At 58.8% G+C, this 57,671-nt stretch carries 34 protein-coding genes (1 of these 34 running past the window's edge); 8 read left to right on the top strand and 26 right to left on the bottom strand.

Annotated elements, in window-relative coordinates; all coding sequences use genetic code 11:
• A protein-coding gene (gene pcrA, locus EXY20_RS26480) for a DNA helicase PcrA (RefSeq protein WP_135555148.1) crosses the window boundary here: on the bottom strand, positions 1-1,402 show its 5' portion. The gene continues 992 nt to the left of window position 1, outside the view; the window shows 1,402 of its 2,394 coding nt (coding positions 1-1,402); its start codon is at positions 1,400-1,402; its stop codon lies beyond the left edge, outside the window.
• A gap of 188 nt (positions 1,403-1,590) precedes the next feature.
• On the opposite strand from pcrA, the gene EXY20_RS26475 reads away from it, so the two are divergent.
• The 3 genes from EXY20_RS26475 to EXY20_RS26465 all read left to right on the top strand — a co-directional run bounded on the left by EXY20_RS26475 (position 1,591) and on the right by EXY20_RS26465 (position 4,620).
• The gene (locus EXY20_RS26475) at positions 1,591-2,157 is read left to right on the top strand and encodes a YfiT family bacillithiol transferase (RefSeq protein WP_135555147.1); all 567 of its coding nucleotides are present in this window, start codon (positions 1,591-1,593) and stop codon (positions 2,155-2,157) included.
• Positions 2,154-2,822 (top strand): HD domain-containing protein, encoded by a 669-nt coding sequence (locus EXY20_RS26470; protein ID WP_135555146.1) that lies wholly within the window; start codon positions 2,154-2,156, stop codon positions 2,820-2,822. The genes EXY20_RS26475 and EXY20_RS26470 overlap by 4 nt, the downstream gene beginning before the upstream one ends.
• Before the next feature lie 427 nt (positions 2,823-3,249).
• Positions 3,250-4,620, top strand: coding sequence for a sulfatase family protein (locus EXY20_RS26465; RefSeq protein WP_135555145.1), 1,371 nt, complete (start codon positions 3,250-3,252; stop codon positions 4,618-4,620).
• A 32-nt stretch (positions 4,621-4,652) separates the two neighbouring features.
• Here the strand turns inward: EXY20_RS26465 and pcrB are convergent, their stop codons facing one another.
• From pcrB to EXY20_RS26440, 5 genes are all read right to left on the bottom strand, one after another.
• Complete coding sequence (gene pcrB, locus EXY20_RS26460; RefSeq protein ID WP_135555144.1) at positions 4,653-5,342, bottom strand: heptaprenylglyceryl phosphate synthase; 690 nt, start codon at positions 5,340-5,342, stop codon at positions 4,653-4,655.
• 121 nt (positions 5,343-5,463) lie between these two features.
• A complete protein-coding gene (locus tag EXY20_RS26455; RefSeq protein ID WP_135555143.1) occupies positions 5,464-6,396 on the bottom strand; it encodes a metallophosphoesterase family protein in 933 nt (310 codons plus the stop codon).
• Positions 6,397-6,506: 110 nt separating this feature from the next.
• On the bottom strand, positions 6,507-7,043 hold the full coding sequence (locus tag EXY20_RS26450; protein WP_135555142.1) for a DUF5946 family protein: 537 nt from the start codon (positions 7,041-7,043) through the stop codon (positions 6,507-6,509).
• A 6-nt stretch (positions 7,044-7,049) separates the two neighbouring features.
• Entirely contained in the window at positions 7,050-8,114 is a 1,065-nt protein-coding gene (locus EXY20_RS26445; protein WP_135555141.1) for a DUF2268 domain-containing putative Zn-dependent protease, read from the bottom strand.
• A 21-nt stretch (positions 8,115-8,135) separates the two neighbouring features.
• The gene (locus EXY20_RS26440) at positions 8,136-8,510 is read right to left on the bottom strand and encodes a MerR family transcriptional regulator (RefSeq protein ID WP_235886207.1); all 375 of its coding nucleotides are present in this window, start codon (positions 8,508-8,510) and stop codon (positions 8,136-8,138) included.
• 216 nt (positions 8,511-8,726) lie between these two features.
• On the opposite strand from EXY20_RS26440, the gene EXY20_RS26435 reads away from it, so the two are divergent.
• Positions 8,727-10,982, top strand: a complete 2,256-nt coding sequence (locus EXY20_RS26435; protein ID WP_135555140.1) for a helix-turn-helix transcriptional regulator — start codon at positions 8,727-8,729, stop codon at positions 10,980-10,982.
• A 92-nt stretch (positions 10,983-11,074) separates the two neighbouring features.
• Here the strand turns inward: EXY20_RS26435 and EXY20_RS26430 are convergent, their stop codons facing one another.
• Positions 11,075-18,967, bottom strand: coding sequence for a hemoblobin-interacting domain-containing protein (locus tag EXY20_RS26430; protein WP_135555139.1), 7,893 nt, complete (start codon positions 18,965-18,967; stop codon positions 11,075-11,077).
• A gap of 317 nt (positions 18,968-19,284) precedes the next feature.
• Entirely contained in the window at positions 19,285-20,319 is a 1,035-nt protein-coding gene (locus EXY20_RS26425; RefSeq protein ID WP_135555138.1) for a zinc-dependent alcohol dehydrogenase, read from the bottom strand.
• Positions 20,320-20,433: 114 nt separating this feature from the next.
• On the opposite strand from EXY20_RS26425, the gene EXY20_RS26420 reads away from it, so the two are divergent.
• Both EXY20_RS26420 and EXY20_RS26415 read left to right on the top strand, forming a co-directional pair.
• On the top strand, positions 20,434-21,348 hold the full coding sequence (locus tag EXY20_RS26420) for an AraC family transcriptional regulator (RefSeq protein ID WP_135555137.1): 915 nt from the start codon (positions 20,434-20,436) through the stop codon (positions 21,346-21,348).
• Between the two features lie 129 nt (positions 21,349-21,477).
• A complete protein-coding gene (locus tag EXY20_RS26415) occupies positions 21,478-23,667 on the top strand; it encodes a DUF4838 domain-containing protein (RefSeq protein ID WP_135555136.1) in 2,190 nt (729 codons plus the stop codon).
• A gap of 80 nt (positions 23,668-23,747) precedes the next feature.
• Here the strand turns inward: EXY20_RS26415 and EXY20_RS26410 are convergent, their stop codons facing one another.
• From EXY20_RS26410 to EXY20_RS26355, 12 genes are all read right to left on the bottom strand, one after another.
• Positions 23,748-24,974, bottom strand: coding sequence for a GNAT family N-acetyltransferase (locus EXY20_RS26410; RefSeq protein ID WP_167859543.1), 1,227 nt, complete (start codon positions 24,972-24,974; stop codon positions 23,748-23,750).
• 22 nt (positions 24,975-24,996) lie between these two features.
• Positions 24,997-27,015 carry an alginate lyase family protein gene (locus EXY20_RS26405; RefSeq protein ID WP_167859542.1) on the bottom strand — a complete coding sequence of 673 codons (2,019 nt, stop codon included), beginning with the start codon at positions 27,013-27,015 and terminating at the stop codon, positions 24,997-24,999.
• Between the two features lie 82 nt (positions 27,016-27,097).
• Complete coding sequence (locus EXY20_RS26400; protein WP_135555133.1) at positions 27,098-28,669, bottom strand: type 2 periplasmic-binding domain-containing protein; 1,572 nt, start codon at positions 28,667-28,669, stop codon at positions 27,098-27,100.
• Positions 28,670-28,739: 70 nt separating this feature from the next.
• Positions 28,740-29,423 carry a carbohydrate ABC transporter permease gene (locus tag EXY20_RS26395; RefSeq protein ID WP_328592597.1) on the bottom strand — a complete coding sequence of 228 codons (684 nt, stop codon included), beginning with the start codon at positions 29,421-29,423 and terminating at the stop codon, positions 28,740-28,742.
• Between the two features lie 196 nt (positions 29,424-29,619).
• On the bottom strand, positions 29,620-30,477 hold the full coding sequence (locus tag EXY20_RS26390; protein ID WP_235886211.1) for an ABC transporter permease: 858 nt from the start codon (positions 30,475-30,477) through the stop codon (positions 29,620-29,622).
• Positions 30,478-31,051: 574 nt separating this feature from the next.
• Positions 31,052-34,852 carry a polysaccharide lyase family 8 super-sandwich domain-containing protein gene (locus EXY20_RS26385; RefSeq protein WP_167859541.1) on the bottom strand — a complete coding sequence of 1,267 codons (3,801 nt, stop codon included), beginning with the start codon at positions 34,850-34,852 and terminating at the stop codon, positions 31,052-31,054.
• A gap of 302 nt (positions 34,853-35,154) precedes the next feature.
• On the bottom strand, positions 35,155-36,165 hold the full coding sequence (locus EXY20_RS26380) for a DUF4340 domain-containing protein (protein ID WP_135555130.1): 1,011 nt from the start codon (positions 36,163-36,165) through the stop codon (positions 35,155-35,157).
• A complete protein-coding gene (locus EXY20_RS26375; RefSeq protein ID WP_135555129.1) occupies positions 36,162-37,565 on the bottom strand; it encodes a GldG family protein in 1,404 nt (467 codons plus the stop codon). The genes EXY20_RS26380 and EXY20_RS26375 overlap by 4 nt, the downstream gene beginning before the upstream one ends.
• A 12-nt stretch (positions 37,566-37,577) precedes the next feature.
• Entirely contained in the window at positions 37,578-38,285 is a 708-nt protein-coding gene (locus EXY20_RS26370; protein ID WP_167859540.1) for an ABC transporter permease, read from the bottom strand.
• Entirely contained in the window at positions 38,278-39,357 is a 1,080-nt protein-coding gene (locus EXY20_RS26365; RefSeq protein ID WP_135555128.1) for an ABC transporter ATP-binding protein, read from the bottom strand. The genes EXY20_RS26370 and EXY20_RS26365 overlap by 8 nt, the downstream gene beginning before the upstream one ends.
• A gap of 248 nt (positions 39,358-39,605) precedes the next feature.
• Positions 39,606-40,730 carry a Gfo/Idh/MocA family protein gene (locus tag EXY20_RS26360; protein WP_167859539.1) on the bottom strand — a complete coding sequence of 375 codons (1,125 nt, stop codon included), beginning with the start codon at positions 40,728-40,730 and terminating at the stop codon, positions 39,606-39,608.
• Positions 40,731-40,806: 76 nt separating this feature from the next.
• Positions 40,807-41,523 carry a MerR family transcriptional regulator gene (locus EXY20_RS26355; protein ID WP_135555126.1) on the bottom strand — a complete coding sequence of 239 codons (717 nt, stop codon included), beginning with the start codon at positions 41,521-41,523 and terminating at the stop codon, positions 40,807-40,809.
• Positions 41,524-41,682: 159 nt separating this feature from the next.
• Here EXY20_RS26355 and EXY20_RS26350 point away from each other — a divergent pair, with 159 nt between their 5' ends.
• A complete protein-coding gene (locus tag EXY20_RS26350; protein WP_135555125.1) occupies positions 41,683-42,564 on the top strand; it encodes an alpha/beta fold hydrolase in 882 nt (293 codons plus the stop codon).
• A 16-nt stretch (positions 42,565-42,580) separates the two neighbouring features.
• On the opposite strand, the gene EXY20_RS26345 is transcribed toward EXY20_RS26350, so the two are convergent.
• A complete protein-coding gene (locus tag EXY20_RS26345; RefSeq protein ID WP_135555124.1) occupies positions 42,581-43,072 on the bottom strand; it encodes a hypothetical protein in 492 nt (163 codons plus the stop codon).
• Between the two features lie 330 nt (positions 43,073-43,402).
• Entirely contained in the window at positions 43,403-45,508 is a 2,106-nt protein-coding gene (locus tag EXY20_RS26340; protein ID WP_135555123.1) for a DUF4838 domain-containing protein, read from the bottom strand.
• Positions 45,509-45,864: 356 nt separating this feature from the next.
• On the opposite strand from EXY20_RS26340, the gene EXY20_RS26335 reads away from it, so the two are divergent.
• Positions 45,865-46,782, top strand: a complete 918-nt coding sequence (locus tag EXY20_RS26335; protein WP_135555122.1) for an AraC family transcriptional regulator — start codon at positions 45,865-45,867, stop codon at positions 46,780-46,782.
• A gap of 18 nt (positions 46,783-46,800) precedes the next feature.
• Here the strand turns inward: EXY20_RS26335 and EXY20_RS26330 are convergent, their stop codons facing one another.
• The 4 genes from EXY20_RS26330 to EXY20_RS26315 form a co-directional block, all read right to left on the bottom strand.
• Positions 46,801-50,610, bottom strand: a complete 3,810-nt coding sequence (locus EXY20_RS26330; protein WP_167859538.1) for a PfkB family carbohydrate kinase — start codon at positions 50,608-50,610, stop codon at positions 46,801-46,803.
• 4 nt (positions 50,611-50,614) lie between these two features.
• Entirely contained in the window at positions 50,615-51,673 is a 1,059-nt protein-coding gene (locus tag EXY20_RS26325; RefSeq protein WP_135555120.1) for an SIS domain-containing protein, read from the bottom strand.
• Positions 51,657-53,051, bottom strand: coding sequence for a family 4 glycosyl hydrolase (locus EXY20_RS26320; protein ID WP_135555119.1), 1,395 nt, complete (start codon positions 53,049-53,051; stop codon positions 51,657-51,659). The genes EXY20_RS26325 and EXY20_RS26320 overlap by 17 nt, the downstream gene beginning before the upstream one ends.
• A 1,428-nt stretch (positions 53,052-54,479) precedes the next feature.
• Complete coding sequence (locus EXY20_RS26315) at positions 54,480-57,359, bottom strand: heparinase II/III domain-containing protein (protein WP_135555118.1); 2,880 nt, start codon at positions 57,357-57,359, stop codon at positions 54,480-54,482.
• Positions 57,360-57,671: the final 312 nt, after the last annotated feature.

Genomic DNA, 57,671 nt, shown 5'->3' with positions numbered 1-57,671 from the left:
TGCGGAACTCGGCCAGCGCCGCCTTCGTCCGGCCGGTGATGTCGAGCTCGTCGAGATGGGACAGCGCCGCAAAAGCGGAAATGTTGCGCCGCGCCGCCAGTTCGGCGATCTTGTCCACGGACGTATCGCCGACGCCGCGCTTCGGCACGTTGATAATGCGCGACAGGCTGATGTCGTCGTCGGGATTGGAGATGAGCCGCAGATAGGCGAGAATGTCCTTGATTTCCTTGCGGTCGTAAAACTTGATGCCGCCCACGATTTGGTACGGAATGTCGGACTTGATGAGAATTTCCTCGATGACCCGCGATTGCGCGTTCGTCCGGTACAGAATCGCGTGATCGTCGTACCGCGAGCTGCCGCCTCGTACGTTTTTGCCGATTTCGCCGGCGATGAAATATCCTTCCTCGTGCTCGGAATCGCCTTGGAACAGCTTGATTTTGTCGCCGCTGCCGCGGTCGGTCCAGAGGTTCTTCGGCTTGCGCCCGGTATTGTTGGCGATCACTTTGTTGGCGGCATCCAGTATGTTGGCCGTGGAGCGATAGTTCTGCTCGAGCAGGATGGTCGTCGCTTCGGGGTAATCCTTCTCGAAGCCGAGGATGTTCGAAATGTCCGCCCCGCGCCAGCGGTAAATCGACTGGTCGCTGTCGCCGACGACGCAGATGTTGTGGTGCTTGTCCGCCAGCATGCGGCACAGCATGTATTGCGCGCGGTTCGTGTCCTGGTACTCGTCAACGTGGATGTATTGGAACTTGTCCTGGTAGCGCTCCAGCACTTCCGGCTCCGTCTTGAACAGCTCGATCGTCTTCATGATCAGGTCGTCGAAATCGAGCGAGTTGTTGTTTTTCAACTTGCGTTGGTACAAGGTGTACACCTGGGCGACGATTTTTTGGAAATAATCGCCGGTCTGCTGCTCGTAGCGCTCGGGCGATACCAGCTCGTTCTTGGCGGTGCCCATCGCGGCCTGGATGTTCTTCGGTTCGAACTTCTTCGTGTCGATGTTCAGCTCTTTCATGCAGGTGCGGATGACGGAAAGCTGGTCGGTGCTGTCGAGTATCGAAAAGTTGGAGGAAAATCCGATTCGTTCGACGTCCCGCCGCAAAATGCGCACGCACATCGAGTGGAACGTCGACACCCAGATGTCGCGAGCCGGGCCGCCGACGAGCTTCTCCACGCGGTCCTGCATTTCGCGGGCCGCCTTGTTCGTAAACGTAATCGCCAGAATGTTCCATGGCGCCGTCGTGCGGGTGGCGATCAGGTAGGCGATGCGGTGCGTCAGCACGCGCGTCTTGCCGCTGCCGGCGCCGGCCATGATCAGCAGCGGGCCTTTCACTGTCTCGACCGCCTGGCGCTGCGGCGGGTTCAACTTGGCGATGGATTGGAAAATATCGTTGAGTTCGTTCATATTGTCATACCTTTCGTTGCTTCTATAATGGCCAATTATCGGCGAAAAGGGCGTACGTATGTTTCCAGTCTAAGTCAGGCCGGGGAGCGTGTCAAATGTCGATTCCGGCAGGCCGGATATGGTAAAATAACGGGGAAATGCCGCAGGCAGGATGAAGCTGCGGCCGGCTTCGTTGAGGAGGCGCATCCATGGAAGAACAAGAAGAAACGCTGCGCTACCCGATCGGCCGCTTCGTTCCGGAAGCGGTGCCGCTTACGCCGGAACAGCGCTCCTATTGGATCGGCGAAGCGGCCGGCGTTGCCGAGCGGCTGCAAGCGACCGTCGCCGGCCTGACGCCCGCGCAGCTGCGCACGCCGTACCGCTCCGGCGGCTGGACCGTGCTGCAGGTGGTGCACCATATGGCCGACAACGACGTTAACGCCTACTTGCGCTTCAAACGCGCGCTGACCGAGGAGCGGCTCGCCGCCCCTTCCTACTTGCAGGAGGTGTGGGCGGAACGCCCCGATTACGGCGAGCCGCCGGACGATTCGCTGCTGCTGCTGCGCGGGCTGCACGGCCGTTTCGTCCGGCTGCTTCGTTCGATGCGACCGGACGAGTTCGCGCGCGCCTTTACGACCGAAGCGCTTGGCGCGATCACGCTCGATACCGCGCTGCAGCGATTCGTTTGGCACAACCGGCACCATACCGCCCAGATCGTTGCGCTGCGGGAACGGAACGGCTGGACGCTGACGGAAGAAGGGCGGGCGCCGCAATGAACCGATCGGCGATCGTGGAGGAAGCCCGCCGCTATGTGCGTCGCGAGCTCGAGTCCGACCGCACCGGCCACGACTGGCCGCATATCGCCCGCGTTGCCGCGCTGGCTCGCCAGCTGGCGCAGGCGGAAGGCGCCGACGTTTTCGTCTGCGAGTTGGCGGCGCTGCTTCACGACCTGGCGGACGACAAAATCGCCGCCTCGGAGGAAGCCGGCCAACGCCAGATTCGTGGCTGGCTGGAGGAGCACGGCGCGCCGAAGGAAACGACGGCGGCGGTGCTGGCCATCATCGCGACGATGTCGTTCAAGGGCGGCGGCGGCGCGCCGATGGCGACGCTCGAGGGCATGGTCGTGCAGGATGCCGACCGGCTCGACGCGCTAGGCGCGATCGGCGTCGCCCGCACGTTCGTGTACGCGGGGGCCCGCGGGCACAAGCTGCACGACCCGGCGGTCGCTCCGCGCGGCGCGATGACGCCGGCCGAATATCGCAGCGGGGACGGCACGGCGATCAATCATTTTCACGAGAAGCTGCTGAAGCTGAAAGACCGCATGAATACGAAAGCCGCCCAAGCTTTGGCGGCCGAGCGTCATGCGTTTCTGCTGCGCTATCTGGAGCAATTCGCTGCGGAATGGGCGGTCGGCGAAGCTTACGACGCTCCTCCCCGCTAACGCGGCGCAGCAGGCGAAATAGGCCATCATTTATGGACTATTTCACCAAAAATAGGCCGACGCCGGGAAATAGCCAGTGATTTCACTGGCTATTCGTGCCCATCTTGCCCGGATTGGGGCTGTTCAGCCCAAATAACCAGTGTTTTCACTGGCTATTTTTGATGATGCCTGCGAAATGGAGCCCTTAAACCATGTTTTATGGCCTATTTCGTCCGCCACCACTGCGCGTCGCGAGCACGAGGGCGCAGCAGGCCAATGGCAAGTAACGATTCGCCATCACGAAGCGGAAGCCGATCGGAGGACGATCGGCTTCCCGTTTATCCGCCCAAATCGTATGCCTGGTAGCCACCGAGATTTACGAGGTGTATAATAGGAAGGTCGGGCGACAGACGATGTCGCCATTTACGGAGCAAGGAGGCTGCGGACGATGAGCGCAACGAAACCGAACGTGCTGCTGATCAATTGCGACGATTTGGGTTATGGCGATTTGGGATGTTACGGCTCCAGGCTGCATCATACGCCGGTGTTGGACACCATGGCCGAGGAAGGCAAACGGTGGACGAATTTCTACATGGCGTCGCCCGTATGCTCTCCTTCTCGGGGAGCGATGATGACGGGCTGCTATCCGAAGCGGATCGGCTTCGGCAGCTTCGACGGCAAGTGGGTGCTGTTTCCGGGGCAGGGCATCGGGCTTCACCCGGACGAAATCACGCTCGGGAAAGCGCTGCAGCAAGCCGATTACGCCACCATGCTGATCGGCAAATGGCATTGCGGCGACCAGCCTGCTTTCCTTCCTACGGAGCACGGCTTCGATCATTATTACGGCCTGCCGTACAGCAATGACATGGGCCGGCAGGTTCGCCGGGGGGATTACCCGCCGCTGCCGCTGATGTTGGATGACGCTGTGCTGCAGGAGCAGCCGGACCAGACGTCGCTGACGGAACGATACATCGAGCAGGCGGTGCGGTTCATGCGCAGCAGCGCGGAAGCGGACAAACCGTTTTTCCTGTACCTGGCGCACATGTACGTTCACCTTCCGCTGTACGTCCCGCAGCGGTTTCTGCAGCAGTCGCGCAACGGTTCTTACGGCGCAGCGGTCGAATGCGTCGATTGGGCGACGGGAGTGCTGCTTGACGAACTGAAGCGGCTGGGCCTGGATGACAATACGCTGGTCATCTTCACTTCCGACAACGGCTCCCGCAGCGATCACGAAGGCAGCAACGGGCCGCTGCGCGGCAAGAAAGGAACGACCTGGGAGGGCGGCATGCGCGTGCCCTGCATCATGCGCTGGCCGGGCCGCATTCCCGCGGGCGAGGTGTGCGAGTCGCTTACCGCCTCGCTGGACCTGTACCCGACGCTGATCCGGTTGGCCGGCGGCGATGTGCCGCAAGACCGGATCGTCGACGGCGTCGATATTCGCGAGCTGATGTTCGCCGAGCGGGAGACGGTCGCTCCGCGCCAGACGTTATTTTATTATTTGCGGAACAATCTGGAAGCGGTGCGCGACGGAAACTGGAAATTGCACGTGTGGAGAAATGGACAAGAGGTGCGCGAATTGTACGACTTGGCCGCCGACGTCGGAGAGACGAACAATGTGGCGGAAGCGCAACCTGAAGTGGTGGCCCGGCTCGAGCAGCTGCTGCACGAATGCCGGCTGGATCTGGGGGATGACGCGACCGGGACGCCGGGCGGCAACTGCCGGGAGCCGGGACGCGTCGAACAACCGGACACGCTGACGCATTACCGTGCGGACCACCCTTACATCATAGCCATGTACGATATCGAAGACAAGGGGTAATTCGCGAGGACGGATGTGCCTGGCGACGGCGGCTATCCTTTCACTGCAGCCACCGTCGCCAGCGCCCCCGCCAAATCGTCGTATACGGCGTTGCCGACGACGATCGTATGCGCGGCGTCCGCCGCGAGGCGCGCCCGCTCCGGACCGTCGATGCCGCCGCCGTAAAACAGCCGCGCCTGCTGCAGCGACGCTGCCGCCCGTTTCACCAGCGCCATGTCGCCGAAGCTGCCGCTGTACTCGATATACAAGACCGGCAGGCGCAGCAGCTTGTCCGCCAGCCTGGCGTAGGCGGCGACATCCTTGTCGCCCAGCTCTGTGTCCGCCTCCGTCAGCTGCGCGACGGTCGAGCTTGCGTTCAGCACGACGTACCCTTCCGGCACGACCAGGCTCCAGTCGAGCATCGCGCCGTAATCGCGGATCGCCCGCTGGTGGCGGCCGGTCACCCATTCCGCCCGCGCCGCGTTCAGCACGACAGGGATCATGTACAAGTCGAAGCCGGGCACGATCGCTTCCTCGTCCGACACCTCGAGCACGCAAGCCACCTCGTAGCGGCGCACCCGGGCAAGCAATTCCACCGTATTGTCGAACGTGACGCCGGTGGAGCCGCCGACCATGATCGCGTCGGTGCCGGACAGGCAGACGCGGTCCAGCGCCTCGTCGCCGATCTCCCGGTCGGGATCGAGCTTAAATACATGCCGCCACCGGCTGATATCGAGATTCAAGTCGCTTTCCCTCCGCATTGTTCCCGTTCCCAATTCGCCCGGCGTCTTGCCGGGGCTTCTCCCCTCAGTCTATGACAGGCGCTGTAGCGTGTCAAATGCGAAAGCCCGATTATTGAAACCATTATTGAAAATGCTTCTTGCCGTCGTCAAGCCGCAGCCACGTCTCGAACTGGCGCTCCCCTTCGGTCAGGCGGATGAGACGGGCGCCGCGTCTTTTGCCGCTTTGCGGGTAGGTGCCGTATCCGGTGATGCGGCCGTAGGTAAGCCGGATGCCGTGCCAGTCGCCCCAATAATCGTTGAGATGATCGTGGCCGACGAACGTTCCCATGACCCCGCCCTGCTCCAGCAGCGAGGCGAATAGCCCCGAGTTGACGGGCCCGCAGTTCACTTCCTCCTGCTTCTTGCCGCGGCAGTCGCCATGCTTCCACACCGCTTCGTATTCCTGCAGCGGAATGTGGAAGAAGGCGAGCGATGGCAGCGTGGCGCCATGGGCGGCGTGCAGCGCGGCGGAGCGCTCTTCGTACCAGCGGATCTGGCCGGGTTTGATCCAGTCGTAGCCGGTTGCCGGCGCGGGCGCATAAGCGAGCGAATCGAGCAAATAGAGCGCCGCCGCCGGACGCTCGTTGTCTCTGCCGGCAATCGTCAGGACGTAGTTGCCGAGGCCGGGCAAGTGCGCGGGACCGCGTTCGGTCAAACAGAGCGGACTGCGCTCCTGCACCTGCATGAGCTGCTCCTTGCTCACATCGAATTCGGCATCGTGATTGCCGAAAACGGCCGCCCACGGAACGTGCCGCTTCTCGAGCACGTCCACTACTTCCGCAAGAGCGTCCATGCCGCCCCTGCCCGCCTCCGCCTCCGGGTCGTCGCTGCAGCAATGTTTGCTGTCGATGACGTCGCCGGTCAGCACGACCAAATCCGGCTCTTCCTTGCGCAGCACCATGTTCATGAGGTGCTTCGTTTTGTCGTTGGCGGGGTGGTTCCGTTTCCAATGCAGATCGGTGAACTGCACGATCGTAAACGTGCGGTCGCCGCGGAATTGCAGCTTCGGCTTCATGCTTTCGCTCCTTTGGCATCGCTACATGGCACGCCTTATTCTGGCATGAATTATAGCGCCTCCGGGCACAGCGTACAATCGTTTATTTGTTGCTATGGGATCGTTTGCCGTCAGTGCGAGCGGAATATTTTTTGCGCCCACTCGCGGATGGCCGGGTGATGCGCATGCCATGAATTCCAGATCGAATACGCCCACTCGTTGGACAACCGGCTCAGTGCGGCCATGTCGGTTAACGGAAGCAAGTCCGCCACTGTAATCGTACCGTTCCGCTGCGGAGGCTCCAGCCAAGCAAACTGGTCGGAATACCGGGTCACAGCCTGAATCATGCCTCGTCTCCATTCCGGATCGTTTACCTTGTGTTCGAACAGGAGGCATAAGTTCACCAGATGTCCCGTTACCGATTGGATCGCCTGAGGGGATGGCGTTCCCGGGTGCTGAACCGCGTAAGCATCGACACATATGCGGTAGGCATCGCCGGCCGTACTGTCCCCGTAGAAACGCTGCAATATTTCGCCGTATGCCGCCCAGCATCCCGGCGATGACGTCATATATCGATGGACCGGCCCGTCCGTGCGGGGAAAGCGGACGCCGCAGCCGACGCAGATTTCGCCGTCAGGGTAATTTTCTGTCGTTTTGTATGTTGCCATTTCCGTTCACAACCATTCCGTCATTGCGATATCCCGCCAATCGGCAGACAAGGCAATCCCGACCGGAATGCCCGATAAGGCAAGGTATTGCTTGACCACACCGTATCCCACTTCAAATCCGGCCAGGTGAGGAATTCCGTATGAAGGGTGGCCTTGCGCGGCAACCAGCGGGTCCCCGTACAGATAGGCGGCAACTACGTTCGCTTCCGTGCGGTTCGCTTGTGCCGTGATAATGGCATGGGCATATTCGAGCTCCTCTTCCGTCAACGGAACCGCTTCCGGCGCCCGCATGCTGCCGGCATGGATTCGTGTACCGTAAATGTTGACGAGCACGTCGTCGTAACTAGCCTTTCCGTAATATCCCGCAATGGCCGCAAGCGCTTCATTCCAGTCCGTTGGCGGCTGGAAGCCGGCTAACGCCGGATGGCTCGCATCGGGGAACATGCCTTCGATAAACGTTGCCGCCAAGCCTTCCATGACATAGGCTTCGCCAAGCGAAACAGCGGCAACGGAATGCTGCGCTTGTCGCCGAATGCCGTGGATGAAGCTTCTGGCGAGCGCATACGCAAGACGATTCAGATTGCCGGGCGTCGGCCATACCCGCAAGAACAAATAACCCGGCGTACGTCCGTAGCAGCTCACCCCCGCACCGTTCAGCATCAGCGTTCCATTGGCGCAATCGGCCGGCAGGATGACAACCACCAGTTTTTCCGGCAGAAGCGAGGAAGGGATGACTTCCGCAATCAGCCCCAACGTTCGGGCCACCCTGCTTTCAAGCTGAAGCCGTTCCGATTCGTTGAAGCTCCAGATCGTCGCTTCCACGTTTCGGGTCGGGTTAAACAACCCGTATTGCTGCTGCGCTTCGATGAGATCCAGCCCGTCGCTTCTTACGGCGGAAAGGATGGACAAGTCCTGAAACCCGTGTTTGCCTTTCAGCTCCTTCACTATGGAGAAAAGTCCCGCCTCGCTTTCCGCCCATTCCAGGTACCGGGACAACAGTTCGCCGGACCTGCTTTTCGCTGCAAAATATCCGGACAAGACAGGCAACAAGTTGCGAATGACCATTTGCATGCTGCTTTTTCTTCCCTTCCGTTACGACATGAACGTTTTCATATAATGATTGGCTTCGCGCAACAAGCGGAAGCAATCGCCGAAGCCCGGTCGCTCTCCGCATCGCTCCATGCCGCTCGACAAGTGGAAGACTTGCTCGTTCATCGTTTCCATCTGCCTGATGATGGCAGCGAAAGGTTTATGCTCCAAGTCCGCTCTCCGAATGTCCTTCAATTTTGTATGCGTAATTTTCATCAGGAAGATTTTCACGAGAAGCCGCAAATCTTCGTCGGTCACGATCATTTTGCCGTGCATTTTCTCAAGGGACAGAAGACCCAGGCTGTTATAATACGCAATCGTCCTTTCGGTAATACCGGTTTCCCGCTCCAATTGGCCTGTCGTATAAATCGGGTACACCCCCTCCAGCATGAATATAAAGGTTGACGCAACGTAAGTGTCAACGGCCGGATCGCCCTCGAGCGGCTGTCGTCCGCAAAATCTTAGTAATGGAGGATAACCGTAAAAATGGATTATTGTTTGGCGGCAAAAAGGAATTGGAGTCGTCTGACGGCAAGTATATAATAATTGTAAAAACGCTTCGGTCCGCGAGGCCGGGGCGAAAGGGGGGTCGCGATGCTGAAACTTCTCGACATTAAACGACGTTCCAGTTCCTTATTTGCCAATTTGCTCGCGAGCTTCATTGTCATGATCGCTTTATTCCTCGCCTTTTATTTTGTCTCTTATACATTTCTGCGGAACAGCCTGTACGAAGAGGTCCTCCGCTACAATATTGCCAATCTTGAACATTCGGCCGACAACTACGATTCCTACTTCCGCCTGATTCATAACACCATGCTGAATGAAATGATCAGCACGGATATCCTCATCATGCAGAACAGCGAGGCTTCCAACAATTACGGCACGATGGCCCGGATTCACGAGAAGCTCCAGATGATTCTTATGAACGATTCTTTGTTTCTCAAAAACATCATCCTTCGTTTCCAGCGGGCCGGTATCGCCATTGAGCAGAACGGCTCCCACACCGAGGAGGAAACGTTCGCCAAGTATATCAACTCTCCCCTATATCCGCTAGCGTTCTGGCAGGCCGAGACGCCCAGGGCGCCGAGCCTGAGTCTGTATCCGGCGGCCCGGTTTGAGGAAAAGATCGCGGGTCCGACTTCGGGCAAGCAGTGGATGCTGCCCATTCTGATCAAGCAATCCGGCAACTCCGACGTCTCGATGATCGTCCTTCTCGATCCGACGAGGATGCTGAAAAAATTTCACCAGTCCATCAACGACAACTTCCTAATTCTGGATCGCGGCAAGGTGATCTTCCGTTCGGGCAACGCCGCATGGGCAGACAATTTGTCGGATTTGCTCACCCCCTCCCGCTTCGCCGCCAAGTCGGAAGGGCAATACTATTTTTACAAAACATCGGCCGAATCGGGCCTGACGTACGTCAACGTCATCCCGGTGCGCGACGTCTACAGCCGAATTTCCAATTACAACGTATTGGTCGTTTCATTGCTGATTGCCGTTATCCTAGTCAGTATTGCGACCTCTATCCTGTTCAGCATTCGATTCAACAACCCGCTCAAGCGAATCATCCAATCGGTTACGGAGCTGAATGCCCCCAAGCCCCCGATCACCCCGTTTCGGGAATTCAACATGATCGGAGAACGGCTGGCCCAACTGATCCAATCCGACCGGGTCGCCAGGGAAAGCCTTCACATGCAGGACTCGCACTTGCAACACTACGGGTTAATGAACCGGATGAAGAACATCTACATGCACCAGGGGAAAACGGAATTGCCGGGAGGAATTGACAAGCCTTTTTACATGGTAGCCTTTCAAGTAACGTATACCGCCTCGTTCGGCGAAAGCATCCCCTTCGGCCGGGAGAAGGCGTCATACTTTATCAAAGAGCTGATCCACACGACGATGGCTCATCACAACCCGGATTCGCTTACGTTTCAGATGGAGCAGGATCTGATCGTCACGCTCGTCTTCACCGGCATGGACAAGGAGGCTCTCCGGCATACGCTGCTTCAGTTGAAGCATATGCTCGATATGGACAGCCGGTACTTGTTTTTGACCGTGGCCGTCAGCGATTTTCATTCAAGCTCCGCCAATTTCACCTTCGCTTACGAACAAGTGCTGAGACGGCTGAAAACAAGAAAACTGAACGAAGAGACGCAGCTGATTCTCGAAACGCTGCCTCCGGAGCCCGCTTGGCCCCTGGGCTTCACTCATGCGGACGAACAGGAATTTGCCGCCCATCTTCAAGCCGGCAATGAAGCGCAGACACTCTCGCCTGTGATCCGTACGCTGGAGCGGATGCAGAAGGACGAAGCCGCCGCGCAAGCCGTTCTTGCCTTTGCCCTGGAGGTGGCGGCAAGGGCGCAAAAGGCGCTCGCCTCGCTTCAACTGGAACCGGACGAAGCTTTCTCCCTGCCAAACGAGCGGTTGCGCGATTGCCACACCTACGAACAGGTAACGGCGTATTTAACCGCCTGTTTGTCCGCATTCACCGCGCAGGTGCGCAAGAAGAAGGAAACCAACGATTCCATTACTACGTTCATGATCGATTTTATGGAGACGCATTTGGGAGAGGACTTGTCGCTGGACCTGCTCGCCGATAAACTGAAAATATCCGCTCCTTATCTGTCCACTTACTTCAAGGAAAAAACAGGCACCAATTTCATCGATTACTTGAACAGCCTGCGAATCCGCAAAGCGAAGCAGCTGCTGCTTCATTCCGATCTGAAAATCCACGAGATATCGTCGCGTCTCGGCTACCAAAGCGTCAATTCCTTCATCCGCATGTTCAAACGGCTGACCGGGCTGTCTCCAGGCGAATATCGCAAATCCGCTTTGACCGCCCCTTAGCGGCTTATGCCGTCCCGGTGCAAGAAATCCCGTCCCCCCATCGGGCGGTACGGGATTTTGCTTGTCCGGTCGGCTGCGATGCCGCCGCCTCGTTACGGTCTAAAGATTACGATAGCGCTCACGCCGATGTCCTGCGCCTTCTGGAGATGGTGGCTTGCGATGTCCAGCCCGAACGTAATTTTGCCGGGAAGCAGCTCCTTGCTCACCTCGCCGCTTGCGCCGATCTTTCCGATCGTACGCCAGTTCAAAGCGTAATAGGTAGCGGTTCCTCCTCTCATCGGATCATTATTGTCGTCGATCGTCCGCACCATCACATTCACTGTGCGGAACGGCACGCTCGCGCTCGTCGAGGTGTTGATCGTCATTTGACTGGCAGTCCCCTCGTACTGCATGCCGAACGTGTACGTGCCGGGCAACAGTTCCTTGACGATCTTCCCGTTCGCGCCGGTCGTTCCCAGACCGCGCCAGCTGCCGGCGTAATATTGGGCCGTTCCCCCGCTCAGCGGTGCCAATTGGCTGCTGGTCAGCGTCACTTCCACCTTTACGGTAGCAAATACGACATCCGGGACCGTGGCGGTGTTCTGAGCCTTCTGCATATAAGTCCCCTCGTACGTCATGCCGTACGTGTAGTTGCCGGGCAGCAGTTCCCTGCTTGCCGTTCCATCCAGTCCGATGGTTCCGAATGATCGCCAGCTGCCGGCGTAATAAGTCGCTGCTCCTCCGCTCAGCGGATTCCCCCCGCTGTCGACCAACCTGACGGTTACATTCGTCGTTTGAAAATCGATTCGATTGGAGGCGGCAGTATGCTGTGTTTGTTGCGCATACGTCCCTTCGTACGAAATGCCGAAGGTGTAATTCCGGTCCGGCAAGAAGCGGTGCGCGACACCGTCGGCATCGGTAATGCCGAAGCTGCGCCAGCTGCCGTCATAATACGTCACCGTTGCGCCGCTGAGCGGTTGCCCGGTGCTGTCCCTGAGCCGAATGGCGACCTCCGACCCCACCAGAACGAAATTTGACGAATGCGAAGACTCTACATTGCCGGCCATGTCCACCGAACGGTAAAGGACCGCGTAGGTTCCTTGCCGTTCGAACACAACGGGACCGCTGTACGGCTTCCACGTCGCGCCCTGGTCCAGACTGTATTCCGTAAGGAGCACCCCCGAATCCGCGTCGGCGGCTTGCAGCGTGAGCGTCACCGGGCTCGCGTAGCCACCGTTGGGGCTGTCAGGTTGACTCGGCGAGAGGCTGGCCGTCGTAACCGGCGGCGTGAGATCGGGAGCCCCGTATACCGTTTGCGTTACCGAACCGACGGCATACCCTGCCGCGTCGATCTCGATTTGGTACGCCCTTGCTTCCGGGAAACGCGTACCCGGGAATTGCAGCTTGCCCGGCATCGTATATACGTCGCCGGTCACCGTAAGACCGTCCAGGCGTATGCTCGTGATGGCAGCTCGCCAATCGGCATTGTCGGTAAATGTAATCTCCATCGGCTGCCCGATCGTATTGTCCGCAGCATCCGCGGCAAGTGCGGGAGCCGCCGGAATCCACACGTTCACTTCGTCAACGCTGACTGTAGCGCTCGCTGACGATCCGGTCGTAATGAAGATGGAATCGATATAAGCCACATTATAATTGGTCATGGGAATTTGCGATGCGATCAGGATATCGTTAAAATAGACATCCTGTTTCTGCGTAACCGTATTGACGGCCACCTTCAGCTTGTTCCATACATTTGGCGTGTATTTGGGCGCAATCGTCGTAAGTACGCTGCCGTCATAGCTCATGATCGCATTATTGCGGAAATACAACCTTGTTCCGTACTGCGTACCTCCTTGCAGGTGCATCTCCAACACGATGCTGTTGCTGCCAGGCGCATACACCGACGCTTCGGCCACGACATACGTCGCGCGCGGAACCGATTTGCGCACGGATACCGATTGCGTGCCGGACAGATCCGAGAGCTTCAAACTATGCGCACCGCTCGATGCCACCGTATCCGATACACGAGCCGTTGAACCCGATCCGTCTGTCGGGGTGGTGACAAGATAGCCCCCGGGCGCGGCATTTGCCGCATCTCCTTCGAAATCGTCATGGATGACCGAGGCAACCGGGATGTCGTCCAGATGAAGGACGGCCGTCGCAGCCCCGATTGCAGCGGCTTGGCCTCTGGAGAGCTCCGCCAACGACACCGGCGTCACTTCGAACTGCAGATATTGGCCGCCCAGCGAGGCCGGGATGGCGAACGCTTGCGACACGGCGCCGGGAATCGCATGAAACGGACCCAAAGGGGACTCCCCTGCGAGCCAACGAAATTCGGTTGCGCCTTCCGAATCTCCGTTGATATCCTTGTACGTATACGTGCCAGTCACCGTCTGCCCCGTCCGGAGGAAACCGGCGATGCGCAGGTTGGCGGCTTCCGGCGCAGCAGGAGCCGCTATGATCAATTGAGAGATCGTGCTATCCACATACCCTGCAGATTTGATCGCGATCTGATAGACCCCGGTCGTTGCAAATGAATGACCGGCAATCGTCAGCATGCCGCTCGCAATCGTATAATCGCCGGTCAGAACCGGCTGCCCGTTCATGGTCACCGCATAGATCGCCTCTTGCCAGGCCGGATTGGACTGAAACGTAAGCTGAATCGGTTCTCCGGGATAGTTCTCGCTGCTGTCGCTTGTCAGTAAAGGGGTCGTGAAGGATGCCCTTATCATCTGTCTGACTTGCGTGCCTTGATACCCGTAAGCCGAAACGACGATCGAATACGTCTTTACTTCCGGGAACAGCGTATAGGAAAGCGTTATTTTGCCGGTTGTCACCGAGTACTTGGCGCCATCTACCGTCCGTCCGTCCACTTCGATGCTCGTGATGCGGCTTCTCCAGACGGGTTCGTCGGAGAAAGTCAGCTCGATCGGCTGTCCGTATACCGGGGACGATGAATCGGCTGTCAGTTCAGGCGCAGGACCGATACCCAGCATCGGCTGTTGTGCAGAAACGTCGGCGTATCCCGAAGCGAAGATCAGGATTTCATACGTCTTCACGTCCGGGAAAACAGTGGCCTCAAGGTGCAAATGGTCCGTCGCAACCTCGTATTCATCCGCGTGTAGCTTGCGGCCGTCCACCAGTACGTCTGTAATGGCGGCATTCCAGGCCGGATCGTTGACGAAGGCGATATCAACGGGTTCTCCGACAACATTGTCCGTTATATCCGCGGCGAGATCCGGAGCCGGTAATGGGACAAGTTCGATCTTGTGGCGGCCGGTGCCCGGAATCGTGAAGTCGATGCTTCCGGACACCGCCGTCGAGTCGACCGCTGCCCCGTCCACTTTCGCTTGGAACGAAGCGTTGATCGTCGGGTGATAGATCGTCAGGTGCGTACCCGCCTCATAGGTCAACACGGAGCCTTCAAGCTTGTGAAGTACCAGGTCGACATTGCGATTGGAGTGAAACCCGACCGTATCGTTCAGGGTCATGAGCTGCTTGCCGTTCTTGGCGAAATAGGAGTCGATTCGATCGCCTTCGTTTCTTACAAACACCAACCTTGCGTCCGACGTAACGCCATAGACGGTTCGGGTAGCGGAAGCGCCTTGCGAGAACACAATATCGCTGTTGTTAACGACGACCGCTCCGTTCGCCGCGTCGTCCGTAAAGGACGGAGCTCCCTGCGAGGCTTTCCATGGATAAAGCACGGTCAAGAAGCGGTTGCTGCCCGTCGTGAGCGGGGTCGCCCGCAGATACCGCGCTTCCCGGTTATCCGGCGTCCCCTGGGAAAATTCTTCGAACGGGTTGCCGCTCGCGTCCCTGGCCTCCTCCGCGCTGAGCAGAACCGACGGCGCGGCAATGTGGGCCTGAAGCTGAACCGGCTCTCCATCGATCCAACTCGCGGTCTTCCATCTGGCATCCTGTCCTGACAGGGTCAGATCCCGGGAAAAGCCGTGGAGATACCAATCGATCGGATAACTGCTCGACGCTGCGGTTACATCGTCCGACAGGATGGCATAACCGGGATGGTGAGCGTCCGGCTTAATGAACAACAGCGTCCGATGCAAGGCGCCGTAAGGCGCGAAAGGCGCGACGACGCTCGCTTCCGCATAGTCCAGCCCCGGATCGGTCAAATAAGCGGCAATTCCTTCGGCAGGCGTATTGACATTTTGGGTAACTCCGTTAATTTTCACCCCATTAAAAGCCTTGCCGTCCCGCGAATACGAGTGGTACGGATCGACACCCGACCCGGCATAACCGGGGCTGTGGATCACATAGGAACCGTAAGCCCACATGTCAATGGAGCCCTGGTCCGGCCGATCGTGGGAGCTTCCCCCGATGTAAGGCCTCGAGTTAAGGCTGATGTACAGATCCTCGTCTTCTACGCCGCTGCGGAAGTAGGCGAGTCCTCCTCCCTCGTCGACGGCGCTGGAACGGTCCGGAGCGAGCGCCGGAATTTCGGCGTAATACCGGAAGTAAGGCGCCCAGAGCTGCGTGCTCGGAGGACGGGAGCTCATTCTCAAATCATCGAAATAAATGCCTTCCGTCGTTCCCGCCACGCTCGTCTCCAGCGCCAATTCGTTTATCCACGGCTGCGGTCCCGAGATCAGCGGCACCTGATCGGCGACTTTTTGCCCGTTCAAATAGACATCGATCTTGCCCGCTGGGGCATCCACATCAAACCTCAGCTGGTTCCAGCTGCCCGGATTAAAGGCGGCCAGGCTGCTACCCCCTCCAATGTCCATATGCAACTGGCCGTCCTCCCGCAGATAGACGGCAGACGCTACCGTATTCCCGTTCAGCAGCGACAGGGAAAGCGCATTGTTGATCGGCACGAATACGCGGATGTCGATACGGTCCTCCTGGACCGAGGAGAACGACTTGACTACCCGGACGTTTCCTTCCGTATCCTGATCCAGAATGCGGACGCTATTGTCCGGGCTGGCGGAGCGAATGCCGGACACATCGACCGCATATATAGAAGCGGTCGCGGTCACCTGATATCCTGGCGGCAAAGAACCGGTCGACAAACTGTCGTAACTGTCGTTTATCTCGTAGTTCGCATCCTGCGAATGCTCCATCAGTTTGCCGTAAATCCACATCAATTGCTGCTGGACGACAGGATCGTCATGTTCGATGACGTTGGCCGCCAGCCAGTATGCGCCGTCCTGGTAGGCCCCCGTCCGGAAGCGGGCATCCCCGAACAGAGGGAACAACCCGATCGGCGTCGTTTTCTCCGCCCAGTATCCAAGCGCTTTCTGATAGTTCGCATGATGAAATAAATCGGCGTATCCCACATTGCGCAAGGCGGACATCCCGTCGGACAAGTACCTCATCGCATAAGAATTGTAGCCTTCTCCCTCATTATAGGCGCCGTCGCCCTTGATATGCAGCGCAAGCGCACGCTCCATGTTCGTCTTGGCCTTCTCCATGAAAGCGGTATCGCCTATGGCTGCGCCCGTCGTTGCCAGGCCGCCGGCCATCACTTCGATGAAATTGTTGATCTTGCTGTCGATGACGTTGTAGAGCTGCAGCGTATGCGTCCTGAGGTTGGTCGCGTACGTCGTCCGTTCGGCCGGGGTCAACTCCCCGTACATCATGTCGTAGGCGACGGCATAAGCCTGCGCGCCGTAAGAAATGTAGAGGTCGCTGCCGTAAGCGGCCGGCGTGCAGTTCGGCAGATCGTTCAAGTACTCGATCAGCTTGGCGTAGTACGTGCCCTTCCCGTTCCCGTATTCCTCCAAAGCGTACATGAGCGACAAGGCCAGAACGCGAGAACCGCGATCTTTTACCGGAATGGAGGAGACCGGTTTGTCCAGCAAGGAATCGGCAAACGTGCGTTGCCGGGCGTACCAATCCTTCCATGGCCCGCTTGTCTTCTTGGCCCGCAGATCTTCAATCTCACTCGCGAAAAACATAACCGACGGATGCAGGGAAGCAGAGGCAGCCATTGTCGCAGCATGCACCGATCCGACGATATCCCCTTCTTGATGCGGAGCGTTGACAGCGGCCACTTTATAGTAGTAGTCCGTGGCGGGCTGCAACATAAAGTCCTGGTAGCGGGTCGCCGAAGTTCGCTTGACGAGCGTACTGGCGTCCGGCGTGAACGTGGTACTTGAGCCTCGATAAATATTGTAGTATAAGGCCCCGTCCGTCTTCTCCCACGTCAGGATCGTTTTGTTCGAACTTGCCGCAGCAGCCTGAACAGACGTCACTGCCGGCAGGGAATAGATGCTTTGGCGCACCCAGGTTGGATCGAATCCGGATGCGTACACCAGGACCTGGTAGCTGCCCGGCTGCGGGAATACGGTACTGTCGAAGAGCAGTCGTCCCGTCGTTAACGAGTAATGCCCGGGCGAAACGACCGTCCCGTTCACCTTCACGGCGCCAATCGCGCTCCTCCAGTCCGGGTCGTCGGAGAAGCTCAACTCGATCGGCTCGCCAATGACCGGATTGCTCTGGTCGGCCACCAAGGCAGGCGGCTCGTCATGGGTGGAGACGACAGCCTGATCGACGGCGATATCGGCATAGGCCGCAGCGCTGGCGACAATGTGATACGTCCGGGCGCTCAGAAACAAATCTTCCGACAACCGCAAGTTGCCGTTGTCCAGGATGTACAGGGCAGGCGGTACAGCTTGCCCATTCACGCTAACCCCGGTGAATGCGCTCCGCCAAGCCGCATCGTCGGTAAAAGCGAGGTCGATCGGCTCGCCCGGCTGATTGTTGTCCGAGTCGGTCAGAAGAATGGGCGGGGCCAGAAGCACGGTTTGCACAATGGCCGCATCCATGTAGCCGACGGCGTGAATCGAAATGGCGTAGGACTTCGACAGCGTGAAGGCCGATGGCTCGATGTGAACGACACCGGGGCTGATCGTGTAATCCGTCCCCGCCAATGTTTGGCCGTCCACTTTCACCGAAGCTATTGCGGCGCGCCAAGCCGCGTCATCGGTAAACGCGAGTTCGATCGCTTGACCGACAACCGCATGGGTTGAATCCGGCTGAAGCGCCGGAGCCGCGGGAGGATTCAGGATCGTCTGCACCGCACGCGCATGAAAATACCCGTCCGCAGCGGCAAGGATCTCGTAGCTGCCCGCCGTCGGAAAAAGACTTCCGTCCAAATGGAGGTTGCCTGCGCTCAGCGTGTACATGCCTGACGCGACAGGTTGTCCATTGACCAGAACCCCGGTGACCGCGCCGCGCCAAGTCGCCGAATCGGCAAAGGCCAGATCCAATCCGGTGTTCGTGACATTGGCAGTGGTGTCGGGCGACAGCGCCGGCGTCGTCTGCGAGACGGTACGCGCCCGGACATCGTCGAGGTAGGTGCTGGATGTACTGCTGGAACCGGTCTGGAAACCGATAGTATCAAGCGTGGATACGGTCGTATGCGAGAAAGGCGTATTGTCGCTGACCAGCTTGCCGTCCAGATAGATGCGGAACGTGCGCACACCCGTGGCGGCATCCGCCTCCAGGCGAAGATTGTACCAGCGCTGGGGCTGAATGGTGACGCCGCTAACAGGGTAAGTGACCCCGTCCGCGCCGTTCAAATATTTCAGTTGCCCCCCCGACACATACACGCGGACCCGATAGGAGGTGTTGGTGTAAATCAGCATCTCGAGCGAGCTGGCGGAGTTCTCCAGATACAGGTTCGCCTCGGCGATCGCTTTGTAGGTGGAGGAGGACGAATACTTCTTCATCACCCGGACCGTCTGCCCGTTCACAGGATCGTCCAGCTTGAGGCTCTTCGAGCCGCTTGCGCTGTGGGCGCCGGAAATCCATGAGGAAGTCCCGGCCCCCGCTGTCACTGTATAATCCGCAAGCGAAGCATCGGCGCTTTCGGCGAAGCTGTCAAAATTGTCATTGATCGGGCCCGGCGTGTACGCGGCCTCGGCCGGTCTTGCGTAACAAGCCCCGGCCAAAGCCAGGCCAATCAACAAAACCATGATTTTCTTCCAGCTGCCGCAGCGCTGCATCATCAGCACGTTCCATGTTGCCGCATATGGCTGCACGACCGTTCACCTCCTGCTTCCATGCACACTGAATTCCTCATGTCCATTCTCCTTCCTTTCGTGGATTCGGCGCGGGAAACCTGCGCTCACAGCCATCTTAGCCAATCCTCTCCCCGCAGCAAAAGGCGCATATTTTCGGAAAACGCATCATTTTAGGGAAGCAAGGCCAACGCCTAAAAATGGTTTATTCTCTGAAAAAAAGAGCATGGCGCCGCGCCCGATCGGCATATGAAAAAACGCCAAGCCGATAATGATTGGCTTGGCGTTTCGTAACAGCTGACGGTCCGGTCATGCCGGTTTCTTATTCCTGCCTCGGGTCACTTCCCGGCCTCGCAGTCGATCATGACGTGAATCGTGTCCCCCTTATGTTCGTTGCGCAGCTCGAAGGCGCGGGCTACCTCGGCGAGCGGCACGATGTGCGTAATCATTTCCTTCGTGTTCACAAGCCCGTCCATCACAAGCCGCAAGCCTTCGTCGAAGAAACGACGGTTGTCGATGTCCCGCTTGGGCTCCGTCGAATAAATGTCGAGCCGCTTCTTGTGGATTTTGAAAAAATCGACCGGCTTGCGGCATGTGCCGATACAGCCGTACATGACGATTCGTCCGTTCTGGGCCGCGGCGTTAACCGCATCGACCATGCCGTCCCCTTCCAGCAGGCAAGGAATGACCACGTCAAAGCCGTCCGGAAAATCGTTGCCGACGATATCCATCGTGTTTGCGTGCTTGTGCGGTATTTTGTACGTGTGGGTGGCGCCGTATTTTCTCGCCAGCGCCAGCTTCTCGTCGAACAGGTCGGTAACGACCAGATTGCGCGGGCTGAACAAGCTGATTACCTGCGTCATCACGAGGCCGCTTACGCCTTGGCCGAGGATGAGCACGTTTTTGTTCGGCGCGATGTCGCCGAGCTCCGCCGCATGCAGTATGCCCGGCAGCACCTCGATCAGCGAGCCCTCGATCAGCGGCAGCCCCTTCGGCAGCACCTTGACGGAAAACGGGCTGCAACAGACGTACTCCGCAAACGCGCCCCACACGTAGCGGAGCGCGACATGATCGCCCTCCTGAATGCCGATCACGTTGGCGCCTGCCTTATCGACAACGCCGGCCACCTCGTGGCCGAGCCGGGTCGGATACGTGACGAATTCCGGCTCCCGGGCGCCGCGGAAAACCTCCACATCGCTGCCGCAAATGCCGACCCATTTAACCTTAATACGGATTTCGTCCGCCCCCGGCTCGGGGATTAACGCCCGCTTGACCGTAATTTCCCCCACGTTTTCCACTACCGCGCACATTTGCGTGCCCGGGCCGTCATACGCGACCAATTCCATGGGAGGAACCGTCATTTTGCGCACCATCGCCCAACATCCTCTCCTTTCGTTTGTTACTGCTATCATATGAAATCCAAGGGCTTCCATCTATGCCCGGAATGTATTAAGATTTAACCAAAACTCATATGTTGGAGGTGCCCCATGAGCAGCGACATCCGGGACGAACAGATCAAGCTGTTGTGGACCGCCCGTGTGGACTACGCGGCACATAGCGAAGTCGAATCGCACGCACACAACGATTTTTGCCAGCTGATCGTCGTGCTGGAGGGCGAAGGCCACTTGCAAACCGATGGCGCCCGTTATGTGATGAAACCCGGGGATTGCTACCTGTTTTACGAAGGAGCAAGACACGGCCTGGTTTTCGAACAGAAGAGCATTACGCTCGATTACAAATTTGTCGTTTTTTGCGAACCGCTGAAGCGCCTTTTATCCGGATTGCCGTGCCGGCTCGGCTACAACGCCGACCAGCTGGCCGCCCTGAAACGCTGCTTCCGCCTGTCCCATCAGCATAAACGGTCGCCCGAAGGGCTGCTGCCGCTGCAAATCGACGCGCTCTTCAAAACGACCTTGCTCGATCTGCAATGGCGGCAGAAGAAACAGACGAGCGGCGACAGCGCCGTGTTCACGGATCGCCACGAGCCGTTCGAAATGGCGGACTACCTCCGCGAACATTACAGCGAGGCGGTGTCACTGATCCAACTCGCCGAAACGTTCCGGTTTCACCCGCATTATGTCATCGATTTGTTCCGCAAGCATACCGGGGCGACGCCGAATCAATATTTGCAGCAGGTGCGCCTCGAAAAAGCGCGCGAGCTTCTCGAGTTTACCAAGCTGCCGGTCACGGAAATCGCCGGTAAGGTCGGATGGTCGCTGCCCTATTTCTCCAGGCTGTTTCACGCCAAAGAAGGGATGTCCGCGCTCGCTTACCGCGAGAACGTATGCAGCGCGGTCGGTGAGGATTTGACGCTCGACCGCCACTTTGAAAACAAGTGGCGGATCGTCAGCTCGCGCCACGGCTCTCTTCCGGCCTCAGACGAAAAACGGCGAATGCTCTGAAAAAAGGAGTATGTCCCCCCCATCAAGCCTGCACAGGTTCAATAAAATGGTTCATCCCTCCTGCCGGCGATTTCGGTTATCGTAGAAGAGGGGCAATCTTCATTCCTATTGCACGAGGAGGTAAACGCAGTGACCGCATTTGCAGAAACGCCGATTGTCGTGAACAAGGGCCGATTCGCTACCGTCCCGGAGGCCGCTTTCGCCGAGCGGGAAGTCGACTGGTCCGACGAGTCCAACCCCGACGCCGCCGCCTGTACGGCGTGCTTCGCCGCCGTCGAGCTGCGCCGGCATTTATGCCGACTGACGGGAGCGGATGCTCTCGACGAACGGCATTTCCCGTTCCTGGATATGGACAGCCCGGTCCCGGAGGAAGCAACAGATCGCATCCTCGTAGGCGGACCCGCGCACAATACACGCACGCGCCGGCTGTTTGAGCTGCATCGTCTCGATCGCCGCGAGGAGTGGACCCAGTTGCCCGGGGAGGGGTACTGGGTCCTGACGCTTGAGGAGGAAGGCCGCCGCAGCTTGCTGCTTGCCGGCACATGCCGGGTGGGCACCCTGTACGCCGTCTACGCCTTTCTGGAGACGCTCGGCTTCCGTTGGTTCGGTCTGGGCGACATAGGGGCCGTGAACCCGCCGGTGGCGCCGTTCGTCGTCCCGCCCCGCGACTTCGCCGACTTTCCCCGCTTCCGGACCCGCGGGATTTACAGCGAACACATCGACGATTCCTCGGAGGAATTGACCGATTGGTTAGGCCGCAACCGGATCAACTTCGCCTTCCTGGACCGCGTGCATGAGCCGCACAAACTGAAAAAACGCGGAGTACGGATTTGTGCCGGCGGGCACAACATCCTGTCCCGGTATTTGAACCCGCATCGGCCGTACCCTTACCCGTTGGCGGAGGACCCTTATTCCGTCAGCCCGGAATACCGGAGCGGCATGGAAGGCGACGGCATCCCGACCTATTTCGAAGCGCATCCGGAATGGTTCGGTCTCGTCGACGGAAAGCGCAGCGACAATGTAGGCGAAGGCGAAGAGGAAGGCTGCGGGGACAATTACTGCACGACTAACGAAGACGCCACAACCGAGCTGTGCAAAAACGTCGTGCAGGACTTGATTGACGGCGAATGGAAGCATGTGGATTACGTCAATTTCTGGATGCTCGACAACGGAAGGTGGTGCTCTTGCGAGCTATGCGAAGCGGCCGGCAACTACTCCTACAAAATGATTCTGGTCGCGAACCGGCTGCGGCAAACGATTCGGCAAGCGCTGCAGCAAGGAGCCTTGAAACGCGATATCAAGATTTTGTTTCCCGTCTATCACGAGACGCTGCCGCCGCCGGACAGGCCGCTCCCGGACGACTACGATTACGCGAACTGCTACCCGACTTATTTCCCGATCGAGCGTTGTTATGTCCATTTCCTGGAGGACGAAGCCTGCACCGAAACGAACGCCGATTTGATGCGCACCTACCGGCCGTGGACAACCGCTCCCGATCGGCACTATACCGGTGAGCTGTTCATCGGCGAATATTACAATGTCGGCTCGTTCGCGGCCAGCCCCGTGCCGTTTATGACGATCATGAAGCACGAGATCCCGTTTTACTACAAGACCGGCATTCGACACTTTCACTACATGCACATGACGGACCGGCGGTGGGGGACCACGGCGTTGACCAACTACCAGTTGTACCGTCTGCTATGGAATCCCGAATCGGATTCGGAACCGCTTCTCGCCGATTATTTTTCGCTTTCCTACAAAGAGCTGGCAACAGAGATGCGGCACTTTTACGAGACGCTTGAGACGGCCATGCGCAACGCCAAATTCCTCAAGCACTATCAGTACTTGGGCGACCAACGCCTCTCCCTCGCGGGCCTTCTGGTGCGGGACGCCGAACAGTTGTTTCCGCTCCGGCATATGCAATACGATACGGTTCTTGACGATCCGAACGCAGGCATCAGTCTGGTGCAAACCGTCGAACTGCTCGCCCGCTGCCGCCGACAGATCGACAGCGCCCTCATGGCCGCTCGCGACGAGGCGGTAGTACGGAGATTGCTCGAGGACGAGATGCGGTTCTCCTATCTGGAGGATATGGTCCACTTCCTCTACAATATGGCCCGTACCAACCTGTTCCGCTGGAGCGGGCGCGAGCAGCAAGCGAAGCGCGCTTTCGCCAGAGCCCGTGCGTATGCGGAGAAGCTGGAGCGCAATCAGGAGGCGACGAAGCCCTCCGGTCGGTTCGACCTGTACAACAACGGGCTGAAGGCAAGCTGGGCCGAACCGGCCTACCGGCGCTACTTCGAACAATACGGCGAATGACCGGCGATCGGGAGGAATGGGGGAAATAGGCTCCAAATCGAAAAAGCGCAACCACTGGGGTTGCGCTTTTTCGCTGAATTTCAAATATAGTCCAGATGGTGATACACCCAATCGGCCTGGGGAATCGCCCGGGCCACGCGGCCCAGGATTGCCTCCGTGCCGTCGCAAACCGTCACGGAGCCTTCCTTCACCCGCGCCTGCAGATCCAGCCGCCCAAGCAGAAAGCGCGTCAGCATCTCCTCCTTCATCTCCAGCGTGACCGTCCGCTCCGGGAAGTCTCCCCCCTCCAGCAGCGTCAACTCTTGCTTGGGCGTCCACACCTTCAACCGGATGTCCGGCAGCCGGAGTCGCTCCCTCCAGATGCGGCCTGCCAGCGCCCCCGGATCGTGCAGCCGAGCCATCATTTGCGACGACCTCGGCCGCGCCTGATACCCGAGTTCCTGCAGAAGAGCCGCGTACGGGTGAGCGGCCGAGATTTGGAGATGGAACGCCGTCCATCCTTTCCATTCGCCCAAACCCGCTACTGCGTCAAGCACAAGCCTCGCCCGATCCGTACAGCCGGCTTCGGAGGCCATTTCGTGCAGCTTGAGCGGTCCCCTCTCGCCCTCTCTGGGCTCCTTGCCCACAATGGCGTAAGCGGTCAGACGCCCCTGTTCCCGGAGCTGCACGAAATAAAACTCGGTCGGCCGCGCGACATAAATCGTCGAACCGAACGCGCGGGACCAATAGCCCGGCGATCGGGCCGGAAAGCCGCCATATGACCCGTACGTCGCCTCGAACAGCTCCAGCAGCCGTTCTTGCTGCGCCACGACGCTCTGTACGCCTTCATCGATCGTGACGCCGGGAGGCAGGGCGAACGAACCCGGGCTCCGGTCCGTTCCGAACGCTTGAACATAAGTACGAATGTACATGAGATCGGAGTGTCCCGTTTGGGTATAAAACCGGTAACCCGCGCTTCGCTCGTCGCCCCGGTACAGAAACATCGCATCGGCTTTCCCTTTCAGGAACGTTGCGGCCGCTTCGATCATCATCGCTCCCACGCCTTGCCCCCGATAAGCTTCCAGCGTGCCGACGGAATTCTCGAAGGCGGCTTTAATACGGACGCCCGGCATAAGCTGGATATCGCGCAAATAGAGCGGGATGAAGCCTATCGCCTCTTCCCCCTGCATCGCAATGGCAGCGGTCTTCTCCTCGCCGCGAGACCAGTCCGGCGGCGCAATGGGCGGGAATATGCCGTTCCTGACCGTCAAGCCCCGTTCCAGTTCGTCCGGATGCATTTCCCTTGCGATAATCGATGGACTCCCCATGGCGGTTCCTCTCCCCTTCCGTTTAGTCCCGGCGGATGCTGATGGCGGACCCCACCGATATTTCATAGGATACGCCGTTCAGATCAACATGAATCTCGGCCGTCTCCGCCTCGATCCGGCAATGGCGAATTTCCGTGCGACTCGTTTGTCCCGCTTGCTCCGGAATGAGCAGGGTCAGCACGTTCATCGGCAGGTCGCCTTTCATCCAGTACCGCAACGTCTTCGAAGGCTTCTTCGTCCCGTAACGTTCCGAGATCCAGTCGTCCAACAGCTCGGCCTTGACTGTACGGTTCGCGAACGGGATCACGCGCAAATTGGGCCGGCCCTTATCTACCGTTCGGGCCTCCAGCGTGGCCGGATCGAGGGAAACGGCGGTGCTGTCGAGATGCCAGTATTGTTCGATATCGCGGTTCCCCGTACCGGTAATCCGGTCAATGACCGCGTACCAGTTTCCCTCCACCATAAGCAGCTGCCGCCGATGGCTGACCTGTCCGCCCAGCCGGTGGTAACCGTCATGCTCCGCATCGACGAAAGCGTCCGTCTCCGTCGTCATCCATCTGTTCAAACGGAATGCCGGCGTTTCTTTGAACTGCATGCGGGTCAAGTACTCGGCCTGGTCCGCTCCGTCTACGACGATCGTATTGTGGCCCGCGGTCCCTTTTACATATCGCCGGTCCGTACATTCGTTGTACGTGTATTTTCCCGCCTCCCCCAGCAAAGGCCGGCCGTACGCGTACAGATCGATGCTCAGCAAATCCGCATGCGGATGTCCGTAAACGAAGGGACCGCAGCGCAGGAGCGCATAACGGGCCGCTTCGTCCCATCCGCTCTGCAGGCAATAGTACCCGCCGCTTGCGAACGCCTTGGAAGCCGGTCCCGGCGAGATCCGCGTCTCCCGGAAGTTCGCTTCGGCCAACCGGCCGAGCGTGTCCGGGCCCAAATGCCACGCCAACCATTCATCCGGCGCCGCATGCTCCATCAGGTCCTCCAGGCCGAACAGCTCATAACCGAGCGACCAGGCTTGCCGACGCGAATATTCGCTGTAGACCTCCCCGTCTCCGAACGGACTGCATTGGCCGTTCGGGCGGTATCCGTATTTGGCGAATTCGAACATGCTTTTCAGTTTGGCTTTATACTCGGGGCTGAAGCGATAGCCGTTCTTTTCGGCCAGCACCATCGGTACCGCAAACCAGAACACGACCTTCATGTGGTAGTCGGGAATCGCCTCGATATGGATGCCGTCGTCATACAATTGCAGCCGGATGCACTGCTCCAGCGTCCGGATCGCCGTCTGGCGCCATTCCGCCGCACGATCGAATTCGGGAAACATGACCGCCGCATGCAGCAGCCCTTCCATCTCCATGATCGTATGGTTGTGATCGAGCCGGGCGATATGGCGGGAGACATAGTCGGCATGATCGTAGAGGCTGTTCAGGAAACGCACGTGCAGCTCCGGCGTCCAGTGGGGAGAATCCTGAAACGCCACATAAGCCCACACCCAATGCTTCATCCGCAAAGCGGCTTCGAGCGGCCTCCAGGCCGAATAATCGGCCACCTTGTCCATATCCTCTTCCGCATTCGGCCACCGGACCAGCCATTCGTCGATCTGTTGCGCGAACTTGGCGGCAAAGGCCTCATCGTCCGTATACCAGTAGGTTTTGGCCAGATCGATCAGCCAGTACATCCGTTGGAGATGAAAATAGCTCTCCCGATCGACAAACGGGATGGAGCCATAGTCGATTCGTTCGCCGAATGGCCAGTATGGGCGATCTTGCGGAGTGCCGTCCAGCTTGAAACAGTTCTCAAGCGCCATCCGGCCCGAGAGGAGCACTTGCTCCACCTGGTCGGGACAGCAGGTGCGGCATAGTTGAACGAGCCTCTGCCGCTTCTCCCTTCCGAAGAAAAAAACAGGCCGTTCCCGTGCCCGGTAATGGTTCAACAACGCCGCTTCCGATTCGCTCCAACGCTCCGCCGCCGTCCCCGTGCCCGGCAGGTTGCCGCCCAACGCCAACCGCGCGCGCAGTCGATCCAATTGTTGCACTTCCATCTCTCCCATCATATCGTTCGCCTGTAGCGGCATTGCCAGGCGGACAGGACGGCGACTCGTCCTGTCCGCCCGAAACTTACTTCAAGGTGACTTTTTCACTGCGGTCGTATGCGGTTTTATATAGCGTCAGAAGCTTGTCCAGACCCAGCTTCTTCTGTTCCGCTACATACTGGTCCCATTCTGACAGAGGTCTTTCGCCCAAGATGAACTTCGCCACATTTTCATTCCGGTGTTTATCTACCGCTGCTCCTGTCGTCGACACCGTCTCGTCCTCGCTGCTGGAGAAGGCCGGCAACGCTTTATAAGTAGAGTCGTATTTGGGCGCGTCGGCAAAGGCGGCCTGCAATTCCTTGGAGGACAACGCCAGGTGAGCGTCATAGTCGATCCACGTATACGTCCCGTATGTGGCAAGGCCCGTCTTTTTCCGCAAATCGGTCACGTCGACGATATCGGCCTTCATTTTTTTCTTGCCGTTCTCCACCGTAAAGGTTTCGCCTTCCTTGCCCCAGCTGGCCATCTGTTTGCCGTCTTCGGAATAGAAATAATCGATAAACTTCATGATGTCGCCAATCTGCTTGGACTTGAAAGAGACGACAAACCCGCCTGTCACAACCTGCGTATAGGCATTTTGCTGTTTGCCGCCCGGCCCGCCGGCAGGTGGAGCCATGAAGGCTATGTTATATTGGGGGTTGTCCTTGCGCATCGCCAAGTTAAAAAAGTCGATCCGACCAATGTAATCGATCGTAATGAAGGACTTGCCGGCAGCCATCATGTCCTGCCATTGCTTCGTCTCAAGCGTCAGGAAATCCGGCGGGATCAGGCCTTCCTTGTAGAACTTGTTCAGATACTCGATCATTGTCTTGAATGCCGGCTCGGTCGGGCCGTAGCGAACATCCTTCTTGTCTTTGTCGTAGAAGAAGTTGTTATGCGTTCCGAAGTTGGCCGAGATGTAGTTCAACACTTGCAGCCGATCCCCGCCGATTCGGAAAACCAGCGGATAGCTGTCCGGATATTGTTCTTTCAGCTTTTTCGCTGTCTGGTACAATTCCTCATAATTCGCGGGGATCTTCAAATTGTTTTTCTTGAAAATGTCCTCCCGATACATCCAGATGGTTCGATTCGTTTCGCCGAAGCCCTGGTTGGGGAATTGATACAGCTTGCCGTCTGCCGCCAGTTGGGCCCGTGTAATATCCGGGTACTTCTCCATCCATTTGACAAAGTTCGGCATATCCTTCTTATAGTCCAAAATATTTACGAATGCGCCCTGCTGGCCAAATTTGTTGGCTTGCGCCAGTTCCTTCACGATCACAAGATCGGGGATTTCCCCGGAAGCGACGGCCAAATTGACAGCTTCGTCCATCTTGCCCGGAGGAGTGCTAACATTCAGCTTGGCGCCCGTTTTCTCTTCGATCCACTTCCAAGCCGGCCAATCGGCGCTGTATGGCCAACTGGGATTGGATTCCGTAAGCAAGGAAAAGGTGTGTTTGGTTGGCGGCGCGCTGGCCGTCGGGGAAGCGCCGGATGCCGATGGGCTTGCGCTGGTTGGATTGCCGCTCGGCCCGCTGCTGGTGCTTTTGCCTGACGTGCATCCGCTCGCAAGAGACAGACCCAGCGACATAGCCAGCAGGAGTAGTGCGTTTTTCTTCATATTCTCACCTCGTGATTGAATTGGTTTCCTCACGGCGCCGCTGGCGCCGTAATCAATTGCTCGTTCCCCGTCAGCCCTTGACGGCGCCGATCAGAGCCCCCTTGACGAAATACTTTTGCAAAAACGGATAGATGCACAAAATCGGTATTGTCGCTACCATGATGACAGTATACTTCAGCGCTTCGTCTACAACTACTTGATCACCCCCTACGCTATTCGCATCGCCAAACGCGCTTGAGCCTGCAAGCACAATACTGCGCAGAACAACCTGCAGCGGGAATAATTGCGGGTCAGTCAGGTACAGGAACGGAAGGTAGAAATTATTCCATAGCGCCACCGCGTAATACAAGCCGATTGTCGCCAACGCCGCCTGCGATAAAGGGAGTACGATTCTCCAAAAAACGCCAAAATCATTCAAGCCGTCCATCCTTCCCGACTCTTCCAGCTCGGCAGGAATACTATAAAAGAAGGAGCGCATCACCAGAAGATTGAACGTACTGACGGCGCTTGGCAGCACCATCGCCCAAATCGTGTTCATCAGCTCCATACTCTTCACGACCAGAAACGTCGGAATCATCCCGCCGCTGAAGAACATCGTGACGATAATGAGAATCGTGAAGCTTCTGTGAAACACCAGATGCTTCTTGGACAAGGCATAAGCTCCCATGCCGGTCACCGCCAGCGACAGCAGCGTGCCGATCACGGTATACAGGATCGTATTGCCGTACGCCCGGACAATTAAAGAATCGCTCAAGACCAGCCTGTACACATCCAGATTAAAGCCCTTGGGATAAAACGTAATTTCGTTACGCAAAATGAAGATGTCCCTGCTTAGCGAAACGGCCAGCATATATACAAAAGGGTACAAGGTAGCAAGGGCAACGCCTGATAACAGAATCACGTTCAAGAATGCAAACCAGCTTATCCGTCGTTTTATCACCAGTTGTCACCTACCATAGGCTGTTTTCGGAAAATTTGCGGCTCAAGTAGTTCGCGGAGAGCAGGAAAACAAGACTGACCACGCCCGTCATCAAATCTATGGCAGTCGCATAGCTGAAATTGGAGCTGGTAAGGCCCACCCGGTAAACATAAGTGCTGATGATATCGGACGTCCCGTACGTAGCCGGATTGGACAGCAAATATACTTTTTCGAAACCGATTTCGAGCACTTTCCCCACATTCAGGATTAAAACGATCATGACAGCGGGCATAATTCCCGGAAGGGTAACATGGACAAGCTTGCGGGCGCGATTCGCGCCGTCGATATCGGCGGCCTCGTACAGCACCGGATCAATGGCCGTAAGCGCAGCCAGAAATATAATCGTCTCCCACCCGAAGTGCTGCCATATATCGGAGGCCACATAAATCGTGCGGAACCAGCCCGGATCAACCAAAAAATTAACCGCCGGGATCCCCAGCGAAGCGAGTATCCGGTTCACCAGCCCGCTGCTGGGCGACAGGAAGAGCACCACCATGCTTGCCACGACGACATTGGAAATAAAGTGCGGCAAGTAGCTCGCCGTCTGAACAAACCGCTTGAAGGCCGCATGCTTCAATTCATTCATGAACAGCGCAATCGCAACCGGTACGGGAAACCCGAACAACAGCTTGTAGGCGCCGAGCAGAATCGTGTTGCGAAGAATCGGCCAGAAGTCGGGATTCTGAAGAAACATATGGTAGTACCTGAATCCGACCCAATGACTTGCCCAGATGCCTCGATAAAGATTGTAATCTTTAAACGAGATGACAATTCCAAAAATCGGCAAATATTTGAACAACACATAGTACAATAAACAGGGCGAAACCATCAACAGCAGCACGCCGCTATTGCGCCACTTCTTCCCGAAAGCGGCTGTCCGGCCTTCCCCTTCTTTCGGACGATCGGTGGGGCTCGCCCTCTGCGGGGTCACTCCGGTTTGCATGTCTTATGCCTCCCATTCCATCTTTCTGCAGAAGGTGCGTTCGGAATCGCATCTGCTATGAGCCCCATTGTAGAGGCGTTCGCACAAAGACGATACGGACTTCTTTTCGAAACGTGGGCATTATTTCAGGAAAGATAAAAAAATGTCGATAAGCTTAAACACGGTTCACTGGTCATGTAACAGGAGGAAGGAAATCGCGCCGCGGCATTGAATCTGTCAATTACGAAGCAAGCAGTTCCATTGGGGAGGGTGGCGCATGCTTTACCATTTCAGCGAAGAACCCGGCATCGAACGGTTCGTCCCGCGGCCAGTCGAACGGTATCCACAGATGCTTCCGGTCGTCATTTTTCATGGGCTATTTTGGTTGCCCGGCTCCGATGGGTGAAAAAAATCGCCCTCCCCGGCATAGGATGCCGCGGGAGAGCGATGGTCCGCCTGAAGAGATGCTGCTGCAGGCGCTTCAGTTATAAATTTCGATTTCCGTAAATTGCATGCGATACAGATTTTGGTCGTACGGGTTGGCCCGCAGATTCGTGCCGTTGATCTTGACATACCGTGCGCTGGTACTCGGGAAAGCGAAACCTCGCGCGTAGTCCACGACTAACGGATAGCCGGTTTTGCTGACCACCGTCGTCCAGTTGACATTGTCCGCGGACACCTGAATCGTAAAGTCCACCGGCAGCCCATATCCTCTGTTGTCGCCGTCGTTGCGCTGGTACAAATTCACCCGGCTCACGTTTTGCACGGAACCGAGGTCAACCGTCACCCACTCCGTATGATTGGTGTTCCGATTGTCGTTGCTGCTCCACCCCATCGCTCCCGGAAGCGCCAGCGTCTGCCCGTCGACCGCTTTGCCGACGCCAAAGTTGGCGTTCTCGACGGAGCTGGAGGAGGTCACGGTTTTGCCCAGTGCCAGGTTCCCCGGATACACCTCGAATTCGGCGAATTGCATCCGGTACTGGTTCGCGTCATTCGGATTCGCCCGCAGACTTGTGCCGTTCACCTTGATGTATCTCGCGGCGGTACTCGGGAAAGAGAAGCTTTGCGCCACATCCCCCGGCATCGGATAGCCGGTTTGCGTCACCGCTGTCGTCCAGTTGATATTATCGGTTGACGTCTGAATCGTAAAATCGACCGGGAACCCATACCCCGTATTGACGCCATCGTTCCGCGGATGAAGATCCACCCGGCCCACGTCCTTGACAGCGCCCAAATCGACCGTTACCCACTCGGCGTGATTGGCGTACCGATTGTCATCGCTGGTCCATCCCATCGATCCCGTTACTGAAGATTGTTTCGCATCGACCGCTTTGGTCTTGCCCCAGGAAGTGCTCTCGTACGAGCTGGAGGCGGCAATGGTCTTGTTGTAGGCCAGGTTGACCGGAGCGTACACTTCAATTTCCGCCAGCTGCACCTTGTACTGATTGTTGTCGTAAAGCAAAGGCCTGATTTTCGTCGTATGGATTCTCACGTATTGCGCGTTGGCCGGAGCGAAGGTAAAGCTCTGGACCGAGCCGTCGGGCATCGGATATCCCGTTTGCGTTACCGCCGTCGTCCAGTTCACGTTGTCAGCTGACAACTGAATGGTGAAGTCTACCGGAAAGCCGTAGCCCGCCGCGTAATCGTTCTTCGGATACAGATCGACCCGGTCGATCGTTTTGCTGCTGCCAAGGTTCACCGTCACCCATTCCGTGTGATTCGTCGTTACGCTGCCCGCGCTGCTCCACCCCGCAGAGCTTGCTGTCGAGGAACGCGTGCCGTCGACGACTCTGGATTTGGTATAGTTGCCTTGTTCCACGGAACTGGAGGCGGTAACGGCTTTGTTCAGCGCGAGATTGTCGCCCGCCGGCGGCAGGGCCGGCAACGGCACCGGCGTTCCCGTCCGATTGAATTTGGCTTTGAACGACTGGCCGATGGCTCCGTTCACATTAACCGACAGCACGATCGTGGGGGAAAGCTGCTTGACGATTACCCCCGGATCGGCGGAAACGAGACTGGCCGCGGCGATATCCGCCTGGATATCGATATACCCGCCATTCTGCATCGTAGGATCGGATACGGAAATTTCAAACTCGTTTGCCGTCGTCCGGGTCATTACGGATGCCTTCTTGTTGCTGGTGATGATATCCACTTTCTTGATGATGTCGTTCCAGAAGTTGATGCCCATCACGCCCAGCGTATTTTCTTTTGCCGCCTGCGCATCGGTTGAATTTTCCACTACCGTAATGTCCGGGGTTGTCGCATAGGCGTCCACCTGCGCGCTGGACATTCCCGGAAGCAGGACGTAAGCGTATTGCCCGTTGGTCGGATTCGTGCCGTGATCGAACCACAGGTTCATGTAGTTGCGTGTCCGGTTTGTCGTATATTCGGGATCGCCCGCATAAAATTGGTTGATGCTCCACCACTGGTCCGTTCGCGACTCGCGCAAGCCCTTGATCGTGGCCGACCCGGGGAAATAATAGCCGATATCGGAACCTGCAACGTTCCCCGTCAGATGAATCCGGTTCACTCCCGCCATCGTTTCGCTCCAGCCAAGCGCCGTCGACTTGGCGACTCCATTGACGCGAAGCGCGTTGTTCCCGCTGCCGTTCAGCTTGCGGTTCTCGACAATGGTTTCCACTACCTTGTTGTCCGCGGACGTAATGCCGGCGCCCAAATTGACGATTTCGTCGTCAAACATGAACCATGATTTTTTCGCCGTGAGCGTGGCTCCGTTTGCGGTATACTGCATGCCCGTGGCCCCGTACAAGCCGGCGATTTCCGATCCTCCGACCCAACTGTTCGGATTTTTCGATTGAGCTGCCGCTGTCGTATTCTGATTGACCGTCGTGCCGGGCAAACGATAACTGTTTACCGTCGCCCAGAAGGAATCCTTGTACTGGCCCACGTCCGAATTATACAGATAGGTCATGCCGTCCCCGGTATGCCATCCCTTCAAATTCGACTTGTTGACCAGCTCATAATTGCCGACCCTGTCGGAGGACATGCTGATGCCGAAGGCGAAATCCGGTCTGAGGTGTACGGTTCTGGCCATATTCGGATACTGTTTGTTTGCGACAAGCGCCGCTCTCGGGGAGACGGAGGGATCGGTCACGATCGCTTTCGCTTGCACGATGGTGCTGATCGAGCTCAAATCCGCATACTTGGTAGGCGAGGTTGCCTCATTCATCCACTTTTTGACCATCGACTTGTAGGCTGTCCGATCGCCGGCCGAAGGCGCGGAATATGCCATCCTTACCACGGATGCGCCCAAATTGCCCATGGAGGTCAACCCTTTGTCGTCGCTGGCGTACCGGGAAATATCCCTTCCTCTTACCATATCCATCATCGAGTCGTTGTAAAAGAGCGGCTCGAAGGCACTGTACACCCACTCGTAAATATGGTTGATATCCGGGTCGGTAATATCCCAGGAGGAGCCTGCCACGATATACATCGACTTGGTCAACGTATCGATCATGCTGACCCCGTATCCTCCGTTATAAGCGATCAGCGCCGTATGCTGCAGAATGGAGCCGTCCCTGTATATCCCTTCGCCCGAGGCGACATAATCGAATACCGGACCAAGCTCGTCGATTCCATCGCTGATTTTGGCGCTGTTCTTGACAATAATGCCGCTGGCGATTTTGATGAAGCCGCCCCATGCGCGATTGGCTACGACAAGCCCGGATCCCACTTTCAGCGCCTGATGATCGATGACGGCGTGCCAATTGCCGATCTGCGTCGCGGTCAAATGGTCATAGATCAACGTCGTGGTGGTGTTGATGCTGAGCGGCATGCCGATCGTCCAATCGTACCAGTTGTCGTAGCCGCGATACGGCACGTCCTTGTTATACCGGTTGGTATGCATCCAATCCATGCCGCCGATGATATCCGCCAGCAAAGCGGCATTATTGTGCAGACCGGAGCCTCTCGTAGCGTAAGCAAGCGACATTTCCTCCAGCCGCTGATAGCTGCCGAGCGCATCCTTCGATATCGTAGTGGAGGCGAGGTCGCTCCACAGGTACGTTCTTCCCGAGCTTTTGTTCATCGAATTCCAGTTGGTCTGGGCTCTGGTCGTAATGACGGCGATTTTGCCGGCAATGTCAGGGTCCGCCGGATCGTAAGTCGGTCCGCCGGTCAGCATATCGTACATTTTGGCCCGCAGGTCGTCATAGGCATCTGCCGCTTGTGCGGGAGCCGTCGGCAGTGCCAGGATGGCAGCAAGCATGGCCGCAACCAATAAAAGCGCTTTCAAATAACGGAAATGGTTCCTCAATGTCATCTTGGCCCCTTTCATGGGCAATTGGATTTGTCCTTCCCTCAACAGTTTCCGGTTTCCCAACCCTTATGCCGACGACCAGAAGCGGGGAACATGCTGCGCACGAATGTCACCTCCTTGCTCTTTTACTTACCATCCAATGTACCCGGCTGCTCGCATCCGGCACAATATACATGATTTCGATCGGTTAACACGCTTGCGCGGCGCGGTTCTTCGGGCGGCGATATACCTTTTTTGGGGCGATCGTCACTTTCGGCGCGCACACAAAAAAGCCCCCGCCCAAACGGGGGAGGGGCTCGCAACGTTTACTTCGCCGCGCTCGGCGACACGCTTGCGCTTGGCGTAACGCTTGGCGCAACGCTCGCCGCGGCGCTAGGCGACGGGCTCGGCGCCGTCATGGCCGCCACGCCCTGGTCGTACAGCGCCTGCACGCTGTCCAGCGCAACCGCGTACGCCCACGCGCCGCCTTGCTTGACGATGTTGACGTTCGTTTCGGCGACTTTGCCGACGTACACGTTCGACGTTTCCTTGTCGCCGTCTTTCTCCTTCACTTCGATCTTCAGCTCCGGATTGTCGACCTTGACCGCGGAAGCCGCCTGCGGCAAGCCGCTGCCTTCCAGACCGATCGCCGCGTCGAGCAGCGGCGTTCCTTCCTCCGGCTTCAGCTCCTTGTCGCCGAGCTTCCACGTCGATTCGAACACCGACTTGTCCGACTGCGCTTTGGTCAGCGCCCACTTCTGGCCTTTCCATTCGACCGTCATCGAAACGACTTTGTCGTAGTTGAACGGAAGCGCCCGCTGGTCGGCGAAGCTGTCCGCCGTTTGCGCCAACGTCTGGATCGTATCGTCCGACAGCTCGTACACCACCGGCGACTCCTCCAGCTTCGCGTACGACGTGCCGGCGACCGGCAGCGCTTTGCCGATCAGCAGCTTGTGCGCCGTGCCGTCCTTCATCGTCACCTGGTACGTCAGCAGCGGCTTGTCAAGCTGGTATTGCGCCAGGTCGGTCGCGTTTTCGTCCACCTTCGACGTGTAGGTAAGGTAGGCGAACGAGTTGACCCAGCCGTCGACCGTCGAGCTGCTGAGCGGCACATTCGCCGGCTTTTGCATTTCCCAGGTCGATTCGTCCTTGCGCGACATTTCGATCCGGTTGTCCCCGTCCGGCAGCGAAACCGACTTGACGTCGTCCGCCTTGATCGAAATAAGCTGCTTCACATCGATCGGCTCTTCTTTCTTGAAGAACGATTTGTTCGACGCGTAAATGAAGCCGCCGACACAGATGACCACAAGCAGGATAGTCGGGAGGAATTTCTTCATCCTTTTCTCCTCCTCCACCAGATGGCACCGCCAATGAGCAAGAATACGAGCGGAATGCCGATTGTCGTGCCGTACAGGATCATGTCGCCTTTCGCCTGCGTGATGAACACTTGCTGCATTTGTTCGTCTTCGCGCGGCCGGATCGTCAGCGACGTTTGCTGCTCGTCAAGCCAGCCCACGCTGTTGAGGATAAAATCCTTGTTGCCCTGGAACGAAAGCACGTCGTTCGTCAGGAAATACGTGTTGCCGATAATGACCGCCTTCGGCTTGCTGTCCGTTTTGGTCGAAACGGCGTAAGCGAGATCGAGCGGCCCTTTCAAGTCTTTATCGGTCGCCTTCAAATCGTTCGCCGTAATATTGCCCGCGCCGAGGAACTTCGACAGATCGACCTTGCCGATCGCCGCGTCGGACGTGCGCAGCAGCGCCGTCGACTGGTAGTCCGCGTTGTTCGCATCGTTGCCGAGCGCCAGCGCCGCCGGCAGCGCAACGACGATGCCTTGGCCGTCCAGCTTCGAAGTAATCTCGTGATAGCCGTACGACGGCACGAAGGTCAGCGGATCGTTTTGCAGCGTTTGTTTGCTTTCGACGATGAGCGCCTGATCGTTTTTGACGCCGAGCGTGTTCAGCAGGTCGTTCCAGTTTTTCCAGGTGTCCATGCCTTTGGCCAGACCGAGCGAAACGAATAGCTTGCCCTTGTCCTTCACGAACCCTTTGAGCAGCTCCGCTTCCTTGTCGCTGATATCGCTTTGCGGGCCGAGCACCATCAACGTTTTGGCATCTTCCGGGATGGCCGCTTCCTTGAACAGGTTCAAATCCTTCACTTCATAGCCTTCGTCCGTAAACGCCGCGGTCAGTCCGGCCGCGTTCGCCGCCGTCAGCTCGCCGTGGCCGCTGATGAGGTACAGCGATTTTTTCTCATTGGACATGAGCGTCAGGATCGCTTGCGTAAACTTCTCTTCCCCGCTGAACGCGTAGGAGGTTTGGGTCGAGCCCTGGCCGAACAGCGAGTTGCCGTCGACGTTTTTTGTTTTGCCGCCCATTTCGAAAACGAGCGTGTTGTATTGTTCGATTTTGTACTTCTCGGCGATGGCCGGCTTTTTCTTCGGATCGACTTCTTCCCATGTAAACTTGCTGTTGCGCTTATGGTACTCTTCCAGCAAATCGGTAATTTGCCGGTTGACGGCGCCTTGCCCCGGTTCGGTGAACGCAGTGACGTGAATGTCGTCCTTGACTTGTTTGAGCGCGGTGATCGTCTGATCGGACAGCGTGTATTTTTTGCTCTTGGTCAAATCCCACTGCGTCCCTTTCAGGGAGTAGAGGAAAATCGTCAGCAAGATGAATATCCCCACCGCCGCTACCGCCAAAATGACCGCATTCGTGCCTTTCATCCAGTTTTTCAAGCGACTTCCCCCCTATCGCAGCCGTTTCCGTTCCAGCACCTGAATGCTGAGGACGAGAAACAGAATGATTAACGTAATATAGAACAAGACGTCGGCCAAATCGAGCACGCCTTTTTGGAAATTGACGGTCCGGTCGATAATCGAAAATTGGTCTACCCAGTCCTTGATCTTCGGCACCATGTCGCCCGTATAGCCGATGACCCACAGCACGATCAGGAACGCCACGCCGGCGATGCCCGCGATCATTTGATGCGCCGACAGCGACGAAGCGAACAGGCCGACGGCCATCATCGCCGAGCCGAGCAGGAACATGCCGAGGTAGGACAGCCACATGACCGGCTGGTCCAGCTTGCCGTACTGGGACAGAATCAGCGGATAGATCAGGCTGATCGCCACCAGCAGGAACTGCATGAACACCGCGGCCAAATATTTGCCGAACACGATTTCGAAAATGCTCGCCGGGGACGTCAGCAGCAGTTCGTCCGTGCCTTGCCGCAGCTCGTCCGACATCAGCTTCATCGTCAGCAGCGGAATGATGAACAGATAGAAGAAAGTAATGTTCCCGAACACCGGCCGCACATCGACAATTTGCGAATTGAGAAAGTCGAGACTAAAAAACAGCCCGCTCAGGACAAAATAAAACGCAAACGCCACATAGGCGATCGGGGAGAAAAAATACAGCTGCAATTCCTTGCGGGTGATGGCCAGCACTCTACGCATCGCCTTTGCCCTCCTTGCTATCGTCGTCCGCCGGCGGCGCGGCTGGCGCAGCCGGTTCGGCTTCTTCCTCGAAGTCCTCGGGGAACGTATCCCCGCCGGCCGGCTGCTGGCGCTCGTTCGTCGTCAGCTTCAGGAACACGTCCTCGAGGCTCAGGCTTTCCTTGCGCATGCCGATAATCGGCAGCTTGGCGCCCGCCAGCTTGTAGAAAATCGCTTCGCGAACGTCGGCGCGATCCTTCGACGTCACCCGCAGCAGCACGGAGCCTTCGCCCGTTGCCGCGGCGCCCTTGCCGTCCTCTTCGTTGCCGCGCACCTTCACCTCGGCTACGCCGGCCACACTCTTCAGCTCGCGCACGATCGTTTCGCGCTGGCCTTTCACTTCAAGGCTCACTTCAAACGTGTCGCCCATCGAGTTGCCGATGTTTTGCGGCTTGTCGTCGAGCACGATACGGCCTTGATTGATGATGATGACTCGGTTGCAGATCGCATTGACCTCGGGCAAGATGTGCGTGCTGAGCAGCACCGTGTGATTGCGTCCGAGTTCTTTGATCAGCTCGCGGATTTCGATAATTTGCTTCGGGTCGAGACCCGACGTCGGCTCGTCGAGAATGAGCAAATCCGGCTTGTGCAGAATTGCCTGCGCCAGACCGAGGCGCTGCTTGTAGCCTTTCGACAGGCTGCGGATAATTTGCTTCTCGCGGCCGTTCAGGCCGAGCTTGCCGATCGTTTCGGAAATCGCGGCTTTCTGTTCGCGGGCCGGAATATCGCGCAGGTCGGCGATAAACTTCAGATAGGAGATGACCGACATCTCCGGATACAGCGGCGGCGTCTCCGGCAAGTAGCCGATCTTCTTGCGCGCCTTCTTCGGATGTTCGGCCATCGACAGCCCGTCGACGAAAATGCTGCCGCGCGTCGGGTTCAAGTACCCGGTAATCATCCGCATCGTGGTCGTTTTGCCCGCTCCGTTCGGCCCGAGGAAGCCGACGATTTCGCCGCGGTTCATCGAAAAATCGATGTGATCGACCCCGCGCTGGTGCTCGTACAATTTACTGACCTTCTTGACTTCCAGCACAACGACACCCTCCTTTAGTTAAAAAAGGATCGCAATCCCTTTCCCGTCATTCAGCTTCGTTTCTCTTCTCTCTCCTATTTTGACCAAACTTACTATACGGTTAAAACAATAAGCCAACCTTAAACGAAAATAAAAATAAGCTTAAAAAAATGTGTCCAAATTGTGAACGAACCAACTCGCTGTCCGGGTCGGAGTTCGCGGAAACTAATTGGCAAAAAAGGCAACAAAAAAACCAGTGGTTTCACTGGTTATTTTTGTTGCAAGGTGCGATCGCCCCGCCCGCCTTTTCGCACGAGCTGCTGCAAGCCCGCCGTCGTGTACCACGGATCGTCCTTCGCGATCGGCAGGCGGACCGCGTCGCCCGTCGTTGCCGACTTGTACATGGCGGCGATCGTCTCCGTCACGTTGCGGCCTTGCGGGCCGCCAACCAGCGGCTCCCGATCTTCGCGAATCGCCGCGAACAAGTCGCCGATCGGGCCGGTATGGTCGTCCGTCCCTGTTTCGATCTGGGCGGCGATGCGCTCCAGCTCGCGGATCCCCGCTTCGTCGATTTCCGGCGTGCCGCGGTCGTTAGATCGCACTGCATGGAACGCTAGCGGAATGCTGACCGCCCGGTTGCGGCCGGAAAATTCCATGCTGATATCGCTTTTGACCGAGTTGACCGTGCAGGCGATTTGCGCGACGACCCCGCTTTTGAACCGGATGATTGCCATTGCAATGTCCTCTACTTCAACGTCGTGCGCCATGGTGTCCATCTCGGCGTAGACGCTCTCCACGTCGCCAAGCAGCCAGAGAAAAATGTCCAGCGGATGAATGGCCTGGATCGTCGTTACGCCGCCGCACTCCGTGCTCCACTTGCCGCGCCACGGCACTTCGTAGTAACGGGCGCCGCGCCAGTACAGCGCGTTCATCTGCGCAAACACGACGTCGCCGATCGCGCCGCAGGCAAGCAGGTGGCGCACCTGATTGAAGTCGCGGCGGTACCGGTACTGGAACGTGACGACCAGCTTCCGGCCGCATGCCCGCGCTGTCTCGATCATCTCGTCGCATTCCTGCAGCGAGGCGCCGAACGGCTTTTCGACCAGTACGTGCTTGCCGGCCCGCAGCGCGTCCTGCACCGGCTGCCTGTGGAACGAAGGCGGCGTGCACACCGACACGATGTGAATGTCGTCCCTGGCCAGCAGCTCCCGGTAATCGTCGTATGCCTCGACACCGACGCCCTTGTCCGCCAGCTGCCGCGCTCTTTTTGCATCCAGGTCGCATACTGCCTTGATCTCGCATTCATCCGCCAACGCTGCGTACCCCGTCCAATGGGCAGACGAAATCGCGCCGCAGCCGATGATGCCAATTCCGAAACGCAAGTTCGGTTTCACTTGTCGCGCACCTCCTTGCAATCGATTGCAAGCTTAGTATAGGTGCAGGCGCGAGCGGCCAACAAGATTCAATTTCTTACCCCGATACACTTTTTGACATGGAGGCGGCATAAGGAACTAGCTGCGCCACACCTGCGAATTGGCTGGCAAGCTGCCGGCCCAGATGCTCAAGCGCCAGATGGAGCGAACGATCGACGGCGGCATACCGGCGGTTGTCCAGTTCATCCAGGAGCGCTTTCATCTGCTCCATGTAATACACGGTTCGCCTCAAGCGGGCAATCACCAGGATGTTGCGCAGCGCATGAACGGAAAATTGGCGATAACCGTTATCCTTGTTCCGCTCCGAACGGATGAGCCCTTCTTTCTCCCAATGTCGGATGGCGGACGGATTGACGCCGGCCAGTGCGGCTGCCTGACCGATCGTCATGGCATTCGCTCGTTTGACCTGAAGCGAGGCGGGAAAGTCGGCGCTCCGGATCATGCCGAGAATGTCCTCCGTTCGCTGCTTCTCCGCTTGCGTGGCGGCCAACTGCCGGTTCATCAGCCAGAACGCTTCGGTCGCGTTCCCCGTCTTGACGGCGCGCATGACGGCGTAGGCCACCGGGATATCGAAGCCTTGCAGCAGCGCGCGAATCGTCGCGAATGCTTGCAAATGGATGGGCAAGTAATAGCGATGATTGCCCGCCTTCCTCGGCACGTCCGGAAGCAGCCCCTGCTCTTCATAGCGCCGCAGCGTGGTGGTGCTGATCTTCAGATCGGCGGCGATTTGCGACGGCGTATATACGATCGCCAACGTGGATTCCCTTCCTTCCGCTTCAAGTCAAACCTTCAACTGCTACGATAACATAAAATCGGGCGAGCGCAAGCCGCGCCGACGTTGCGCCCGGCCGATCCGAAAGCTTGCATGAATGTTGTAGAGTAGGGGTATCAACCAAAACAGGAGCGAGCCGCCGTGAACAAAAACAAAAACATAACCATTGCCTTGCATGACGGGACGACGATCGAAGTCGGGCTGGCCGGCGAGTCGGGAAACGTAGTGATGCTGCCCGGAACCAAACCGGCGGCAACGGGCCGGGAAGCGGAAATGTTGAAGCTGTGGGGCGTCGATCCCGAGCTCGGCCGGCGTTTCGTCGACGGGCTGGCGGACACGTTCCGCGTCGTGTCTTTCGATTACGAAGGGCACCGGTTCGCCCATCCGCTGCCGGATACGCTGACGCCGGAAACGATTGCGGCCGACCTGCTGCGCATCGCGGACGGGGCGGGCGCCGCTTGTTTCGGCTACTACGGCTATTCGTGGCTGGCGCTGGCCGGGCTGCAGCTTGCGCTTCGCACCAATCGCGTCGCCGCGCTGATGATGAGCGGGTTTCCGCCTTATGGCGGGCCTTACCGGGAAATGCTGACCGTAACCGAAAAAACGTATGAACAGGCGCTGCAGCAGCAAACCGCCGGAAACGCGTCGGCCGCATACGAACTCACGCCCGATCAGGTTGACTGGGAGCAGGTGCAGGTGACGATTGCCCCGGGCCAGACGAAGCAGTTCCATACGCTGTACAAGCAGCTCGCGGCGTTCGACGATACGGCGATCCAACACCGGCTGCGCATGCCCCGGCTTGCGTTTGCGGGCGAACGGGACACGATCGTATACGGCGCCAACTTCGGCGGCGTGACGGTCGACATCGCCGGCGCCCTGCGCCTGCATCGGGAGGAGCTGCGCCGGCTCGGCTGGGACGTGGAGCTCCTTGCCGGAGATGGAATGGACCACACCAAAGCAATGCAGCCGGAGACGGCGCTGCCGCTCGTCAAGCGGTGGCTCGGGGAGCGATTTCGAAGGTAGGCCGGTTGGGCCGAAGTTACTTCGCCGCCAGCTTGCTTGCCAATTCTGCTACGGACATGTTCGTTTCTTGGAAGGCCGCTGCTACTTGCGCATCGTTCGTGATCGCGGCGACCTTGTTGTTTTTGATTTGAAAAATAAACGGATCAATCATGCCGTAAAAGTTTGGCGGGCCCGAAAGTGACGGAGCCAAGGCAAACACATACTCTTCATTGTTCGCCAATATCCCCGGCCCCCCCGGTACCGCCACTTGAATGCTGCGGTTCCCTTTGACATCCCCTTTTAACACTTGAATCACTTCAATCTTGTACCCGGTTCCGGACGCTTGGGCAACTTTGCCGATCACGGCAATTGGCGAAATACCAAGAGCCGTTTCAACATTGTCGGTAGTAGCCTTTTTAGTTTCGCCCGGCGACGCTCGGTTGACCCGATCATATCCCCAGTAGACGAGTACCGCCACCATCGCAACCGCCAATGCAGCCATGCCGTAGCCTCTGTATTTCGCTATCACAACCGCCCCCCTGATTTATGGAAAATAGTACGTTTTACGCCATATGTATGTTTAGACACGAAGGGAGTAAAAAAGGTTTCAAAAAAAAGAGGCCGCGTTTTCACCCCGCGGTCCTCCCAAAAATAGTCCATAAAAAATGGCTTATTTCCCCGTTTTCCCCTTCATCATCGAAAATAACCAGCAAAATCGCTGGTTATTTTGGCCAAATAGCTGCAAAATCGAACGTTTCGAAGAAATAACCAGTCATTTCACTGGCTATTTCTTCGTGACCGTCCAAAAATCAGGAAATAGCCAATAAAACATGGCTTATTTCCGCCAGTGGCGCGCCTTTCACCCGCGCTCCGCCTCCGCACGCTTCGCCCGGCAGCGCAGCAGCACCTCGCGCAGCTGGCTGCGCGTCAGCGCGTCCTTGCTGACGAAGCCCGCGCCCGGCTGCTCGTAGCCGAGCGGGATGAAGTGCAGGTCGAGCCGCTCCGCCGCCCGCTCCATCTCCTGCCAGGCGGCTTCCGCCGCTTCCCCGGCTCCTTCGTGCAGCGCGGTGTGGTACGCGACGGTCTCCACCTGCAGCCGCATCGTGTCGATGCCGTACCGCAGCAGCCGGCGATCTTCGCCCAGCCGCAGCTCATGCCGCAGCTCCCGGCGCGTCTGCCGGCTCGCTTCGGCCGGATTGACCGCGACGCGCCAGGCGGCCGAAACGCCGGCGGCCGACAGCGCCTTGTCGTCGGCCAGCGCCGCTTCAAGGCCGCGCATCGCCTGCTCCAGCAGCCCCAGCGACGCGCGTCCCGCCTGCACGATCACTGCCGGCCCGCCGGCGCCGAAGTGATCGCCCGCCGCAAGCGGCGCCGACGCCCGGCCGCCGTCCCAGCGCAGCAGATGCGACAGCACGCTGTCCCGCTTCCACGCGCGCCAGTCGGCGATGTCGCGCCACGCTTCTTCGATCGCTTCGTACGCCTGGCGCATCCGCTCCGCATGCGGGCCGTACCAAAGCGAAAAATACTCGGACAGGAACGCATCCCCGTCCGTCTCCGCATCCCAGAGCAGCTGCGCGTACAGCAGCTGCGTCAACGTGCGCATGCCCCAGCCCACGAGCGGGACATGCATGTACGTCATGCCCCGCACCCCCATGCGGGCGTAAGCCGGGATATCGCGCAGCATGCGCCGGACGAACAGCAAGGGCAAATCCTCGAACTTCGAGACATTGTAGTACTCGCCGACAATGACGGGAACGGCGGGCTGCAGCGATGTCCAGCTGTGCAGCGCCTTCCGGTACTTGTCGTTGGCGGCGCAGCCGGCATCCGCCAGGTCGTGCGCATAGCAGCGGTTGATCGGGTAATACACGATCATGTCGCCGGCGGCGAGAACCGACTCCGGCACCGGCCGACTCGGGCCAAACAGCGTATCCGTGCCTTCGTAAGCGCAGAGCACCAGCCGCACGGGTCGGCCGAGCTCACCGCGCGCATGCGCGCGATTCACTTCGTCGCGCATGCCGGCGGCAAAGTGCAGCAGCTGATCGGCGCTGTTGCCGAGCTGCCGGCAGGCGGCGCACATGCAGCTTTTGCCCCAGGTGTCGAAGCCCCACACGTCGACGCGGTCGGCTTCCTTCCACTCGCCGCTCAAACGGCGGATCAGCTCGTCGCCGAGGAAGGCGATCAAGTCCGGCTGCGACACGCAGAACTGGATCGCAAGCGCGTCCTCCTTGCGCCGTTCGCCGCTCTCCGGCAGCCCGTACCAGTGCGCGTGCTCCTCCCACATCGTCCTGCCGCCCGGCAGCGGCCGATCCGGGTCGAGAATCGCTTCGAAGATGTGGCCGCCGACCTTGAAGCCCATGCCCAGCTTGCGGCAGAAAGCAGCCGTCGCCGGACGATAAGCGGCAATGTTCATCCGGTTGCGCGCCATCCACAGGAAGAACGTCTCCGACTCCATCGAGACGTACTCAAAATCAAAGCCCCGCCCCTGCGGCATCGAGGGGCGATACGTGCGCGACTCTTCGGGCAGAACCAGCCCGGAAACACGCCGCTCCGGCGCGATTTCGCCGGCTTCGCCCGGCGCGAACCAGCGCCAGCCCTGCAAACGCAGCAGCTCGTAGGCGCCGTACAGCACACCGGCCCGGCCGTGCCCGGTAATAACGACGCCTTGCCCGCTGCGCTCCAGCGTAAACGCATCGTCGCCGAGCCCGGGACCGGCCGCAATCCGCAGCGCGATCGTCGTCCGCTGCGGATCGCCGTCCGCAAGCGCCTGCCGGGCGTAGCGGATCTCCGTCCCTTCCGGCAGCGTCCGCCGCAAATAACGGTTCAACTCCGTCGCAGCGAAGGCGAGCGTGCAGCGGTCGGCGCGCTCCGCCTCGCGCTGGAAATCGATGCGCGCTTCCTCTTCCGCCCAGATTGGCGTCAGGCGCTCCGCATCTTCGAACGGTACGACAAGTTCAATAGCATTCATTTATTTGGCGTGACGATCCGCACCAATTTGATTCGGACAAGGCGCATGGCCCCGTTAGTCGCCTTCGTCGGCATCGTCTCTCTCCCCTTTCGCGCTTGCGTATGATGGTGTCTCGTTGTCCGCTTGCTCTCTTATTATACCGGGAGGGCAGTGGCGATCATATGAATTTATTTGCTCGATTTATGGACAAATCGCTTACTATCGAAGGACTTCGACAGGGGTCGCCAAACCGGTTGACACCATGATCGGAAACGGGGCGGAAACGACATTTTTTATAGCCTGCGGGCGTCCGGGCGCGGTATAATAAACCGCATAAACAAGTATGGACTTTCCGCGTTCAACCGAGGAGGGAGCACATGAAATACCAATATGCGTACCGGGTGGCCGACCTGATCGACAGCGGCAATCACAGCCGGGAAGATTACCTGATCATCAACAGCATCGGGTACGAATACGACGAGCCGGCGGGGGTAGCCAATCGGGAGAAAGGGCGGCTCGATTTTTTGCTGTCCTACTTGCACAGCGGTTCCATGAAGGTGCGGATCGGAGACGACGAACGAACGATTCCGGCCGGCACCGTGTTTATCGGCAAGCCGTTCGAACGGCAATTTTACGCCAAATCGGGCAAAGAGCCGACCGGCAGCTATTGGCTGCATTTTACCGGGTACGGGGTGACCGATCTGCTGATCAAGGCGAAGCTGTGGAACGACAGCTTCTTCTTCACCGGCGTCAACGACGATATCCCCCGGCTGTTCGCGCGCATTATCGAGGAGGAGGTGGAGCGGCAGCCGAGCTTCGAGCACATTTCCGCGTCGCTGTTGCAGGAGCTCATCTTCACCGTCACGCGCAAGCTGGCCATCCGCGAGCAGGTGGAGCGGCTCAATCCCCAGGAGCTGATGCTGTACACTTCCTTCAACCTGCTGCACAAAAATTATGCCCGCAAGCTGACCGTGCAGGACCTGGCCGCGCAAGCCGGGTTCAGCGCAAGTCGCTATACGAGCATCTTCAAAGCGCATACCGGCTTGTCGCCGCAGCAATATTTGATCCAGTACCGGCTGCGGAAGGCGAAGGATCTGATGCGCCATACCCAGCTCAATATCCGCCAGATCGCTTCGCTGGTCGGCTTCGACGACCAGCTTTACTTCAGCCGGCTGTTCAAAAAGTACGAAGGCGTCGCGCCGCTCGACTACCGCAAGCAGCCGCCGGAGGAAACGGCAGCGCCCCCCAACTGGGCGCCCGACGAAACCGGCCAATCGGACCAATCCGGCGAATGAAGCCGCGACGCCTTCGCGTTATTCGAACGAACGTTCCCACCCGGCATCGCCTTCGCGAACGACAGTAATGCGGCTGCCGCCTTGCCGCGGCCCCGTCCGCACAACGATTCGGTCGCGGCCCCACGGGCCGGTTACGGTAAAGCCCGCTCCGCCCGGAACCGGTTTGCCGGCGACGTCGATCGCGGGCGCTCCGCCGGCCAGCGGATAAGGGGCCAGCACTGCCGCCAGGTTCATGGCGGTCGCCGTTTCGCCGGGGGTCAGCACCAGATTGTGGCTGACCGTCCGCCCCTCGTCGCTGTACCGGCTCATGTGGTGGGTCAGCGGCACGTCGCAGGCCACTTGCATGACCAGACCCGCCCGGCTTCCTTCGGCAACGAACCGTTTGCCGTCTTCCGTGCGGAAGGCGCCGCAGCTGTGGAAATTCCACTCGATGCCGCCGCCTGCCGCCGCCAATTCGTCCAGCAAAATAAAATAGTGCGGCCGTACGAACACGAGCATGCGGTCGTACCGCTCCAGCTCCTTGTAGCTGTTGGCCAGGTCGGCGCGGAGGAAAGACGCGTCTGCGTCACTTTCGCAGGCGCGCAGCACAACGGCTTGCGCCGCATCCTTGTACGACTGGTTCGCCCCGCGAATCGTGACGATGTTGTGATACGCCGACTGCACATAGTAGACGTGTTCGGGTTTGTCGTAAGTAATCATGCCCGGGTCCGCCGCGACATAGTCGCCGAACGCCTGAATGACGAACTCGCCTTTGTCGAAATGGGTATGCTCGAACGTCTGCGGGCCGCCTTCAAAGAACAGCACGATGTCCGATTCCGCGCTTCCGGTCCGCCAGAACACGCGGTCGCAATCGAACCGGAAGCTTGGCGGCAAGTCGGGAGCGGCGGCTTCGCGCTCCTCCAGCAGCAGCAGCGTCAGCAAGCCGTTCGACGTGTACTGGCCGGTGCCTTGCTCCTGGCCGAAGAACGAGCTGGCCGGCGGATGCGGCACATCGTAATACCGGCTCCACATCCAGTGGGCCGCGGCATCGCCGTAGTACCGGGCAAAAAACTGCAGCGACGGCCCCATGAACCGGAACTTCTCCGCCCGGCTGTCGCCGAGCGGCAGGAAGGTCAGCGCGCTGTCGTCCAGCGAGCGCATGTGCTGCACATAGCGCATCGACTCTTTGAACTGCGGCGGCGCAATCGCGCTCACTTCCTCGCCGCTGTTGCGGGCAAGCAGCAGCAGCGCCTCCAGCGCAAAATGCGTCGTATACTCCCAGTACGCCATGCCTTCGCCGGTCGTGCCGTCCGGCTTGTAGTAGCCGTTCAGCATGCGCCGGAACCAGGCGGATTGCCGTTCGAGAATCGTCAGCGCGTCCGGATGGCTGCGGCCCGCAACGAGGCAGGCGTACACGATGCCCAGCGCATAAACGGCGCCCTGGTTGCTCTCCAGCAAGTAGCCTTCGCGGTTGCGGCGCATGTACATGTCGAGCGCCGGCAGCGATTTGTCGTAGATCGCGTCTTCGACCGCCCGCTTCTCCTCGTCCGACAGCAGCCCGCCGATCATATCGTAACAAAGCGCCACAGCCTGGGTCAGCTGCGCTTCCGTGAACGTCGCGCGATAGCCGGTGATGCCGCGCGGGATGCGGCTGACGAAGCCGGCGCACCATTCTTCGCACCGGATCGCGGCGAGCAGCGCCCTGCGGGCGAGCAAGCCGTGCTTCAGCTCGCCGCCGAGCACATAAGCGAGCGCGCTGTAGACAAGCGCGCTGAACCAGCGGCGCGTCTCCTGGTAAGGCGAAGACAGCCGCTCGATGCCCTGGCCGCCCCAGTAAACCGGGAAGTAGCGGCCCACATACGATTCCGGCCGATACGACAAGTTCGATTCCGCCTCGGCGAGAATCTCCTCATACAGCCGCCGCCCCTTGCCGGAAGCAATCGTTTGGCGCAGCCGCGTCAATTCGGCTTCGCCGAACAGCAGCCCGGCGGCGAGCTTGGGCAAGCCGTCCGGCACCGCGGCCGGCGGCGCGATGTCGTCCATGCCGGTCACTTCGTGCGACCGCGCCGGGTCGGCGCCCCGCCGCTCCAGCATGAACCACAGCAAGTGCGCCACGTGTTCGCCGCTGCTCTCGGCATCCAGCCGGATCGTCACCCGCTCGAGCTTGCCGCCGCTGATCGGGACGCGGATTTCCTCCAGCCCGGCGCCGGGACGTCCCACCACCAGCGCCACTTCTTTGCCGTCGATGACCGCGTTCAGGCTGAAGCGCGCCGTCGGCACAACCGATACGCATACGGCGAACGCCTGCGTCTCCGCGAGCGACTGGTCGTATTTGCGCGAGAAGGCGACAGACGCGCCGAGCTCGCGCTTCGGCACCAACAGCCGCAGCGCGGCGAAATTCCATTCCTGCTTCAGCTCGCCGATCGCCGCGGAAGCGGGCGAACCTGTCGGTTCCTTGTGCCACATGTCCAGCTCGTAAAAAGCCCGATTCATAAAAATATCGAGCAAACTCTCCCCGTCGTTCACCGGAATCGGCGGCCGCTGCTCCCGCCATTCGGGGCTCCCGATGTGCAGCACGGTGCCGGCGAACGTGCTTTCCCCGGCGCTCAGCACCAGCGTATGCGCCGCTTCGCGCACCGCCGCGGGAAACAGCAGGTGGAGCGTCTCCGTCCCCGCCCATTCCACGACCGCTTCCGTCCGATGGATTTCGGCGCCGTGCTCGTCCTTGACCGCGATTCCGACGAACAGCATCGATTTGCGCGAGGAATGAACCGGCAAGGCGAGAAACCGCGACAGCGGCTCCGCTTGCGGCAGCGCCAAGGCGAATTCCCGCTCCCGTTCCGTCTCCCAAACGATAGCACAGTCGATATCGATATCAGGCTTGATGTCCATGGTCGCCCTTCTTTGCTCTAAAGGATGATGGCGCTTGTTCATCGCCTCAAGCTCCGCCAGCGTCGCCTGTCCGGCCGTGCCGCCGGCGCCGCGCGTGCTCATGCTGCCGCAGGCGCAGCCGAGCCGCAGGCATTCCGCGATCAGCTGCCCCGACAGAAAGCCGTACACGAAACCGGCGTCGAAGCTGTCGCCGGCCCCCACCTCGTCGACGACGTCGACCGGGAACGCGGAAGCGTGAAACACTTCGCCGCGGCAGAAGGCGGTCGCCCCTTTCTCCCGCTGCTTCAGCGCGATGATCGGCACGAACGGCTGCAGCTTCTCCACCGCCGCCTGCACCGTGTCGGCTTTGGCGATTCGTTTCAGCTCGCTTTCGTTGGGCAGAAATATATCGACGTGGGGCAGCAGCTCCCACAAGCCGCTGTCCCATGTTTCTTCCGGGTCCCAGTTCGTATCGAGGCTGACCGTGCCGCCGAACCGCCGAACCGTGCGGGCGATGTCCGGCCAGTGCGGCTGCAGCCGCTTCATCAGAAAGTAGCTGCCGATATGCAAATGCCGGATGCCGCGAAGCCGCTCCTCCGTCACCTGCTCAAGCTCCACCGCGTCGATCGTGCCGATATACGTCAGAATCGCCCGGTCGTCCGGCTTGCACAGCGCGACGCTGAAGCCCGTTCTCCGGGCCGGGTCCGTTTCGACCAACTCCGTGCGAACGCCCGCCTGCCGCAAATTGTCGAGCACAATGCGACCGGCGATATCGTCGCCGACGACGCCGATGCCGGCTGTCGTCAGCCCGAGCTTGGCCGTCTGGCAAGCAAAAATGCTGCACGAACCGCCCATCTCGATCGCGTAACCTTCGACAAGCTTCTCTTTCTGCCCAAACTCCGGCGTCACGTCGTCGCCGCGCAGCAGCGTATCGACGCACAGGTCCATTACCGTCAGCACATCGTAGGTTTTGCTCATGGGATCAATTTTGCCCGATGCGGATCCAGGGGGACAGTCCCGCCGGCGCATCGGGATTGACGCCGTTTTTGACGGCTTTGTAGTACGCCATGCCTTGCATGACATAGCTGCCGAACAGCGCCACAATTTCGCTTCTGGCCGGGTAGCCCAGCTCGAACACCACATCCGCGCCGGCGAACGGCGCCACGTCGCACAACGCCACGACCGCAGCCTGTTTGCCCCCGCAATCGCGGGCCAAATCTTCCTCCAGCTTGCGCAGACTTGCGTCCTTGGCGCCGCTGAAGAGGAATACGGCCGTGTCGCCGCCGACCATGACCATCGGGCCGTGCCGAAGCTCCAGCGTCATGTAGTACGACGCCGGCACTTGCGCCACTTCGATCAGAATGAGCGCGCCTTCGCAGGCGATGCCGAACTGGCTGCCGCTGCCGAGCGCCACCGCGTTCGTCCAGTTCGCCTGCGCGTTCACGAACGCTTCGATCGCCGGACGCGTCCGTTCGATCGCCGCCTGCGCTTCGTTTACATAACGGTCCACCTCGTCGATCAGCCCGCGGTCGCCGCCGAAAATGCCGGCAAGCAGCAGCGACACCATGTACAAATTATTAAACGAACGCGTCTGGCAGACGCCGGTTTCGTTGCACCACGGGAGGAACAGACTGACGTCGGCCAACGCCTCCAGCGGGCTGTCCGCATACTCGACGACCGTCAGCACGGGACATCCGTATTCTTCCTTCAGGAAGTTGATCGCACGCACCGTTTCCGACGTCGAGCCGGAACGGGAAGGCGCGATAATCAGCGGCTTTTTGTACGCTTGCTGGTAAAACTCGCTGTTCAGCACAACATCGCCGCTGGTGACGGCATAACTCTTGATCCCGGTCGCCGCTTCCATCGTCACGTGCGCCGCAAGCGCGCCCCAGTAGCTGGAGCCGCAGCCGAGAAAGACGATTTCCTGCGGTGCCCAGCCGCCGAACGCCGCGCGCAGCCGGTCTTCCTGGCCGATGACATACGCGAACGTACGCTTCAGGCTTTCGTGCTGGCCGAACGTTTCTTCATACGTGTGATACATGAGTCGCGCCTCCCTTGAATTTAAATTGCGGCAAATACGGCTTCTGCGCCTCGATCAGATCGTCGACCATCGCTTCTGCGGCCGCACGGTCGTTCAGGTAGCCGCCAAGCATGACCGCTTCCACGAACAATTGGCGGTCGCCCTGCAGCGCGGCGCTTACCGTCAGCTCGGCAATGGCCAGCGGCTTCGCGAGCAATTGCGCAAGCGTGTCCGGGAAGTCGAGCGTTTGCAGCGCGGCGAACCCGCGGGCCGTTGCGGCGCCGGGCAATTCGATCACGGCGTCGTGCGGCAAATTCGGCACCGCCCCGCGATTTGGCATATTCACGGAAAACACGTGGCGCTTGTCATTTTCGATCGAGTCGATAATTTCCATCAACTGCTCGTGCTCTCCGCTCAGCTTCTCGAAAAAATCGTCCGGCAGCGGCCCTTCGGCCTGGCCGAGCTCATCCATCCGGTCGTAGATGCGGTCGCCGTAATCGATCACCTTTTCGAACGAGTAGCCGTCGATGCCGAATTTTTTGCCGTAATAGATGCCTTCCGGAAACCGTTCCGGGAAAAATTCGACGACATGCCGGTCGCCCGGAGCCGCGTAAGCGCCGTACGCCTCGAAGAACGACCAGGCGAACGGATTGCCGATCTTCGGCGCTTCCTGCCCCATTTCGCGGAACATCGTGCCGACATTCGTATAATCGACGCCGCCGCTCTTGAGCGCTTCGTACCGCTCTTTGACCAGCGGTTTGGCGTCCTGGCCGTCGTAGCGGAAATCGTACATAAACGTCAGGTGGTTAAGACCGACCGACGTAGCGGTAAATTTGCTGCGGTCAAGACCGGTTAATTCGGCGACATGGCGTTCCGAATCGTGTACGCCGTGGCACAGCCCGGCCACCGGGAAGCCGGTCGCCTTGGCAACTGCGCGGCAAATGATCGTCATCGGGTTGGAGTAGTTGAAAAAAGCCGCTTGCGGGCAATAGCGCTGCACATCGCGCACGATATCGATGACCGCCGGAATCATCCGCATGGCGCGGGAAATGCCGCCCGGCATCGCCGTGTCGCCCACCGGCTGGTACACGCCGTATTTGCGCGGGATGAAGACGTCCTGCTCCCAGGCGCGGCGGCCGCCTACCCCAATCGTGCAAACGACGTAATCGGCGCCGGCCAGCACATCCGTGCGATCCGTCGAGGATGTCAGCTCGATATTTCCTTGTTTGGCGGCGATCATTTTGCGGCACAGCTTCGTAATCGAATCAAGCGCGCGCGGATCGGTGTCCACCAAGGCGAGGTGCCAGTGGAACCGTCCCGGGCTGCGCAACAAGTCGGCCACGAGACCTTGCGTAAACATGGAGCTTCCCGCTCCGATCAGAACCATTTTTCTGTTCATGAGTGATCCCTCGCAATATGGACATAATAATGAACCTGTTTTTTATTGTAGGGGAAACGAAGTAATTGGCATATATAGAAATAGGCTTATTATATGGACAAATCGATTATACCGCGGACGGCCAGCGGGGTTTTGGCGCGATTTCGCTGCGTTTGGCGCTAATTGGCGCCTATGCACCTGTCGCGCTTGGAGAGGGGAGAGCTTGTCGCTGCCGTGCACGGGAAGGCCGGAGCGCCGGCGAGGCTTGCAAGGCATTGCCGCGAAGGGGCTCTGGCGCAGATACGGGCAAGAAAACTCCTATCGAAGCAGTTCGAAGAAGTTCCGGCGAACCGTCTCCCCCTCTCCGCTCCATGTGTCGGGTTAAGCGACGGTAGTTGTCCCGCTCTATCGTGAGACTGAAATCGGCCTTATATCGTCCACTACTCACCAACTGCTGCTGCTGTAAGGCTGCGTGGTGGCGAGCGTAGTAATATCTCGACAGCAGTTCGCGTCTGCTGGTTATCCCGTTGGCTCAGACTGGTGCTGCAGTGAACGCATGAGGGAGAGGAGGGGATTGAGGGGGCAGTGGTCGACTGAAATACGTATTTGCCGGTTATCCCGTTGACTCATGCTGGCGTGGTGGCGAGCGTGAGTATATCTCTGCAGCAGTTGCGTCTGCTGGTTATCCCCTTGACTCAGATTGGTGCAGCGGCGAGCATACGGGGAAAGGAGGGGAGTGAGGGGCAGTGGTCGACTGAAATACGTATTTGCTGGTTATCCCAATGACTCAATTTTGAGTTAGTTGGAGTTAGTTGGAGTTAGTTAGTATCGAGTTTGAAGTGTGTACCTGAATGCTGTCACTGCATTGTAGGGGCACTTTTCTTGAATTGGGATAGAGGTTGTTAAGGCTTGAGATTGAGCCAAGGGGATAGCGGGCAGAAAGGAAGTTCCGGAGCGGACAACCCGTTTCAGACTGAGCGAAGGGGATAGCGGGCTGCACGAACCTGACAACATGTTCGGCTCTCCACTCCCGCCCCCGCCCCTGTTTGAACCCTCTCAAAGCAGACACGTTGCACAACGCGCGGTATTCTCCCCTCCGCCAACCAACAAATTCGCTTTTGTGCCGCTTCGATGAAGCGTCTTGCAAATAGGCCATGTTTTATTGCCTATTTCCCCAAAAGCGGGCAGCCGCTCCAAAATAACCAGTGAAATCACTGGCTATTTCGACTAAATTACATGATTTGGGGGCCTAGCTGGGCAAATAAGCCATGTTTTCACTGGCTATTTCCGACGAGGGGGGCCAAATCGGGCAAATAAGCCATTTTTCATTGGCTATTTTCGTTACCCGGCCCGGCATGATGCCGCGGCCGCAATAGTGCCATAAAAGACGAGCCCCCACCGGATTGTATCCGATGAGAGCTCGCCCTGAGCTGTCAGCACGCCGCCTTATCAGCCAAACGAACGCTTCCAGCTGCCGATGCCGCCATCGGCGCCGTCGCGGACAACCGTGACCCGACCGGCGGTCGGCTCCCCTTGCCACACCGGCTGCCGCTGCCCGAGCCGCACGATCACCCGGTCGCTGCCCCACGGACCGGAAACGGTGAATGCAGCGCCGCCAGTCACCGGCTCGCACGTAACGCCGATCGACGGCTGGCTGCCGGCAAGCGGATACGGCGCGATAATCGCCGCTATGTTCATCGCCGTCGCCGCCGGGTCCGGGCACAGCTCCAGCTTGTGCGTGACGTTGCGCTCGTCGTCGCGGTAACCGTCCAACCGTTCGCGGAGCGGCACGTCGCAAGCATAGCGAAGCGCCAAGCCGGCCTTGGCTCCTTCGGCGACGAAGCAACCGGGCCCGGCCGCGCGAAATGCGCCGCGGCTGTGGAAGTTCCATTCCATGCCGCCGCCGGCGGCCGCCAGTTCGTCCAGCACAACGACATAGTGCGGCCGCACGAACAGCAGTGTCCGGTCATACCGCTCCAGCTCCTTGTAGCTGTTTGCCAGATCGGCAAGCAAATACTGTACGTCTTCCCCGTCCTCGCACTCCCGCAGCACAACGGCATGCTCCGCATCGCGATACGATTGGTTGGCGCCGCGAATCGTCGCGATGTTGTGATACGTCGACCGGACGTATTGCACATGCTCCGGCTTGTCGTAATGCAGCATGCCGGGATCCGCCGCCACGTAGTCGCCGAACGCCTGGATAGCAAAATGGCCTTTGTCGAAATGAGTATGCTCGAACGTTTGCTTGCCGCCTTCAAAAAACACCAAGATGTCGGACTCGGCCGATCCGGTGCGCCAGAAGATCCGATCGCAATCGAAACGGCGGAAGTCCGGCAATTCCGGAGCCGCGGCCTCGCGCTCCTCGTGCAGCAGCAGCGTCAGCAGGCCGTTCGACGTATATTGGCCGGTGCTTTCCTCCGCGCCGAAAAACGAGCTGCCCGGCAGATGAGGCACATCATAATAGTTGCTCCACATCCAGTGCGCCGCCGGGTCCGCATAGTAGCGGGCAAAAAACAGCAGCGACGGCCCCATGAAGCGAAACCGCTCCGCCCGGCAATCGCCGAGCGGCAGGAAGCTGAGCGCGCCGCCGTCCAGCGAGCGCATGTGCTGCACGTAGCTCATGGACTCTTTCAAATGCGACGGCGCCAGCTCCGCAACGGCCGCTCCATGATGCCGGGAGAGCAGCAGCAAGCTTTCCACCGCATAGTGGGTCGTGTATTCCCAATACATCATGCCTTCGCCCGTCGTGCCGTCCGGCTTGAAATAATTGCCGAGCATCCGCCGCAGCCATGCCGACTGCCGCTCCAGAATCGGCCGAACATCGGGGTGGCTCCGGCCGGCGACAAGGCAGGCGTAAACGATGCCCATCCCGTAGACGGCTCCCTGGTTGCTGTTCAGCAAGTACCCCTCGCGATTGCGGCGCAAATACATATCGAGCGCAGGCAGCGATTTTTCATATACGGCGTCTTCGACGGTGCGCATCTCCTCGTCCGAAAGCAGGCTGCCGACAAAATCGTAAGCAAGCGCCACCGCCTGTGTCACATGCGACTCGATGAACGTGGCACGGTAGCCGGTAATCCCGCGCGGGATGCGGCAAATAAAGCCGCCGCACCATTCCCGGCAGGAAATGGCGGCCAGCAGCGCCCTTCTGGCGAGCAAGCCGTGCTTCAGGTCGCCGCTCAGCAAATAAACGAGCCCGTTGTACACGAGCGTGCTGAACCACTTGCGCGTTTCTTCGTTCGGCGAAGAAGCGCGCTCGACACCCTGATTCGCCCAGTAGACGGGAAAGTACGTCCCGACATACGATTCCGGCCGATAATCGGCATTCGCTTCGGCTTCGGCGACAATCTCCTCATAGAAGCGGCGGCCGGCGCCGTCCGCGATCGACTGCCGCAGCCGTGCCAGCTCCTCCTCCCCGAACAGCAGCCCCGCCGTCAGCTTCGGCAGGCCGGACGGGAGCCGCTCCGGAGCTGGAATGTCGGGCATGCCGGTCACTTCGTTTGCTTGCCCGGGTTCCGCCCCTTTGCGCTCCAGCATGAACCAGTACAAATGCGCCAGATAATCGCCCGGGGCTTCGGCTTCGGCATGAACGACGATCCGCGTCAACCGGCGGCCGGCGATCGGTACGCGCATTTCTTCCGTACCCGCTCCCTGGCGGCCGACGATCAGCGGCACGAGCGAGCCGTCGATTTCGGCGCTGACGCCGAAGCGCAGCGACTGCACGACCGAGGCGCAAACGATCAGCGCCTGACAGTCACCGATGTCGTGATCGTACGCGCGCGCATAAGCGGCGGCTCCGCCCGGCTCGCCAAGCGGCACGTTCAGCTTCAGGATGGCGTAGTTCCATCCGCGTTTCAGTTCGGAGGACACTCCCGCTCCCCCCGAAAGCGACTCCCGCTGCCACATCGCGGCGTCGTAGTACCCGCCGCTCGTGAATATGTCGAGCAGGCTCTCGCCGGCGTTCACCGCGATGGGCGGCTTCTGCGCCAGCCAGACGGGCCGGCCGATCTGCAGCGTCGTGCCGGCGAACGTGTAGTCGCCGGCCTTGAGCGCCAGCGTATGCGCGGCCCGCCGCGCCTGCTCCGGGATCAGCAAATGGAGCGTTTCCGGCCCGGACCATTCGACCACGATGTCCGTTTGGTGAATGGCCGCGCCTTGTGCATCGCGCACGCAGGCGGCAACGAACAGCATCGACTTGCGCGAAGCTACGAGCGGCAAAGCGAGGAATACCGCTTCGTCGCCCGCGGGCGGCAGCGGGACGACGATTTCGGAATCCGCCGCGGTATCCCAGACCCGATAAGATTCGGTGTTGAACGGTTCATGTGTCATACTGCAGGTCACCTTCTTTGTCTGGTCGTTTGGACAATATGAGATCTGTCGCAACTGTAACGGCTTATCATTCGACGCCGGCAGGCGGGCTTCCTCCCCAAAGCGACAGGTTAACGCGGAACCGCAAGGGGATGGCGTAATAGGCCATCTTTTATGGCTTATTTCGTCAAAAATGGGCTATCGCCGATGACGTACAATAGTGTGTGTAACCAAGATTTGGAGCCTAGCCAGGCAACAAAAAAGTAGGGTATTCTCGGGATGGTCAAAGTCACCAAGAAAGGAACCCTACTCGATGACTACTATAGCGGAAAA

The organism is Paenibacillus cymbidii, from assembly GCF_004764705.1.
GTDB lineage: Bacteria > Bacillota > Bacilli > Paenibacillales > NBRC-103111 > Paenibacillus_AN > Paenibacillus_AN cymbidii.
This window is presented reverse-complemented; position numbering and strand designations above follow the sequence as displayed.

What these genes read in the sequence shown, in the direction of transcription:
- EXY20_RS26470 (WP_135555146.1), top strand. Translation starts at nt 2,154, where the DNA reads ATGAACCGATCGGCGATCGTGGAGGAAGCCCGCCGCTATGTGCGTCGC.
- EXY20_RS26370 (WP_167859540.1), bottom strand. Translation starts at nt 38,285, where the DNA reads ATGCGTAGAGTGCTGGCCATCACCCGCAAGGAATTGCAGCTGTATTTT.
- EXY20_RS26475 (WP_135555147.1), top strand. Translation starts at nt 1,591, where the DNA reads ATGGAAGAACAAGAAGAAACGCTGCGCTACCCGATCGGCCGCTTCGTT.
- EXY20_RS26390 (WP_235886211.1), bottom strand. Translation starts at nt 30,477, where the DNA reads ATGGTTTCGCCCTGTTTATTGTACTATGTGTTGTTCAAATATTTGCCG.
- EXY20_RS26445 (WP_135555141.1), bottom strand. Translation starts at nt 8,114, where the DNA reads ATGCAAATGGTCATTCGCAACTTGTTGCCTGTCTTGTCCGGATATTTT.
- EXY20_RS26425 (WP_135555138.1), bottom strand. Translation starts at nt 20,319, where the DNA reads ATGGTGCGCAAAATGACGGTTCCTCCCATGGAATTGGTCGCGTATGAC.
- EXY20_RS26420 (WP_135555137.1), top strand. Translation starts at nt 20,434, where the DNA reads ATGAGCAGCGACATCCGGGACGAACAGATCAAGCTGTTGTGGACCGCC.
- EXY20_RS26320 (WP_135555119.1), bottom strand. Translation starts at nt 53,051, where the DNA reads ATGAACAGAAAAATGGTTCTGATCGGAGCGGGAAGCTCCATGTTTACG.
- EXY20_RS26465 (WP_135555145.1), top strand. Translation starts at nt 3,250, where the DNA reads ATGAGCGCAACGAAACCGAACGTGCTGCTGATCAATTGCGACGATTTG.
- EXY20_RS26340 (WP_135555123.1), bottom strand. Translation starts at nt 45,508, where the DNA reads ATGAATGCTATTGAACTTGTCGTACCGTTCGAAGATGCGGAGCGCCTG.
- EXY20_RS26315 (WP_135555118.1), bottom strand. Translation starts at nt 57,359, where the DNA reads ATGACACATGAACCGTTCAACACCGAATCTTATCGGGTCTGGGATACC.
- EXY20_RS26435 (WP_135555140.1), top strand. Translation starts at nt 8,727, where the DNA reads ATGCTGAAACTTCTCGACATTAAACGACGTTCCAGTTCCTTATTTGCC.
- EXY20_RS26455 (WP_135555143.1), bottom strand. Translation starts at nt 6,396, where the DNA reads ATGAAGCCGAAGCTGCAATTCCGCGGCGACCGCACGTTTACGATCGTG.
- EXY20_RS26330 (WP_167859538.1), bottom strand. Translation starts at nt 50,610, where the DNA reads ATGAGCAAAACCTACGATGTGCTGACGGTAATGGACCTGTGCGTCGAT.
- EXY20_RS26325 (WP_135555120.1), bottom strand. Translation starts at nt 51,673, where the DNA reads ATGTATCACACGTATGAAGAAACGTTCGGCCAGCACGAAAGCCTGAAG.
- EXY20_RS26400 (WP_135555133.1), bottom strand. Translation starts at nt 28,669, where the DNA reads ATGAAGAAAAACGCACTACTCCTGCTGGCTATGTCGCTGGGTCTGTCT.
- EXY20_RS26335 (WP_135555122.1), top strand. Translation starts at nt 45,865, where the DNA reads ATGAAATACCAATATGCGTACCGGGTGGCCGACCTGATCGACAGCGGC.
- EXY20_RS26385 (WP_167859541.1), bottom strand. Translation starts at nt 34,852, where the DNA reads ATGACATTGAGGAACCATTTCCGTTATTTGAAAGCGCTTTTATTGGTT.
- EXY20_RS26450 (WP_135555142.1), bottom strand. Translation starts at nt 7,043, where the DNA reads ATGGCAACATACAAAACGACAGAAAATTACCCTGACGGCGAAATCTGC.
- EXY20_RS26380 (WP_135555130.1), bottom strand. Translation starts at nt 36,165, where the DNA reads ATGAAGAAATTCCTCCCGACTATCCTGCTTGTGGTCATCTGTGTCGGC.
- EXY20_RS26410 (WP_167859543.1), bottom strand. Translation starts at nt 24,974, where the DNA reads ATGGGGAGTCCATCGATTATCGCAAGGGAAATGCATCCGGACGAACTG.